Annotated in this window: 65 protein-coding genes (1 of these 65 only partly in view); 27 read left to right on the top strand and 38 right to left on the bottom strand. The window is 65.0% G+C overall.

The window, feature by feature from the left end:
* The coding region (locus A1351_RS16565) for an OmpA family protein (RefSeq protein ID WP_157096352.1) at positions 1-738 on the top strand (738 nt) is incomplete at its 5' end.
* Between the two features lie 191 nt (positions 739-929).
* A complete protein-coding gene (locus A1351_RS16570) occupies positions 930-1,847 on the top strand; it encodes a GNAT family N-acetyltransferase (protein WP_024880695.1) in 918 nt (305 codons plus the stop codon).
* Positions 1,848-1,913: 66 nt separating this feature from the next.
* Here A1351_RS16570 and A1351_RS26245 read toward each other — a convergent pair whose 3' ends face one another.
* Both A1351_RS26245 and A1351_RS26250 read right to left on the bottom strand, forming a co-directional pair.
* Positions 1,914-2,378 (bottom strand): class III extradiol ring-cleavage dioxygenase, encoded by a 465-nt coding sequence (locus A1351_RS26245; RefSeq protein ID WP_371441503.1) that lies wholly within the window; start codon positions 2,376-2,378, stop codon positions 1,914-1,916.
* Positions 2,281-2,703 (bottom strand): class III extradiol ring-cleavage dioxygenase, encoded by a 423-nt coding sequence (locus tag A1351_RS26250; RefSeq protein ID WP_371441502.1) that lies wholly within the window; start codon positions 2,701-2,703, stop codon positions 2,281-2,283. The genes A1351_RS26245 and A1351_RS26250 overlap by 98 nt, the downstream gene beginning before the upstream one ends.
* 125 nt (positions 2,704-2,828) lie before the next feature.
* Between A1351_RS26250 and A1351_RS16580 the strand changes: the two genes are divergently transcribed.
* The 6 genes from A1351_RS16580 (at position 2,829) to lpdA (ending at position 7,662) form a co-directional block, all read left to right on the top strand.
* The gene (locus tag A1351_RS16580; RefSeq protein WP_024880697.1) at positions 2,829-3,026 is read left to right on the top strand and encodes a hypothetical protein; all 198 of its coding nucleotides are present in this window, start codon (positions 2,829-2,831) and stop codon (positions 3,024-3,026) included.
* A 253-nt stretch (positions 3,027-3,279) separates the two neighbouring features.
* Entirely contained in the window at positions 3,280-4,035 is a 756-nt protein-coding gene (locus A1351_RS16585) for an esterase family protein (protein ID WP_064033516.1), read from the top strand.
* A gap of 186 nt (positions 4,036-4,221) precedes the next feature.
* Positions 4,222-4,422, top strand: coding sequence for a 50S ribosomal protein L35 (gene rpmI, locus A1351_RS16590; RefSeq protein ID WP_018264712.1), 201 nt, complete (start codon positions 4,222-4,224; stop codon positions 4,420-4,422).
* Positions 4,423-4,468: 46 nt separating this feature from the next.
* Positions 4,469-4,834: a 50S ribosomal protein L20 gene (gene rplT, locus A1351_RS16595; RefSeq protein WP_018264711.1), complete on the top strand. Its 366-nt coding sequence runs from the start codon at positions 4,469-4,471 to the stop codon at positions 4,832-4,834.
* Between the two features lie 39 nt (positions 4,835-4,873).
* The gene (locus tag A1351_RS16600) at positions 4,874-6,121 is read left to right on the top strand and encodes a hypothetical protein (RefSeq protein WP_064033517.1); all 1,248 of its coding nucleotides are present in this window, start codon (positions 4,874-4,876) and stop codon (positions 6,119-6,121) included.
* Between the two features lie 101 nt (positions 6,122-6,222).
* Positions 6,223-7,662, top strand: coding sequence for a dihydrolipoyl dehydrogenase (lpdA, locus tag A1351_RS16605; protein ID WP_064033544.1), 1,440 nt, complete (start codon positions 6,223-6,225; stop codon positions 7,660-7,662).
* Positions 7,663-7,729: 67 nt separating this feature from the next.
* Here the strand turns inward: lpdA and A1351_RS16610 are convergent, their stop codons facing one another.
* From A1351_RS16610 to A1351_RS16690, 17 genes are all read right to left on the bottom strand, one after another.
* Positions 7,730-8,110, bottom strand: coding sequence for a PRC-barrel domain-containing protein (locus A1351_RS16610; protein WP_024880701.1), 381 nt, complete (start codon positions 8,108-8,110; stop codon positions 7,730-7,732).
* 72 nt (positions 8,111-8,182) lie between these two features.
* Positions 8,183-9,535, bottom strand: coding sequence for an anion transporter (locus A1351_RS16615; protein ID WP_134188150.1), 1,353 nt, complete (start codon positions 9,533-9,535; stop codon positions 8,183-8,185).
* Positions 9,536-9,549: 14 nt separating this feature from the next.
* Positions 9,550-10,761, bottom strand: a complete 1,212-nt coding sequence (locus tag A1351_RS16620; RefSeq protein ID WP_024880703.1) for an MFS transporter — start codon at positions 10,759-10,761, stop codon at positions 9,550-9,552.
* Entirely contained in the window at positions 10,754-11,221 is a 468-nt protein-coding gene (locus A1351_RS16625; protein WP_024880704.1) for a carboxymuconolactone decarboxylase family protein, read from the bottom strand. The genes A1351_RS16620 and A1351_RS16625 overlap by 8 nt, the downstream gene beginning before the upstream one ends.
* A 180-nt stretch (positions 11,222-11,401) precedes the next feature.
* Positions 11,402-11,965 (bottom strand): methyltransferase domain-containing protein, encoded by a 564-nt coding sequence (locus tag A1351_RS16630; protein ID WP_064033518.1) that lies wholly within the window; start codon positions 11,963-11,965, stop codon positions 11,402-11,404.
* On the bottom strand, positions 11,962-12,267 hold the full coding sequence (locus A1351_RS16635; protein WP_064033519.1) for a class I SAM-dependent methyltransferase: 306 nt from the start codon (positions 12,265-12,267) through the stop codon (positions 11,962-11,964). The genes A1351_RS16630 and A1351_RS16635 overlap by 4 nt, the downstream gene beginning before the upstream one ends.
* Positions 12,268-12,352: 85 nt before the next feature.
* Complete coding sequence (coaA, locus tag A1351_RS16640; protein ID WP_024880706.1) at positions 12,353-13,318, bottom strand: type I pantothenate kinase; 966 nt, start codon at positions 13,316-13,318, stop codon at positions 12,353-12,355.
* Positions 13,315-13,641: a phosphoribosyl-ATP diphosphatase gene (locus A1351_RS16645; protein ID WP_024880707.1), complete on the bottom strand. Its 327-nt coding sequence runs from the start codon at positions 13,639-13,641 to the stop codon at positions 13,315-13,317. The genes coaA and A1351_RS16645 overlap by 4 nt, the downstream gene beginning before the upstream one ends.
* Entirely contained in the window at positions 13,638-14,411 is a 774-nt protein-coding gene (gene hisF, locus A1351_RS16650; RefSeq protein ID WP_064033520.1) for an imidazole glycerol phosphate synthase subunit HisF, read from the bottom strand. The genes A1351_RS16645 and hisF overlap by 4 nt, the downstream gene beginning before the upstream one ends.
* On the bottom strand, positions 14,411-14,698 hold the full coding sequence (locus A1351_RS16655) for a hypothetical protein (RefSeq protein ID WP_064033521.1): 288 nt from the start codon (positions 14,696-14,698) through the stop codon (positions 14,411-14,413). The genes hisF and A1351_RS16655 overlap by 1 nt, the downstream gene beginning before the upstream one ends.
* Positions 14,695-15,009, bottom strand: coding sequence for a hypothetical protein (locus A1351_RS16660; protein WP_064033522.1), 315 nt, complete (start codon positions 15,007-15,009; stop codon positions 14,695-14,697). The genes A1351_RS16655 and A1351_RS16660 overlap by 4 nt, the downstream gene beginning before the upstream one ends.
* A gap of 62 nt (positions 15,010-15,071) precedes the next feature.
* Positions 15,072-15,821 (bottom strand): 1-(5-phosphoribosyl)-5-[(5-phosphoribosylamino)methylideneamino]imidazole-4-carboxamide isomerase, encoded by a 750-nt coding sequence (gene hisA / locus A1351_RS16665; RefSeq protein ID WP_157096353.1) that lies wholly within the window; start codon positions 15,819-15,821, stop codon positions 15,072-15,074.
* Entirely contained in the window at positions 15,809-16,456 is a 648-nt protein-coding gene (gene hisH / locus A1351_RS16670) for an imidazole glycerol phosphate synthase subunit HisH (protein ID WP_064033523.1), read from the bottom strand. The genes hisA and hisH overlap by 13 nt, the downstream gene beginning before the upstream one ends.
* A complete protein-coding gene (locus A1351_RS16675) occupies positions 16,453-16,926 on the bottom strand; it encodes a DUF2628 domain-containing protein (protein ID WP_064033524.1) in 474 nt (157 codons plus the stop codon). Before A1351_RS16675 ends, hisH begins: the two co-directional genes overlap by 4 nt.
* Positions 16,927-16,941: 15 nt before the next feature.
* Positions 16,942-17,535, bottom strand: coding sequence for an imidazoleglycerol-phosphate dehydratase HisB (gene hisB / locus A1351_RS16680; RefSeq protein ID WP_064033525.1), 594 nt, complete (start codon positions 17,533-17,535; stop codon positions 16,942-16,944).
* A gap of 123 nt (positions 17,536-17,658) precedes the next feature.
* Positions 17,659-18,102 (bottom strand): very short patch repair endonuclease, encoded by a 444-nt coding sequence (locus A1351_RS16685; RefSeq protein WP_024880715.1) that lies wholly within the window; start codon positions 18,100-18,102, stop codon positions 17,659-17,661.
* Positions 18,099-19,253 carry a DNA cytosine methyltransferase gene (locus A1351_RS16690; protein WP_026599124.1) on the bottom strand — a complete coding sequence of 385 codons (1,155 nt, stop codon included), beginning with the start codon at positions 19,251-19,253 and terminating at the stop codon, positions 18,099-18,101. Before A1351_RS16690 ends, A1351_RS16685 begins: the two co-directional genes overlap by 4 nt.
* On the opposite strand from A1351_RS16690, the gene A1351_RS25465 reads away from it, so the two are divergent.
* From A1351_RS25465 to A1351_RS16700, 3 genes are read left to right on the top strand one after another with little or no spacing between them, the layout of a single operon-like run.
* A complete protein-coding gene (locus A1351_RS25465) occupies positions 19,188-19,460 on the top strand; it encodes a hypothetical protein (protein ID WP_198022804.1) in 273 nt (90 codons plus the stop codon). The two genes, A1351_RS16690 and A1351_RS25465, sit on opposite strands and share 66 nt — an antisense overlap.
* 49 nt (positions 19,461-19,509) lie before the next feature.
* A complete protein-coding gene (gspG, locus tag A1351_RS16695; protein WP_024880717.1) occupies positions 19,510-19,983 on the top strand; it encodes a type II secretion system major pseudopilin GspG in 474 nt (157 codons plus the stop codon).
* A 17-nt stretch (positions 19,984-20,000) separates the two neighbouring features.
* Positions 20,001-20,942, top strand: a complete 942-nt coding sequence (locus tag A1351_RS16700; protein ID WP_064033526.1) for a type II secretion system protein GspK — start codon at positions 20,001-20,003, stop codon at positions 20,940-20,942.
* A gap of 12 nt (positions 20,943-20,954) precedes the next feature.
* Here A1351_RS16700 and gspD read toward each other — a convergent pair whose 3' ends face one another.
* The 6 genes from gspD to A1351_RS16730 form a co-directional block, all read right to left on the bottom strand.
* Positions 20,955-23,297 (bottom strand): type II secretion system secretin GspD, encoded by a 2,343-nt coding sequence (gene gspD / locus A1351_RS16705; RefSeq protein WP_064033527.1) that lies wholly within the window; start codon positions 23,295-23,297, stop codon positions 20,955-20,957.
* A 97-nt stretch (positions 23,298-23,394) separates the two neighbouring features.
* Complete coding sequence (locus A1351_RS16710) at positions 23,395-23,934, bottom strand: hypothetical protein (RefSeq protein ID WP_064033528.1); 540 nt, start codon at positions 23,932-23,934, stop codon at positions 23,395-23,397.
* Entirely contained in the window at positions 23,931-24,524 is a 594-nt protein-coding gene (gene gspM / locus A1351_RS16715; RefSeq protein ID WP_026599128.1) for a type II secretion system protein GspM, read from the bottom strand. Before gspM ends, A1351_RS16710 begins: the two co-directional genes overlap by 4 nt.
* Positions 24,525-24,537: 13 nt before the next feature.
* The gene (locus A1351_RS16720; RefSeq protein WP_064033546.1) at positions 24,538-25,659 is read right to left on the bottom strand and encodes a PilN domain-containing protein; all 1,122 of its coding nucleotides are present in this window, start codon (positions 25,657-25,659) and stop codon (positions 24,538-24,540) included.
* Between the two features lie 81 nt (positions 25,660-25,740).
* Positions 25,741-26,589: a heme-binding protein gene (locus A1351_RS16725; protein WP_245291674.1), complete on the bottom strand. Its 849-nt coding sequence runs from the start codon at positions 26,587-26,589 to the stop codon at positions 25,741-25,743.
* A 113-nt stretch (positions 26,590-26,702) separates the two neighbouring features.
* Positions 26,703-27,119, bottom strand: a complete 417-nt coding sequence (locus A1351_RS16730) for a hypothetical protein (RefSeq protein ID WP_157096354.1) — start codon at positions 27,117-27,119, stop codon at positions 26,703-26,705.
* Between the two features lie 370 nt (positions 27,120-27,489).
* Here A1351_RS16730 and A1351_RS16735 point away from each other — a divergent pair, with 370 nt between their 5' ends.
* From A1351_RS16735 to A1351_RS16755, 5 genes are read left to right on the top strand one after another with little or no spacing between them, the layout of a single operon-like run.
* Positions 27,490-29,241, top strand: a complete 1,752-nt coding sequence (locus tag A1351_RS16735; protein ID WP_083967383.1) for a GspE/PulE family protein — start codon at positions 27,490-27,492, stop codon at positions 29,239-29,241.
* A gap of 1 nt (position 29,242) precedes the next feature.
* Complete coding sequence (locus A1351_RS16740) at positions 29,243-30,463, top strand: type II secretion system F family protein (protein ID WP_064033531.1); 1,221 nt, start codon at positions 29,243-29,245, stop codon at positions 30,461-30,463.
* An 8-nt stretch (positions 30,464-30,471) separates the two neighbouring features.
* Complete coding sequence (locus A1351_RS16745) at positions 30,472-30,924, top strand: prepilin-type N-terminal cleavage/methylation domain-containing protein (RefSeq protein WP_245291675.1); 453 nt, start codon at positions 30,472-30,474, stop codon at positions 30,922-30,924.
* The gene (locus A1351_RS16750) at positions 30,909-31,316 is read left to right on the top strand and encodes a hypothetical protein (protein ID WP_026599134.1); all 408 of its coding nucleotides are present in this window, start codon (positions 30,909-30,911) and stop codon (positions 31,314-31,316) included. Before A1351_RS16745 ends, A1351_RS16750 begins: the two co-directional genes overlap by 16 nt.
* A complete protein-coding gene (locus A1351_RS16755; protein WP_024880729.1) occupies positions 31,313-31,924 on the top strand; it encodes a type II secretion system protein J in 612 nt (203 codons plus the stop codon). The genes A1351_RS16750 and A1351_RS16755 overlap by 4 nt, the downstream gene beginning before the upstream one ends.
* Here A1351_RS16755 and A1351_RS16760 read toward each other — a convergent pair.
* Both A1351_RS16760 and A1351_RS16765 read right to left on the bottom strand, forming a co-directional pair.
* On the bottom strand, positions 31,909-32,529 hold the full coding sequence (locus tag A1351_RS16760; protein ID WP_024880730.1) for a prepilin peptidase: 621 nt from the start codon (positions 32,527-32,529) through the stop codon (positions 31,909-31,911). The genes A1351_RS16755 and A1351_RS16760 overlap by 16 nt on opposite strands.
* Entirely contained in the window at positions 32,526-32,897 is a 372-nt protein-coding gene (locus A1351_RS16765) for a hypothetical protein (protein WP_024880731.1), read from the bottom strand. Before A1351_RS16765 ends, A1351_RS16760 begins: the two co-directional genes overlap by 4 nt.
* Before the next feature lie 294 nt (positions 32,898-33,191).
* On the opposite strand from A1351_RS16765, the gene A1351_RS16770 reads away from it, so the two are divergent.
* Positions 33,192-33,998: an ABC transporter permease gene (locus A1351_RS16770; protein ID WP_024880732.1), complete on the top strand. Its 807-nt coding sequence runs from the start codon at positions 33,192-33,194 to the stop codon at positions 33,996-33,998.
* Between the two features lie 66 nt (positions 33,999-34,064).
* Positions 34,065-36,614 (top strand): spermidine synthase, encoded by a 2,550-nt coding sequence (locus A1351_RS16775; protein WP_024880733.1) that lies wholly within the window; start codon positions 34,065-34,067, stop codon positions 36,612-36,614.
* A 13-nt stretch (positions 36,615-36,627) separates the two neighbouring features.
* Here A1351_RS16775 and A1351_RS16780 read toward each other — a convergent pair whose 3' ends face one another.
* From A1351_RS16780 to A1351_RS16790, 3 genes are all read right to left on the bottom strand, one after another.
* Positions 36,628-37,251, bottom strand: coding sequence for a 2OG-Fe(II) oxygenase family protein (locus A1351_RS16780; RefSeq protein WP_024880734.1), 624 nt, complete (start codon positions 37,249-37,251; stop codon positions 36,628-36,630).
* A 14-nt stretch (positions 37,252-37,265) separates the two neighbouring features.
* On the bottom strand, positions 37,266-37,700 hold the full coding sequence (locus A1351_RS16785; protein WP_348625818.1) for a hypothetical protein: 435 nt from the start codon (positions 37,698-37,700) through the stop codon (positions 37,266-37,268).
* A 99-nt stretch (positions 37,701-37,799) separates the two neighbouring features.
* Positions 37,800-39,788, bottom strand: coding sequence for a hypothetical protein (locus A1351_RS16790; RefSeq protein WP_064033533.1), 1,989 nt, complete (start codon positions 39,786-39,788; stop codon positions 37,800-37,802).
* 223 nt (positions 39,789-40,011) lie between these two features.
* Here A1351_RS16790 and A1351_RS16795 point away from each other — a divergent pair, with 223 nt between their 5' ends.
* The 4 genes from A1351_RS16795 to A1351_RS16810 are packed head-to-tail and all read left to right on the top strand — an operon-like array spanning position 40,012 to position 43,080.
* Positions 40,012-40,869, top strand: a complete 858-nt coding sequence (locus tag A1351_RS16795) for a peptidyl-prolyl cis-trans isomerase (RefSeq protein ID WP_245267362.1) — start codon at positions 40,012-40,014, stop codon at positions 40,867-40,869.
* An 8-nt stretch (positions 40,870-40,877) separates the two neighbouring features.
* The gene (locus A1351_RS16800; RefSeq protein ID WP_024880738.1) at positions 40,878-41,846 is read left to right on the top strand and encodes a HupE/UreJ family protein; all 969 of its coding nucleotides are present in this window, start codon (positions 40,878-40,880) and stop codon (positions 41,844-41,846) included.
* A gap of 14 nt (positions 41,847-41,860) precedes the next feature.
* Complete coding sequence (locus tag A1351_RS16805) at positions 41,861-42,466, top strand: HupE/UreJ family protein (RefSeq protein ID WP_064033534.1); 606 nt, start codon at positions 41,861-41,863, stop codon at positions 42,464-42,466.
* Positions 42,463-43,080, top strand: a complete 618-nt coding sequence (locus A1351_RS16810; protein ID WP_064033535.1) for a HupE/UreJ family protein — start codon at positions 42,463-42,465, stop codon at positions 43,078-43,080. Before A1351_RS16805 ends, A1351_RS16810 begins: the two co-directional genes overlap by 4 nt.
* 4 nt (positions 43,081-43,084) lie before the next feature.
* Here the strand turns inward: A1351_RS16810 and A1351_RS16815 are convergent, their stop codons facing one another.
* From A1351_RS16815 to minC, 4 genes are all read right to left on the bottom strand, one after another.
* Positions 43,085-44,251 carry a hypothetical protein gene (locus A1351_RS16815; protein ID WP_064033536.1) on the bottom strand — a complete coding sequence of 389 codons (1,167 nt, stop codon included), beginning with the start codon at positions 44,249-44,251 and terminating at the stop codon, positions 43,085-43,087.
* 134 nt (positions 44,252-44,385) lie between these two features.
* Complete coding sequence (gene minE / locus A1351_RS16820; protein WP_024880742.1) at positions 44,386-44,667, bottom strand: cell division topological specificity factor MinE; 282 nt, start codon at positions 44,665-44,667, stop codon at positions 44,386-44,388.
* Positions 44,664-45,479, bottom strand: coding sequence for a septum site-determining protein MinD (minD, locus tag A1351_RS16825; RefSeq protein ID WP_024880743.1), 816 nt, complete (start codon positions 45,477-45,479; stop codon positions 44,664-44,666). Before minD ends, minE begins: the two co-directional genes overlap by 4 nt.
* A gap of 15 nt (positions 45,480-45,494) precedes the next feature.
* On the bottom strand, positions 45,495-46,265 hold the full coding sequence (gene minC, locus A1351_RS16830; RefSeq protein WP_245291676.1) for a septum site-determining protein MinC: 771 nt from the start codon (positions 46,263-46,265) through the stop codon (positions 45,495-45,497).
* Positions 46,266-46,893: 628 nt separating this feature from the next.
* Here minC and A1351_RS16835 point away from each other — a divergent pair.
* The 5 genes from A1351_RS16835 (at position 46,894) to A1351_RS16855 (ending at position 51,333) form a co-directional block, all read left to right on the top strand.
* A complete protein-coding gene (locus tag A1351_RS16835) occupies positions 46,894-47,217 on the top strand; it encodes a hypothetical protein (RefSeq protein ID WP_157096355.1) in 324 nt (107 codons plus the stop codon).
* 119 nt (positions 47,218-47,336) lie between these two features.
* Positions 47,337-48,005, top strand: coding sequence for a hypothetical protein (locus A1351_RS16840; protein ID WP_157096356.1), 669 nt, complete (start codon positions 47,337-47,339; stop codon positions 48,003-48,005).
* A 36-nt stretch (positions 48,006-48,041) separates the two neighbouring features.
* Positions 48,042-48,443: a glycosyltransferase gene (locus A1351_RS16845; protein ID WP_064033540.1), complete on the top strand. Its 402-nt coding sequence runs from the start codon at positions 48,042-48,044 to the stop codon at positions 48,441-48,443.
* Complete coding sequence (locus A1351_RS16850) at positions 48,440-50,029, top strand: glycosyltransferase family 1 protein (protein ID WP_064033541.1); 1,590 nt, start codon at positions 48,440-48,442, stop codon at positions 50,027-50,029. Before A1351_RS16845 ends, A1351_RS16850 begins: the two co-directional genes overlap by 4 nt.
* Positions 50,026-51,333 (top strand): glycosyltransferase, encoded by a 1,308-nt coding sequence (locus A1351_RS16855; protein WP_064033542.1) that lies wholly within the window; start codon positions 50,026-50,028, stop codon positions 51,331-51,333. Before A1351_RS16850 ends, A1351_RS16855 begins: the two co-directional genes overlap by 4 nt.
* A gap of 99 nt (positions 51,334-51,432) precedes the next feature.
* Here the strand turns inward: A1351_RS16855 and A1351_RS16860 are convergent, their stop codons facing one another.
* The 4 genes from A1351_RS16860 to A1351_RS16875 all read right to left on the bottom strand — a co-directional run.
* Complete coding sequence (locus A1351_RS16860; protein WP_024880749.1) at positions 51,433-52,155, bottom strand: energy transducer TonB; 723 nt, start codon at positions 52,153-52,155, stop codon at positions 51,433-51,435.
* Positions 52,156-52,166: 11 nt separating this feature from the next.
* Positions 52,167-52,550 (bottom strand): biopolymer transporter ExbD, encoded by a 384-nt coding sequence (locus A1351_RS16865; protein WP_018264657.1) that lies wholly within the window; start codon positions 52,548-52,550, stop codon positions 52,167-52,169.
* Complete coding sequence (gene exbB / locus A1351_RS16870) at positions 52,543-52,971, bottom strand: TonB-system energizer ExbB (protein ID WP_024880750.1); 429 nt, start codon at positions 52,969-52,971, stop codon at positions 52,543-52,545. The genes A1351_RS16865 and exbB overlap by 8 nt, the downstream gene beginning before the upstream one ends.
* A 520-nt stretch (positions 52,972-53,491) precedes the next feature.
* Positions 53,492-53,691, bottom strand: the final stretch of a protein-coding gene (locus tag A1351_RS16875; protein WP_051465439.1) for a TonB-dependent receptor plug domain-containing protein. Its footprint extends 2,803 nt past the window's final position; the window shows 200 of its 3,003 coding nt (coding positions 2,804-3,003); its start codon lies off the right edge, out of view; its stop codon occupies positions 53,492-53,494.

Below are 53,691 nucleotides of genomic sequence, written 5' to 3' on the forward strand. Positions count from 1 at the left end.
CGTCGCGGCGAGGAATATGTGAGCGTCTACGCCCGCCGCGACGGCGGCGAGGTGCTCACCTACACCGACGCCAATGGCGTGCTGCTGCGTCGCTTGCGCCGCTTCCCCGACGGCCGAGAGATCATTCTCATCGACAATGGCTTCCGCGGTCCGCCGCGCGGCTTTGCGGAGGAGGTGGTGGTGCTGCCGCCGCCGCCGATCGAGATCGCTCCGGACGCTTATGTCGTCGATTACGGCGCCGCGGATGAGCGTCTGATCTATGAGACGCTGACGGCGCCGCCGCTCGCGCCCATGCAGCGCCGCTACACTCTGGACGAGATTCGCTACAGCCCGTCCGTGCGCGCCTATACGCGCAGCGTCGATATCGACACGATCAATTTCGACACGGGCTCCTGGGCGATCACGCCGGATCAGGCGCAACGTCTCGTAACGGTCGCAGAGGCGCTCAACGAAGCGATCAAGCGCAATCCCGCCGAAGTGTTCCTCATCGAAGGCCACACGGATGCGGTGGGCTCGGACGTCGACAATCTGTCGCTCTCCGATCGGCGCGCGCAGTCGGTGGCGACGATATTGTCGCGCGACTTCGGCGTGCCGCCGGAAAATCTGACGACGCAAGGCTATGGCGAGCAATATCTCAAAGTGCAGACTCAAGGTCCCTCGCGCGAGAATCGCCGCGTGACCGTGCGTCGAATAACGCCGCTGCTGAGCGGCCCACAGGCCGAGACGCATCGGCGCTGAGGAAAGACAAACGAGACGGCGCGCATCTTCGCGCGCCGTCTCCATGAGCTATTTGCGCACGATGCGAGCCTGAAGGCTCGCGATCCGAACGCCGCAGGTCGTCACAAAAGCTTCGCCCGCCCGTGATCTAACGCTTCGATCGCAAGCGCTCGAAAAGCGCGAGCGCGACACGAGCGGAGACGATACGCGACATGTGGGCGATCCACGCCGACGCCGGCCGCAAGATCATCGCAGGCGCCTTTCCCCTGCTGAAGCCGCAAAATCTCCTGAAGCCGAAAAAGAAAAAGCATGGCGGGCTCGAAGGCCCGCTCGCGCTGCTCGGCTCGCTCGAGGTGCGGCTCGCCTGCAGCAAGAAGGAAATCCGCAAGGCGCAGCGGCTGCGCTTCAAGGTTTTTTTCCGCAAGGGCGGCGCAATTCCCGACGCCAAGGCCGCGATCACGCGGCGCGACGCCGATCGCTTCGACAAATTCTGCGATCATCTCATCGTAATCGATCATGCGGCGCGCAATCGCTTCGGCAAGATCAAGCCCAAGGTCGTCGGCGCCTATCGCCTGCTACGCCGCGATGTCGCGGAGAAGAAGGGCGGATTCTATTCGGCCGGAGAATATGACATTGCCCCGCTGCTCGCCCGTCACGATGGAACGCGCTTTCTCGAGCTCGGCCGCTCCTGCGTGCTCGAGCAATATCGCGGCAAGCGCACGATCGAGCTTTTGTGGCGCGGCATACTCGCTTATGTCCGGCATCATCGCATCGATGCAATGATCGGCTGCGCGAGTCTCGAGGGCGCCAATCCGCTCGCCCATGCGGCGGCGCTGAGCTTCCTCGCGCATCATGCGCGCGCCGACGAAGATTGGCGCGTGAGCGCACGGCGCGAAATGCATGTGCCGATGGAGATGCTGGCGAAAGAGGCCGTCGATCCGCGCAAGGCGATGAGCGCGCTGCCGCCGCTGATAAAGGGCTATCTGCGCTGCGGCGCCAAATTCGGCGACGGCGCCGTGGTCGATCGCAAGTTCAACACGACGGATGTGTTCGTCGTCTTGCGCGTCGCCGAAATCGATGCGCGCTATCTCGATTATTTCGGCCCCGCGGAAGCGCGCGACGCGGCCTGAGCGGTCGAGTTTCTTTGGTCACTCCCGACGCGCGCATCGCGCGCGATCGGGAGGCGGTCCACGCGCTCAGCCGAAGGCGAAGCCGGAGATCGCCTTGCCCACGGCCGCATCGTGAAAGACGCGGCGTCCCACATCCGCTCCAGCCGCGCCGGCGACCACCATCAACGGCAGAAGATGCTCCTCGCGCGGATGGCAAGCGCGCGCGAACGGCGCCTCGCTCCACTGCGCGAGCAGCGCATTGCGTTCCTCGGGGTTCGGCTTCGTCGCGGCCTCTGTCAGCCAGGCGTCGAAACCGGCGGCGGCCTTCGCCTCGCCGTCGAAGAATGTGCGCAGATTATGGAAACTATTGCCGCTGCCGAGAATGAGAACGCCGTCATCGCGCAGAGGCGCGAGCGCCGCGCCGACGCCGATGTGAAAGGCGGGATCGAGATCGTCACGCAAAGACAGAGTGAGAATCGGAATCGTCGCGCCGGGCTCGACGATCAGCATGGGCACGAAGACGCCGTGATCGAAGCCGCGCGCGGCGTTCAGCGCCGTCTCGACGCCGGTCGCAGCCAGCAGCGCGCGCCTGCTCGGCCAGTTCCGGCGCGCCGGGGGCGGGATAGGTCAGGCGATAGGTGTGCTCGGGGAAGCCGTAATAATCGAAGATCATGCCGGGCGCTTTCGGCGCGCCCAGAGTGACCCGCTTCTCCTCCCAATGCGCCGAGACGATGAGAATGGCGCGCGGACGCTCCGGCAGAGAGGCGAGCAGGCCGCTGAGATAGGCCTTCAGCCCGTCGAAGGCGCGGCCCATGAGGTCATCGAGCCAGAAGCAGGGGCCGCCGCCGTGAGAGATGAAAATAGCCGGCTGCCGCATCGAAGCCTCCGCTGCATATGGCCTGCAGATAGGCCGAGCGTGGCGCGGCCGCAATGCGGCGCGCCCTTTTCCCCGCCGCGCGCGCTTTTATATGAGCGCACCGAGGATTTCTGGAGGACGAAGCGATGGACTCCCAAATCACCGGATTGAAAGTGGCGGCGGTTATTTTCGGCCTTATGGCACTCGGACAGGCGGGGCGGCTGGCGACGCAGCCGGATATTCAGGTCGGCGGCGCCTCCATGCCGCTATGGCCGAGCGCGGTGGCGCTGATCGTGCTGCTCGGCTTGTGCCTGTGGCTGTGGCGGCTGGCGAAGCCGCAGTGAAGGCGCGGATTCGGACGAAGGCCGGGTCGCGTCGCAACTTAGCAATACGAGGTCATCGCCCGGCGGCCTCGGCGGCCCACGCCTACGCCTTGGTGGCGAGACATGTCTCCATCGCCCGCGACGCATAGGCGCCGCGGCGGGTGGCCCGGCCATCACGACGGTCGCGCCAGAAGCACATTGCCGCCGGGATTCGGCTATTGACGGCGTCGGATATTCGAATCGACGATGCCGCCGATACGAAGTTGGACAAGAAATGAAAGAAACGCAGCACTTTTTAACGAGCGTCCATCTCGCGAACGAGCGCGCGATATGGGTGCGAGAGCCGGGGAATAAGGCCTCGAACGTGACGGTGTTTTTGGATGCGGAGCTCTACCGGGACCGTGTAGGGGCGACCTCGATCATCGACGCCCTCGAGTCCCAGGGCGACATCGATAGCTCACTTTTCGTCTTTGTCTCTGTGGAGAGCGCCGCATCCCGGTGGGTGGAATGCCCCTGCTATTCTCCTTTCGCTCGCTTCATCGAAGAAGAGCTGTTCCCATGGCTGGAGAGAGCCTATCCGAGCGCGCTCGAAGCCCAGGAGCGCGTGATCGCCGGTCTCAGCTATACTGGTCTGACCGCGGCTTATGTCTCTATGACGTGCCCGTCCCGTTTCACCAAGGTGATCGCCCAGTCAGGCTCGTTCTGGTCGAACGACTGCTGGATTATCGACTGCTTCGAGACGCTGGATCGCAAGCCGAAAACAGAATTCTACCTGGATGTCGGCCTTAGAGAAACGCAGGAAAACGTTCTGCACAAAGAGGATGTTTTTCAGGCGGTCTCCCAGATCGAAGGGGTGAAGAGATTTCGAGACGCATTGCTGCGACACGGCTACCAACCTCATTATGTCGAATTCGATGGAGGTCACGATTTCGCAGCCTGGAGCCTTACGCTGCCGGATGCGCTGCGATGGGCGCTGCCTCCTTCGAGGAACGAGGCCGGCCCCGCGAATGCCGCAGCGCCGCATCGCTGACCGCCGCGCCGAAGGGTTTTGGCGGCTTTGTCGCACGGGCTTGCCAACCTCCTGTCTTTCCGCTTATAAGCCGCGCTTCCGAACCGCCCGGCCAGTGATGGGCTGCCGTGGCGGTTCTTTTCGCTCGCGCGAATAAAGCGCCGGGAAACCGGCGCGCAGAACAGGGCCTCGGCCCAGGAGAGCAAAATGCCCAAGCTGAAGACCAAATCGGGCGCCAAAAAGCGCTTCAAGATCACCGGCACCGGCAAGGTGGTCTATGCCCAGAAGGGCAAGCGCCACGGCATGATCAAGCGCACCAACAAGCAGATCCGAAATCTGCGCGGGACGTCCGTCCTGTTCAAGACGGACGGCGACAACGTCAAGAAGTATTTCCTGCCTAACGGCTGAGCTTCTCCCCTTCCCCCGATTTCGGATTTCCTGAAAGGATCATGTCATGGCTCGCGTCAAACGCGGCGTCACCTCGCACGCCAAGCACAAAAAGACCCTGGATGCCGCCAAAGGCTTCTACGGCCGTCGCAAGAACACCATCCGCGCCGCCAAGGCCGCGGTCGACCGCTCGATGCAATATGCGACGCGCGACCGCAAGGCCAAGAAGCGCGTCTTCCGCGCCCTGTGGATTCAGCGCCTCAACGCCGCCGTGCGTGAGCTGGGCCTGACCTACAGCCGCTTCATCGACGGCCTCGCCAAGGCTGGCGTCACCGTGGACCGCAAGGTTCTGTCCGAGCTCGCCATCACCCAGCCGGAGGCCTTCAAGGCCATCGTCGAGAAGGCCAAGGCCGCGCTGCCGCAGACCGCCTGATCCATCGGCGCCGACGCTTCGACGCGGGAATCCTTTCGGATGAAATGGTATTCCTGCCTGAATGCGTCGGCTCTCGACCGCTACGCCGAGCATTTGCGCGTCGCCGTCCGCACGGCGATCGACATAGCGGGGCTCGAGCCGCATCTCGTCTTCGACGGCGAGGCGGACCGGCTCCGCGCCAGCCTCGGCCATGACGCGCCCGTCCAGATCCACAGCCGGCGCTCCGGCCTCATCGAGGCCATAGAGGCGACGCCGGAGACGCCGGACTGGAGCCGCTCCATCGCCGCCGGCGCCTTTCTGCGGCTCGAAATTCCCCTCATCGAGACGAAGGACGAATTCGTCCTCTACACCGATTGCGACGTGCTGTTCGCCCGGCGGGTCGAGCTTTCGCCGCTGCGGCCGCGCTATTTCGCCGCCGCGCCCCAGCACGAGCCGCATGAGTGGTCGCAATTCTGCTCGGGCGTGCTGCTCCTCAACGTCCCGGCCATGCGCGCCGAATATGAGCCGCTGATGCGGAGCGCGCGCGCCGCGCTCGGCCTGCCGCATCATTACGATCAAGAGGCGCTCAACGCGCATTTCGCCGGGCGCTGGGATCATCTGCCGCTCGCCATGCATTGGAAGCCCTATTGGGGCGTCGCATGGGGCGCTTCCATCGTGCATTTCCATGGCCCCAAGGCCGAGGATGCGCGCCGCCTCGCGGCCGCGCCGGCGGGGACCGATCTGCTCTCGCAGCTCTACGCCCGCGATCCGCGGGGCTATGCGCATTTTCTGCGCTTCTACGACATCGCCGCCGAGGCCGATCGGCGCGGCGCGCGCATCGGCGCGGCGGAGCTGGCGCCGCTGCGGCTGGAGGCGGCGGCGATATCGGGCGACCGCGCCTTGCGCCGCGCCCTCGCCTTTTTGCGCGAGCTGCGCCCGCTGACCCCGCGCGAGGCTGCGCCTTCGCCCATTTTGCCGCCGGAGGCGAGCTTCGCGCAAATCGCGACGCTCGAGAATTTCGACGAGCGCGCCTATCTCTACGCCAATCCCGATGTCGCCGATAAGGTGCGCAGCGGCCGCATTCTCTCCGGCCGAGCGCATTTCGCGCGCTATGGCCGCTACGAGGGGCGCGTGCAGATGATCCCGCGCGACCGGCCCGCCACGCCGGAGGATTTCGACGCCGAGGCCTATGTCGCGCGCAATCCCGACGTCGCCTTTCTGATCGCGCGCGGCCGCTATCCTTCCGCCCGCGCGCATTTCGAGCGGCGCGGGCGCGCGGAACTGCGCCGGCAGCTGACGCGGCCCTGACGCCCCGCGCCTATGGCGCCCGGCGCTCGCATCGGCCACATATGAGAGCGCAGCGGCTCGAAGGGAATCATTCGAGCGGCGCCGGCGGTCGCGAGGGTTCCATGGCCAATTCTTATGATCTCATCGTCATCGGCGGCGGGCCGGGCGGCTATGTCGCCGCCATCCGCGCCGCGCAGCTCGGGCTGAAGACGGCCATTGTCGAGCGCGAGCATTTGGGCGGCATTTGCCTCAATTGGGGCTGCATTCCCACCAAGGCCCTGCTGCGCTCGGCCGATGTCTTTCGTCTCGCAAAACATGCGAAGGATTTCGGCCTGCGCATAGAGGGCGAGGTCTCCTTCGACGCCGAAGCGCTGGTGAAGCGCTCGCGCGCTGTCGCCGGGCGGCTCAACGCCGGCGTCGAGTTCCTGTGCAAGAAGAACAAGATCGATGTGATCTGGGGCGAGGCCGCGCTCACCGCGCCGGGCGAGATTCGCGTCGCCGCGCCCAAGGGTTTCGGCGCGCGGCCGCAACTCCCCAAGCCGAAGAACATCCTCGGCGAAGGCGTCTATTCGGCCAAGCACATCATCGTCGCGACCGGGGCGCGGCCGCGCGCTCTGCCGGGCCTCGAGCCGGACGGCGAGCGCGTCTGGACCTATTTCGAGGCGCTGCTGCCGCCTTCCATGCCGAAATCACTACTCGTCGTCGGCGGCGGCGCGATCGGCGTCGAATTCGCGTCCTTCTACTCGACCTTCGGGGCGCAGGTGACTCTGGTGGAGGCGCTGCCGCAAATCCTGCCGGCGGAAGACGCCGAGATCGCCGCGCTGGCGCGCAAATCCTTCGAGAAGCAAGGGATAAAAATCATCACCAGCGCCAAGCTCGCGAAGCTCGACAAGAGCGACAATGGCGTCGTCGCGACGATCGCGACCGAGAGCGGCGAGCAGAGCATAGAGGCCGAGCGCGTCATCTCCGCCGTCGGCGTCGTTCCCAATAGCGAGGGGCTGGGGCTGGAGGCTCTGGGCGTGAATACCGATCGCGGCGTCATTCTCACCGACGGCCTCGGCCGCACCAATGTCTCAGGTATTTATGCGATCGGCGATGTCGCCGGCCCGCCAATGCTCGCCCATAAGGCGGAGCATGAGGGTGTCGTCTGCGTCGAGGCGATCGCCGGCCTGTCGCCGCATCCGATCGAGCGCACGCGCATTCCCGCCTGCACCTATTGCCATCCGCAGATCGCCTCGGTCGGCCTCACGGAAGCGGCGGCGAAAGCGGCGGGACATGAGCTGAAGATCGGGCGCTTTCCCTATATCGCCAATGGCAAGGCCATCGCCATGGGCGAGACGGAGGGCCTGGTGAAGACCGTTTTCGACGCGAAGAGCGGACGCCTGCTCGGCGCGCATCTCCTCGGCGCCGAGGTGACGGAGCTGATTCAAGGCTTCGTGATCGCGATGAATCTGGAGACGACCGAGGCGGAGCTGATGGAGACCATCTTCCCGCATCCGACGCTCTCCGAGACCATGCATGAGAGCGCGCTCGACGCCTTCGGGCGGGCGATTCATATTTGACGGAGGACGCCGAGCGAGCCTGACGGCTCGCGGCGTTTAGCCCGCTAGCCGTCAGGCTCGCATCAAATCAATGGCGCCCCTCCAGCGCCGCGCCTTCCCAATAGGGCGCTGCGCCGTAATGCTGGTGGATGCGCGTCTCCCAGTCGCGATCGGTCCAGCTCGCCTCGCTATATTCCGGCGCCTTTTCGAGCATCTGCTCCGTCACAGAAGTCGTATAACGACGCCTGTCCTGGTCGTAGCAGAGCGCCTTCCACGGCACGGCGTGATGGCCCTTGCGCAGGCACATGAAGCCACAGAAATCGACGATGGCGTAGCGCGCCTGGCCGGTGATGGGATCGATCATCAGATGATCGATCTCGCCGATTTCCTTGCCGCTCTGATCGAAGATTTTCGCGCCGACGATATGCTCGCTCGAGATCATTTGGAGTTCAGGGATAGCGGTCGCCATTTCGACCTCCCACGTGAGCCCCCGGCCCTCGGATGAATGGAAACGCCCGGCGCGGCGAAAAGTTGCCGAAGGTCACAGGCGCCATGCGCCGAAGGCGATGGTGATCAGCGTGAGCGGCGCGCCCACTTTGAAATAGGCCCAGAAGCCGATGGAGACGCCCGCGGCGCGGGCGCGCTCGGCGACGATGAGATTGGCGACGGAGCCGATGAGCGTCAGATTTCCGGCCAGCGTCGAGGCCATGGCGACGACGAGCCAGGCGCGCTGCGGATCGGCCGCGCCGGCGATGAAGGGCTTCAACGCCAGCACCGCCGGCACATTGCTGACGACATTGGAGAGCACCGCGGAAACCGCCGACAGAACGCCCGCATCGGACAGATCGAAATTGCCGATGGAGGCGACGGCCTGCGGCGTCAGCACCGTCGTCTCGAGCCCTTCGACGACGATGAACAGGCCGACGAACATCAAGAGAAGCGGCCAATCGATCTCGCGATAGACCTTCTCCGCCTTCACATGGCGGGTGACGAGCAGCAGCGCGCCGCCGACGATGGCCACTTTCGCGACCGGCTGGCCGGCGAAGAAAAGCGCCATCATGGCGAGCGTCACCAGCACCGATTTGACGACGAGAAAGCCGCGCGCCCGCGCCGGCGCCGGCGCCGCCTCGGGCAGTCTCTCGCGTGTGAGAAACTCGCCGCGGTAGAACAGCGCCACCAGCACGAAAGTGGCGAGAAGGCCAAAGGCGGCGACCGGCCAAAGCGCCGCGGCGAAGGCGCCATAGGGAATATGCGACAGGCCGCCGATAATCATGTTCTGCGGATTGCCGGTGATCGTCGCCACGCTGCCGACATTGGAGGCCATGGGCACGGCGAGCAGATAGGGCAGAGGATCGCGCTTCAGGCGTCTGGTCAGCTCGAGGGTGAGCGGCGTCATCACGAGGCAGATGGCGTCATTGACGAGAAAGGCGGAAAAAGCGCCCGTCACCAGCACGATTGCGGCGAGCAGAGCGAGCGGCGTCTTCGCACGCGCGACGACGAAATTGCTCGCCAGCCGAAAAAAGCCGGAGAGACGCAAATTGGCGACGACGATCATCATGCCGAGCAGAAGAGTGATCGTATCGAAATCAATGGCGCGATAGGCCGCGTCCAGCGGCAGCACGCCGAGCCCGACCATAAGGCTGGCGCCGAGCAGCGCCGCGCCGGCGCGATCGAGCCGCAAGCCCGGCGCCTCGCCGAGCGCGATGACGACATAGGTCCCGGCGAAGACGATGATGGCGATAGCGTGCGTCCAGGCCGGCGACGCGCCGCCCGCGAGCAGCGCCGGAAGCGAGGCGAGAAGCGTCGCGCCGGCCCCAGCTGCGAGCGCGCCGACGAAGACGAGCGCGACCGCCAGCAGCGCCGCGACAAAGGGCGAGCGTTCTTTTTCAGCCATTCGGACTCACGCGTTCAAGCGGCGGATCGCTCTGGCTTAGCGCTTTCCGGCATGCCGAGCCAGAGCAGCAGAAAAGCGAGCGCCGCGACGGCGGAGAGAAACAGAAAAGCGGCATTGAAACCGGCGGTGTCGACGAGCGCGCCGGCGACGACATTGCTGAGCGCGGCGCCCGCGCCCCAGCAGGCGCCGGAGGCGCCGAGCGCGAGGCTGTAATGGCCCGTCCCCTCGGTGAGATCGTCGATCACGATGAAGAACAGAGCGCCGAAGAGGCCCGCGCCGACGCCATCGAGCAATTGGATGGAGACGAGATAGAGCGGATCGTCGAACAGCGTGTAGAGCAGCCCACGAATCGGCAGCACGGCGAAGCCGGCGAGCAGCAGCGGCTTGCGGCCCCAGCGATCGGCCTTGGCGCCGACGAGGGCCGCCATGGGGATCATGACCGCCTGCGCGGCGATGACGCAGGCGGCCATGAACAGCGAGCCGGTCTGATCGCGCCCCTCGCTCAGCCTTTCGCCAACCAGCGGCAGCATTGCGGCATTGGCGAAGTGAAATAGCGTGATCGCTGCGGTGAAGATCAGCAGAGGACGCGATTCGAAGATCACGCGCAGCCCGCTCGGGCGCTCGCCATCGGCGGGATCGTCGTCGCCATCCGAAAGACCGCGCGCGGCGCGATGGTCGATCTCGCGCGCGTCGATCATCACCAGCGCGAGCGCGCTGGCGCAGGCGAGCAGCACGACGAGCCACAGCACGGCGACCGGCGCGATCAGCCAACCGGCGAGCCCCGCCGCGATCGCCGTCACCACATTGCCGGCATGGTTGAAGGCCTCATTGCGGCCGATGCGCTCGGCGAAAAGCGCGCGGCCGACGACGCCGAGGCTGATCGCCGCTATGGCCGGCGGAAACACCGCGTCGCAGGCGCCGATGATGGTCTGCGCCGCCGCCGCGGGCCAGAAAAACGGAAAAAGACCGAGCGCCGCAGAGCCCGCCGCGACGAGCAGCGCGCCCGCGGCGATGAGCCCGCGCTTGCCGCGCGTCCAATCGACGAGCGCGCCGGCGGGAGCGCGCGCGGCCACTGTCGCCGCGCCGGCAATGGTCATGATGACGCCGATATGGGTGGCGTCCCAATGCTGGCTCGACCACAGATAAATGGCCAGAAACGGCCCGACGCCGCTCTGCACATCGGCGAGCAGAAAGCTCACCCAGTCGAGCCCTCTCTCGCTACGCATGGCTCGCGGCGCGCTTCACCGCTCCGGGCGTCGCGCGAAAGGAGATGGCGATGCGATTATAGGCGTTCATCAGGCCGATCGCGATCGTCAGATCGGCGAGCTCCTTCTCGGAAAACTGCGTCGAGACCGCGGCGAACTCCTCATCGGGAACGCCGGTCTCGGCGACGCGCGTCACCGTCTCCGCCCAGGCGAGAGCGGCGCGCTCGCGCTCGCTGAACAGCGCCTCCGCCTCGCGCCACACGGAGACCAGCGCGAGCTTCTCCACGGTGAAGCCTTCACTGATGAGCGCGCGCGTGTGCAGATCGAGGCAATAGGCGCAGCCGTTGATCTGCGACACGCGCAAATAGGCGAGTTCGATGAGCGCTTTGCCGAGTCCGCTGGCGGCGACATAGGAATGCGCGACGCCGAGCGCTTTCATACCTTCGGGCGCGGCGTGAGCGTAATCGAGACGGCTGGTCATTCTCTCTCTCCTGCTGGGACGTCGGGAAGCGTCAGAAATGTCTCGCTCGAATCATCGACGAATATAGTGAGCAAACGCGCCCGCTCTGTGTCGCCGGCGCTCTCGCTCACCGGATGGAGCGCGCCCGGCGGCTCGAACCAACTCTGCCCGGCGCGGAAAAGTTCCTGCGCCGATGCGCGGTCACGGCGCAGTCGCGACGCAAACGAAACTCGACGACGCACGCGGCACGAAGTCGAGCTCACGCGGTTTTTCGGCGCGAATTCTCGCGACGATCGCCCTCACGAATTCGATTTCGGCGTCGCCGATCGCGGCGCCGGCCAACGCCTCCCTTACCCAGTCGCGGCCCATTTCCTCTTCGAGAAAATCAATGTCGTAGGTCTCGATCGGATCGAGACGCACGCGATCATTCGACCATATGCGAATATTCTCGAGCCCCGCCCGCGCCAGCCGGGTCGGCAGACGCAGACCGATATCCTGGTCGCCTCTGCGGATTTTGACAAATTCAATGACCCTGACCCAGACGCCATAGAAGGCGGCGCGTTCAGAGGGCGTCAGAAAATGCGTCAATTCGAGCGTCTGCGCCCAATTCAAATGATTGACCGGCTCGACGCAGACGATCGTTCCGCCGCGCTTCGCCACGCGACGCATTTCCGCGACGATTTTTTCCGGCGCGAGGCTGTGCATCAGCAAAGTCTGCGCGGTGACGATGTCGAAAGAGCCGCCGGGCAGGCCGGTGTCGCTCACATCCGCCTCGACAGCGCGATAGGCGATAGGCGATAGGCGATATGCGGCGCGCGCTCAGCATATTTTTTTGCGGAGCGCTCGCACCATTCGCGCTCCCGATCGACGCCCGTCACTTCCCGCAGATCGACGAAGGCGTCGAGAAGGCCGAGGCTCCAATGCCCTTCGCCGACGCCGAAATCGGCGAGGCTCGTCACGATCTCGTCGCCTATGGCGCGCGACTTCAGCAGGCGGAGAAAATCGCGGCTCCACCAATCGAAGCGCTCGTCGTGAATGTAATCCGCCGAATGCGGCGCCTCCGACATGATCGCTCCTCCGCAATGACATGAGGCCCGCGCCAATCGAAGCGGCGCGGCTCTGCAATGAATTGGACGCGCCGTCGCGGCTCGCTCACAGCTTGCGCAGCGCGACTTCCTCTATGCGATGGTCCGCGCCTTTGGTCAGCACCAGGCTGGCGCGCGGACGCGTCGGCGAAATGTTGCGGCGCAGATTTTCGAGATTGATGCGCGTCCAAATGTCCTTGGCGACGCGCATCGTCTCCGCATCGTCGAGATCGGCGTATTTCTTGAAATAGGAGAGCGGATCGCGGAAGGCCGTCTCGCGCAGGCGCTGGAAGCGCTCCACATACCATTGCTCGAGCACATTCTCCTCGGCGTGCAGATAGACCGAGAAGTCGAAGAAATCCGAGACGAAGGGAATCTCGCGCCCATCGCCGCGCGGACGGCTGGCGAGCAATACGTTCACGCCTTCTACGATGAGAATATCCGGCCGATCGACATAGAAGAACTCGTCCGGCACCACATCATAGATGAGATGCGAATAGACCGGCGCTGCGACATTGCGTTGGCCGGCCTTCACATCGGAGAGAAAGCGCAGCAGCGCGCGATTGTCGTAGCTCTCGGGAAAGCCCTTCTTGTCCATCAGCCCGTCGCGCTCGAGCACGGCGTTGGGATAGAGAAAGCCGTCGGTGGTGACGAGCTCGACCTTCGGCGTGTTGGGCCAGCGCGACAGCAGCGCCTTGAGAATGCGCGCCGTCGTGGATTTGCCCACGGCGACCGAGCCCGCGACGCCGATTATATAGGGCATCTTGCCGTCCTCGGCGCCCAGAAACCGCTGCGTCGCCTTGAACAGCCCTTGCGTCGCCGCGACATAGAGCGCGAGCAGGCGCGAGAGCGGCAGATAAATCTCGATGACCTCTTCCAGCGAGATCGGATCGTCGAGCGATTTGAGCCGCGTCAAATCGTCGATCGTGAGCGTGAGCGGCGTGTCGGCGCGCAGGCTCGCCCATTCGGCGCGGGTGAAGCGCCGATAGGGCGACAGCGCGACGCCGGCTCCCAGATAAGCCTCGGCGTTCATTTCCGCTCTCCGCGCGACGCTTTTTCCGCATGGCCGGATTGGACGGTGCGCGTCTCCAGCTCAGCGAGAACTTCCGCGAGCGAGACGCCGCCCGCCTCCAGCAGCACGAGCAGATGATAGAGCGTGTCGGCCGCCTCGCTCGTCAGATTCTTGCGGTCGCCCTCCATGGCGGCGATGACGGTCTCCACCGCCTCCTCGCCGAATTTCTTGGCGATGCGGGGCGTTCCGGCCTCGAACAAGCTCTTGGTGTAGGATTGCGCGGCGTCTGCGCCCCGCTTCGATGCGATGATCTTCGCGAGATCGGCGAGGGTGAAATCGCTCATGAGGACTCCAGGCCGTCGAGACGCATCGGAATGCCCGCTTTCGCCATATATCGCTTCGCCTGCGGGATGGTGAACTCGCCGAAGTGGAAAATAGACGCCGCGAGAACGGCGGAAGCATGGCCTTCGCGCACGCCTTCGACGAGATGATCCAGCGTTCCGACTCCGCCCGAGGCGATGACCGGCACATCGACCGCATCCGCAACGGCGCGCGTCAGCTCTATGTCGAAGCCGATTTTCGCGCCGTCGCGGTCCATGGAGGTGAGCAATATTTCCCCCGCGCCGAGGCTCGTGACCTCCTTGGCGTATTCGACCGCGTCTATGCCCGTCGGGCGGCGGCCGCCGTGGGTGAAGATTTCCCAGTGATCACCGACGCGCTTGGCGTCTATGGCGACGACGATGCATTGCGAGCCGAATTTTTCCGCCGCCTCGCGCACGAATTGCCGATCGGCGACGGCGGCGGAATTGATCGAGGCCTTGTCGGCGCCGGCGAGCAGGAGATTGCGAATATCGTCCTCATTGCGCACGCCGCCGCCGACGGTGAGCGGCATGAAGCAGGCCTCCGCCGTGCGACGCACCACATCGAGCATGATGCCGCGATTCTCGTGGCTCGCGGTGATGTCGAGAAAGCAGAGCTCGTCGGCGCCGGCGGCGTCATAGGCGATGGCGCATTCGACCGGATCTCCGGCGTCGCGCAGATCGACGAAATTGACGCCTTTGACGACGCGGCCCTCTTTCACGTCGAGGCAGGGGATAACGCGGGATTTGAGCATTATTCGGCAGCTGCAGGCGATCTGTCGCGTTTCATATATTCCCAAAAGCCGCCGAGCATTCGACCCGCGCAGTCCGACGCTGTCACGTCCGCGACAAAGAATAGACGGGACCCTGCCAATTTCAAAAATCTGTCAGAAATTTCCGACGTCGAAAGATTGCTCGTGAGAAAGCACACGTGTCCATCCATCGTATACATTTTTGCTCCCGGCCCCAACGTTTCGACGAAATCCTGCAAAGCGAGATCGTCGCCGCTTCCATCATCGAAGACGAGCAAGTGTCTCTTCATTGGTCTCCTCCATCGGTGAAGCCGCTAGGATGCAGTTCGACTCTCGGAATATCCCGGTTAGGATCGACAATTTCGGCGTTGGCTCCTTTTTCATAGATTATCAGCTCGTGCTGTCGAAGCACGAACTCCTCGGATTGCAAACGATCCGGGCTTTTCAGCATAAAGAAGAAATGCGTGACGACAAACACGACGCTGGGAACGAGCGCGAAGACGACAAACACATACTTCAAAATCGGATCGGTCTGGAACTGATAGGCCGCCGTCAGGAAGGCGAGCGTGCCGACGATCATGAACCACAAGATATGGTTCATGACGTTTCTCACTCGCACGACTCCGACCCGAGAGGTCAAGCTGGAGAAGACGTCTTCCGGCCTCATGCCGCCTCCGTCGCCGCCCGGATCAGCGCCAGCGCTTCCGCCGGATCGAGCCGTCCGTCATAGAGCGCGCGGCCGGTGATCGCGCCCGCGAGCTTCTTGCAGTCGGGCTGCAGCAGCCGCTCTATGTCGGCAAGCGAGGCGAGGCCGCCCGAGGCGATGACCGGAATGCTCAGCGCGTCAGCGAGCGCCAGCGTCGCCTCTATGTTGAGCCCCTTCAGCACGCCGTCGCGCGAAATATCAGTGTAGACGATGGCGGCGACGCCGGCGTCCTCGAAGCTGCGGCCCAAATCCTGCGCCGAGACATGGGTGCGGCGCGCCCAGCCCTCGACGGCGACAAAGCCGTCCTTGGCGTCTATGCCGACCGCTATGCGGCCCGGATAGAGACGCGCCGCCTCGCGCACCAGCGCCGGATCGCGCACCGCGGCCGTGCCGATGATGACGCGCGAAATCCCCTTGTCGAGCCAGCGCGAGATGGTGCGCATCTCGCGAATGCCGCCGCCGAGCTGAACCGGAATCTTTATGTTGGCGAGTATGCCCTCCACGGCGAGGGCGTTCATCGGCGCGCCGGCGAAGGCGCCGTCGAGATCGACGACATGCAGATATTCGAAGCCTTGGGCGACGAAGGCCTGCGCCTGCGCGGTCGGATCGTCGTTGAACACTGTCGCCGAGGACATCTCGCCTTCGACGAGGCGCACGCATTGACCCTCTTTGAGATCGATCGCAGGAAACAGGATCACGGACGCCACCTCAGAAAATTCGCGATGAGAGCGAGGCCGAGCCTCTGGCTCTTCTCGGGATGGAATTGCGTGCCGACGAGATTGTCGCGCGCCACCGCCGCAGTCAGCGGAGCGCCGTAATCGGTCGTCGCCACGATATGGCCGGGCGAAGCGGGCAGGAATTGGTAGGAGTGCACGAAATAGGCGTGCAGCCCGTCCTTTCCGGTGGGGATGCCGGAAAAGAGCGCATGCGGGCGCGTCAGCTCCAGCGTGTTCCAGCCCATATGGGGGATTTTCAGACTCTTGTCCGCGGGCTCGATGACCGCGACATCGCCGGCGATCCAGCCGAGGCCGGCCGCCTCGCCATGCTCGAGGCCGCGCGTCGCCATCAGCTGCATGCCGACGCATATGCCGAGGAACGGCCGGCCGCGCTCGATCACCGCCTCGCGCAGCGCCTCGTCCAGCCCGGCGAGCGCCGAAAGGCCGCTGCGGCAATCGCGAAAGGCGCCGACGCCCGGCAGGCAGATGCGCTCCGCACGGCGCACCACTTCGGGATCATTGGTGACGGTGATCTGCGCCCCCTCGCCTTCCCGCGCGGCGCGCTCGAAGGCCTTGGCGGCGGAGTGAAGATTGCCCGATCCGTAATCGATGATCGCCGTGGTCACGCGCGCGGCTCCTCGAACAGGCCGCCGATGACGGAGCGCATCGCCGCCCGGCCGCCGCGCGGCGCCTTCGCTGTCGTCGGGAGGACGCCGGAGGGGCGCCAATTGGCGAAAAACACGTCCTCGGCCTCATCGATCCTAGCCGCGACCATTACGGCGCTCTCCGTGTAACCCTTGCGCTCGAGCGACCAGGCGACGAGCCGCGGCCCCTCGAGGCCGAGCAGCAGGCCGAGCGCAAGCTGCAAGACCGAGGCCGCCGCGGGATTGATCCCAAGAGCCGCGCCGCCGCCGAAGATCAGCGCGAGCGCGGCTGTCCATAGGACGGCCGGCAGCCACGCACGCCGCCACAGCAGCCACAAAGGCCCGAAGAGAAAGGCCGGCGTCGAGAAGCCGTCGCGCAGAAAGACGATTCGCTCCGGCGGCGGAGCCTCGCCCGGCGCGGCCTTGGGTATAAGGACGGTGTAGACGGCCATAGGCCCGCCTCCCTTTCAGCCGGTGAGCGTGCCTTTGGTGGAGGGCACCACGCCGCCGCGGCGTGGATCGGGCGCCGTCGCCTTGCCCAAGGCGCGGGCGAAGCCCTTGAAGCAGCACTCCGCGATATGATGCGAATTGACGCCGCGCAGCGCCTCCACATGCAGGCCGATGCGCGCATTGGTGGCGAAAGCCTGGAAGAACTCGCGCACCAGCTCGGTGTCGAAATCGCCGATCTTGGCCGCCGGAAAGGCGACGTCGAAGACGAGGAAGGGCCGGCCGGAGACGTCCACCACGACGCGGGAGAGCGCCTCGTCCAGTGGCACATGGGCGTCGCCATAGCGGGCGATGCCCTTGCGGTCGCCGAGCGCCTGATCCACCGCCTTGCCGAGCGCAATGCCCACATCCTCGACCGTATGATGGCCGTCTATGTGCAGATCGCCCTTGGCCGCGACGGTGAGGTCGAGCGGCGCGTGGCGCGCGATCTGGTCGAGCATATGGTCGAAAAAGCCGATCCCGGTCGAAATGTCGGATGTGCCCTCGCCGTCGAGATCGACGGCGACGGCGATACGGGTCTCTTTCGTGTCGCGCTCGTATTTGGCGCTGCGCATGGCTCGACTGGCTCGCGGTGAATCTCGAGGGGCTGGAACGGAATATAGACCGCTCCCTGCGCGGCTTGTAGCAATTCGACGGGCGCATGGCCAGAAGCGTGGGCGATCGGCGTGAACCACCCTCTACTGCGGCCCGTCCAATTGTCCCAGCCCCCACAGCCCGGCGAGCCGGGAAACGCGCGCCGTCAGGCGGGGCGGGTCCAGCGCCTCGCACTCCCACAGGATCGCGACGCGAAACCCGAGCGCCCTCAGAGCCTTGGCCTTGCGGGCGTCGCGAGCGCGATTGGCGGCGAATTTCTCCAGCCAGAAGGCGTTGTTCTGTTTGGGGATCGTGCCGCGGCGGCAATTCTTATGGTGGTGCCAGTAGCAGCCATTGACGAAGAGCGCCCAGCGCCGGCTGCGATTGACGAAATCCGGCGCGCCGGGCAGGCCCTTGGCGTTGCGCCGGTAATGGAGCCCGGCAAGCCGCAGCGCCGCGGCGACCGCCTCCTCCGCCCCGGTGCGGGACTGCCGCACCCGCTTCATCAGCGCTGCGCGCGCCGGATCGCTGGCCGGCGGCGTCCTCATTGGGCGGCGGCGAGGCCGGGGCCGGCGCGCATCGCCTCGAGATGAGCGGCCACCGCCTCCCGAAATCCGGGCTCGAATCGCAGCTTCGCCCGCATGGTGCGGGCGAGAAACCCAGCGCTCGCGCGCTCGGACAGCGGCTTGCCCTTATGCTGCAGAAAAACATGCAGCGGCTCGCGCTCGCGCCAGACGGGAAAGGCCGAAATCTCGACGCCGAGGCGCCGCTCGCCGTCATAGCGCGCGGCGCGGGGCCAGCGGGCGCCCTCCTCCAGAACCGGGCCGTCGCGGGCCGGATCATAGCGCCCCGGCGCCTCGAGCCGGCCGCCGACCCATTCGGCCACCGGCGCGCTCACCGCATTGCCGACCAGCGACCAGCGCCAGCCGGGACGGCCCAGCGCCTCGGCCGGCGCGGTCCAGTCCGCAGGAAAACCCTGCAGCCGCTCGGCGTCACGAATATCGGGCGTCACCACCTCTCCTGAAGGCAGCAGAATCGCCGGCGGCGAGGCGATGCCGAGCGTCGAGCCGTTCTTCAATGTCGGCACGCAATCTTGCCCCCAGCCGAGGCCGCGCACGCCCTCCGTCCAATAAAAGCCATGGGCGTGCGTCGCCAGCGCCGTGGCGCGCGGGCGCGGCGTCGCCTCGTCCACGAGCAGAATATTGGCCGGATCGGCGAGGCGCGAGGCCAGAAACAGCACGCGCTCGCGCCGCTGCGGCAGAAAGGCCAGAGTGTTGACGACGCGATAGGCCCAGAGATAGCCGCGCTCCTCGAAAGCCGAGACGAGCCGCGCCATGGCGCGTCCGCGATCGAGGCTCAGCATGAAGGAGACATTCTCGAGCAACGCATGCGGCGAGCGCGTCTCGTCGAGCAGGCGGAACACATGCTCGACCAGAGAGGATTTGCGCCCGCCAATGCCCTGCGTGCGGCCGGCCTGGCTCAAATCCTGGCAAGGAAAGCCGGCCGTGACCAGTTCCGTCTCGCCCGGCAGCGCGCGCAGCGCAGCGACATCGCCCACATTGGGCGTCTGCGGAAAATGCGTCGCCAGCACCTTTGCGGCCAGCGGCCAGTTTTCGGAGAACATGAGACAATCATGTCCGGCGCGAGCGAGCCCGAGCTCGAGCCCGCCTATGCCGGCGAAGAGGCCGACGACTTTCATGGATACGGCCTCGCGGCCGAGGGCCGTCGTGCGATTCGTCTGCGCATGAGCGGAGTTGATCGCCACGGACGAAGGAGTGTCAAGCCGCGGCGCGAACGCGCATCGCCCGCCAAGACATGCTCGCATGTCGCGACGATGACGAAAGGCGCGAATTCCTTTGCCGAGAAAGCCGTCGCGCGGCTGGACTCGTCGGCCCGCTCTGCCTAGTCTCGCGACGCTTTTTTCCGCGTGTGAAACGCCCAGCCCTACGAGTCCGATGCGCGCCATTCTTCCGCTCAAAGCCTCGACCCTTTCGAAACGCCGCGCGCTTCGCTCCGCGCGCGCCGGCTACACGCTCGTCGAGATGCTGGTCGTGCTCGCGATCATCGGCTCGATCGTCGGCCTCGTCGGCCCGCGCGTGCTGAACTATCTCTCCGAGTCGAAGGTGAAGACCGCGCAGATTCAGATGGAGAATATTTCGAGCGCGCTCGATCTTTTCTATCTCGACGTCGGCCGCTATCCCGCGACGGAAGAAGGCCTCTCCGCGCTCGCGCGGCGGCCCGCCGGCGCCTCTGTGTGGAACGGCCCCTATCTGAAATCCGCCAATGTGCCGAAGGATCCTTGGGGACATGATTATCTCTATCGCGCTCCCGGACAGAACGGGCCTTATGACATAGGCTCGCTCGGCCCCGACGGCCGCGAGGGCGGCCCCGGATCGCTCACGCGCAGCCGCGACACGGCGGCGCGCTGACCATATTCGTCGCTCGCATGATGCATGGCCGAAAGATCGCCGAGAGAAAAGGCTTCGCGCTTCTCATCGTGATCTTCGGCCTCGGGGTCATAATTCTGCTGATGACCTCCTTCATGGCGACGGCGCGCTTGCGCCTGCGCAGCGCCGTCGATAATTCCGCATCGATCAAGACGCGGCTCATCGCCGAAGGCGCCGTCAATCTCGCGATTTTCGGATTGATCGCCGAGCAGCGGCCATCCAATGCGCAGCAGGCCGAGCCACCCGTTCACGATGGCGCGCCGCGCCTCTGCTCGCTCGCCGGCGCCGCTGTCGCAATCTCGATCGAGGACGAGAGCGGCAAGCTCGATCTCAACGCCGCATCTCCCCAGCTTCTCGAAGCGGCGCTGCGCGGATTCGGCGCGGCCGACCCCGACGCCTTGTCCCGCGCGATCATCGCTTTTCGCGAGGCGCAAACTTCCGAATTCGCGCGGCTCGCAGCGCCGCCGCCCTCCTCCGAGCGGCCATTCGCGCCAAAGCATGCGCCCTTCCAAACCGCGCTCGAGCTGGATCAGGTCGAGGGCATGGAGCCGCAGCTGCTGCGCGCGCTGCTGCCGGTCGTCACCATTCATTCGCATAGCGTCGGAGTCGATGCGCGCACGGCGCCGCCGGCCTTGTTCGCGGCGCTGGCGCGCTATTCGGCGGCGGATGTTCTCGCTTTTTCCGCCAAGCCTTTTCCCAATGGCCTCGATCGCCGCGATCCGCGCTTTCCGCAGGAATATCGCCAGAACGGCGTCTTTAGCGGCGGAACCTATTCGATTCACGCGGAGGCCTCTCTGCTCAATGGCGCGATCGGCGTCGTGGAAATGGTCGTGACGCTGCGGCCGAACGAGCGTCTCCCCTTCACCGTGCTGGAGACGCGCCGCGCGCCGGCGCGCAATCAGAACCTGCTCGGCGCCGGCGGCGCAGCGGCGCCCTGCTGACGAAATTCATTTCTACTCGTCCAGCAGAATGCGCCGCGCCGCGCCTTCGATATTGTGCGGACGCACCTTCGCGCGCGTCGATATATTCAGCAGCTTGCGCTTATATTCGTCGGTAATGTCGCGCGCCTCGCCGAGCGTGCGCACCACATGCGGCGTTATCATGATGAGCAGCTCGGTCTTGCCCGAGGAATCGGTCTTGTCCTTGAAGGCGTTGCCGATCAAAGGCACGTCGCCGAGCAGGGGCACCTGCGACGAGCCGCGTGTGCGCGAATCCTGAATGAGGCCGCCGAGCATCAGCGATTCGGCGTCATTGACGACGACCTGCGTCTTCACGCGGCGCTGCTGAATCGTCGGCGTCGTCGTCGTCGAGCTCGCGCCGGAGGCGACATTGGAAACCTCCTGCTCGAGCTCCAGCATCACGCGGCCGCTCTCGTTGATATGCGGCGTGATGGCGAGAATGACGCCGGTGTCACGATAATTCACCGAATTGAATGTGGTGATGCCGCCTTGCGCTGTCGCGCCGGAGAGCGTCGTCACCGGCACCTGATCGCCGACCTGCAGAACCGCCTGACGATTGTCGAGCACGGTGAGCGAGGGCGTCGAGACGATGTTGACATTGGTGATCTGATTGAGCGCGTTGAGCGTGACTTGCGCATTGGTCGCGCGCAATGCGTAGGCGAAGCCGGGCGACGCCGCGCCGACCGCAGTGCCGAGCAGATTATTGCCGAGCGTGTCATTGGCCGCCGGCGTGCCGGCGTCGCCGTTGGAAAAGCCGGAGAGCGACGACTTCTTCTGCAAGAACCAGCGCACGCCGAAATGCAGATCGTCGTTGAGCGAAACTTCTGCGATCGTCGCCTCGATGAACACCTGATTGGGCAGCACGTCGAGCTTCTCGATGACGCGCAGCAGACGCTTGTAGTCCTCCGGAGTCGCCATCACCACAATGGCGTTCTTGGCCTCGTCCACGGCGATCTTGAAACGGCTGTCCTCGCCGAGCGCGGAAGCCGTCGATGACGACTGATCCTGCGCGCTATTGGAATTGGCGGCGCTATTCGCCGCGCCGCCGCCGAAGGCAGAGCCGCCGCCCGAGCCGCCCGAATTCAATGGCGCGATCGAGCCGAGCTGTCCCGAGGAGGAGCCGTTCGACGAGCCGAGACCGCCAGAAGAGCCGAGACCGCCAGAGGTTCCGAGGCTCGAAGAGCCGAAGCCGCCGCCGCCCGCGCCCGACGACATGCCGCTCGAGGAGGTGGAGAGCGCCGAGGAGCCGAAACGCGGCGAGACCTCATTGCTCTTGGAGACGCCGGCGTCGCGCCCGAACATAGACGCGACGACCTGCACCATCTCCTTGGCCGGGCGATTCTGCACGCGATAGCTGAAGAACTGCTTCTGAACGCCTTCCGCCCGCGCGTCGAGACGCTCGATCCAGGCGCGCGCCCGCGCGAGATAGCCGGGCTGCGGCGTGATCGCCAATATGGCCGACAAATGCTTGTTGCCGATGAACTGGATCATGCCGTTCATCGGCCCTTCGCGCTCGGAGCCGAAAACCTTGCGCAAATTCTCGGCGAGCGCGTCTGGATCGGCGCTCGTCACCGGCACGACGGCGAAGGACATGCCGCGCATCGTGTCGACGTCGAAGAGCGCGATGGCGTCCTCCATCGCCGCGATCTCTTGCGCGCTGCCTGTCAAGGTCAGCGTGCGACGCTGATCGTCGGCGCGCACGACGGCGCCCTGGCGCGTGATCGGCTCCAGCACGCGCTTGAGCTCCGACGCCGAGACATAGCGCAAACGCACGATGCGCGCGCCGCTGCCGAGACGCTCCGACTCGAGCGGCTGCGGCGCGACGGAGAGCGTGGAGCCGGCCGCCGCCTGATCCAGCGGCACGATTTTGTAGATGCCGTCATTCTCGACAATGGCGGCGCCGGAGACGCGCAAGGCCGATTGGAACAAGTCGATCGCGACGGATTTCTTGACGGGCCGCGCCGTATGCACGGTCACTCTGCCGTCGATGCGCGGATCGACGACATAATCGACGCCGACGATATCGCCCAGCACCACTTTCGCCGCTTGCGCAATGGGCAGATTGGCGAGATTGAGGCTGACGCCTTCCTTCTCGTCGCGGGCGTCGTCCTTGCGGCGCGCCACGCTCTCGCCGACGAAACGCCCGCTGCCGACGATCGCCTCCGCGGGAAGGCGTCCGCGCGCGGCGGGGACGCCGCTTTTCGTCCCGCCCTTGGAAGCGGCGGCGACGTCGAGCGATTCTCGGCTCCATTCGGCGATGGGAGGGTCGCTCGCACTCTGACAACCAGAGACTGCGACGAGGGCGATCAGGCTCGAATGGAATAAAGGCAGACGCACATTCGCCTCTGGGACGCTACCGAATAGATAAGCTCACGCCACGTAACATGATTGTCGGTCACACGCCACACGCCTCCTCGCGCAAAGTGACGGAGAATCATTGCGATTGCTCTGGATAAAGTTGCAGGCGCGCCGATTGCACGCCATTGACGAGCTTCAATTCCAGCTCGCCGACCTCGGCGACCGTCCAGCCCTGCACGGTTTCGCCGGGGATGAGCCAGCGGCCTTCGGGATCGTCGCTGGACACGACGAAAGCGCGCACAGACGCGCCGGAGCGCACGATCGCCGAGACCGCGAGGCCGGCGGGCGCGGTGGGAATTCCGGCAAAGCCGTCACGATCGGATTTGGCGACCGCCGGGCGCGGACGCCGCGATTTCCAGAAGATCGGGCGCGACAATGTCTGCGCGTCCTCGCGCGCGAGCGGCGCCGGCCCGGAGGCGGACGAGAGCACGCTGGGCGGGCGCCAATCCGATGTCGCCGGCGGCGCCGATTCGTCCAGGCCGATCCATGCGAAAAGCGCGAAAGCGAGAGCGGCGACGTCCAACGCCGCCAACGACGCGAGCAGCATCGCGGCGAGCGGCGACAAACGCAGCTCACGCATGAGCGTGCGAATGCGCGCGGCGAGCGCGCGCGTCATGAGCGCTCCTTCGGCGAGGCGCCGCCGAAGACGTCGAATTGCGCGGCGAGCATGCCGTCATTGGCGGATTGCGCGCCCCAGATCGGCATTTGACGACGCAGCGACGCCGTCAGCACCAGCAGCAGCGGCGTCTCATTCTCGAGCGAGCGGAGCAGCGCATGCAGCGATTCGATCGAGCCGCTCACATCGAGCCGCGCGCCGACCAGCGACGCGCCATTCACCGTCTTGGCGGGCAGCATGCGAATAGAGTTCACCGTGGCGCCGGACCGATCCGCCGCGGCCTTCAGCAGCGCTTGCAGATTGGCGTCGACGACGCCTTCCGTCGCGCCGGAGAGCAATTCACCCTGCGCATTGCTCTCCGCCACCTGCTGCGCATAGAGCCGCACCGCCTTCTCCTGCGTGGCGACGGCCGCATAGCGCGCGAGCGTGGCGCGCCGATCGACGATTCCCTCGGCGCGCTCGGCGAGCAAGGCGCGCAGCGGCTCGACGACGATGAAATAGATCAGCAGCGCCGCCAGCGCATTGGCGCCGAAGAACAACGCGCGCCGCGACCATTGCGGATGCGAGAGAGATGTCGGGCTCAGCGCCATCGGCGTGACCGGCTCATGGATTGCGTCTCACTTTGGCCTGCAGCGAGAATGTCTCGCGCTTCTCGATCGGATCGGGCGTGATCGGCGCCGTCAGCTTGGCGTCCGCGAACAACGCCGAGCGATCGAACAGCGCGGGAAGGCTGGCGGCGGAATCGGCGAGGCCGACGATCTCGATGGAGCGCTCGCCCTCGCGCGCCTCGACGAGACGCATATCGGAAACGAAGGCGCCGTCCGGCAGAAGGCGCGAGACTTCCTCCCAGAGATCGGCGAAGGCCGGATATTTCGCGCGCTCCCCGCGGAGCGTGGCGAGAAGGCGGCTCTCGGAGGCGGCCTGCTCGGCGAGCTTGCGCGCATCTGCGGCGCGGCGCGACACTTCGGCGATCTCGACATCGAGCGCCGCGGCGTCGACGTCCTGCCGCCAGAGCGTGACGCCGACGCCGACGAGAAGAAAAACGATCGCGACGAGAGCGAGGATCAGCGCCGCGGCGCGCTCCCGATGCGGCGCCTCCACCGCGCGGCCGACGGCGAGCGTCGGAACGAGAGCGGCGCCATCGAGCGCCGGCTGCACAATGTCGAGATCGTCGATGGAAAGGCCGGAGCCGTCGAGAAGAGCCGGCAGCAGATCGCGGCGTAAAATCCATTGCTCGACGACGAGCTTGCCGGGCGTTTGCGGATGCGGTTGGGCGATATGGCCGTGCAGAATATCGGCGAGGGCGAAGGGTGTCTTGCGCTCCACTTCCGCCGCGAGAAGACGCGGCAGATCGGACTGCGCGGCGAGCGGCGCGTCGAAGCGCCGAACGAAAAACGCCTCGCGCGGAATTTCCACAACGATCTTCGTCGCCGCACGCGTCGCGCCGCGACGCTCCAGCGCTTCGTCGATCGAGGAGCCCGACAGCTCATCCGCCGAAACGGGCTCGGCGAGCGCCTGTCCATCCGCGGAGAGCAATTGCAGCGGCTCGCGCCCGCGCCCGGCGCGCAACAGCAGGCGCCGCTCGCCGCGATCGAGCAGCCATGCGAGCGTCCCTGGAGAGAAGAGCGCGAAGAACTCGGCGCGATACCAATTCCACGCGCGGCTGGCGGAACTCGCGAGCGAGCCTTCGAAGAGTTCTCTACGCCAGATGGACGACGACGACATCGAGGCTCCGACGCGCATGAACTCATCTATAAGGAACGGGGAGCGGCGTCGCGCTCCCCGTCGAATTTCGTCAGCCGGCGTTCATTGAACCGCGGGCAGCGTGCTCAGAACCGGCGTTCCATTGCCCACGCCGGCGCAATTGGGATGCCCCCAGCCACTGGCGCTGGCGCCGCCCGAAATGTCGAAGATGATGTTGTCGGGCCGCGTCGCGTCCGTGGCGTTCACGCCGCCGACGCCCGACAAATAATCCAGATTGAGGCTGTGGCGCGCTCGCCAGGCGACCATGTGATCGGTGCAAGACGTGTCGCCGCTCACGCCGATGCCGCCGATCTTGACGCCATTCGGCCCGTAGAGAGCGAGGCCGCCGCCGAAGACGTTGACGCCGCCGATCGCATCGCCGACCATCGGATCGTTCGGCTGGCCGAAGGTCGCAGCATCTGCCGGTCGGCCGTTCCTCTGCTCATAAGCGGCGTCTGGATCGACTGGATTGCTGAACTGCAGGCCGAACAGGCTGCCGCCCGGCTGAACCGCCGAATAGAGGTTGGCGGTCGACAGTGCGAGACCGTTCGTTCCCACGGCGCTGCCGCTCGGCGTGACGCCCTTGCTCAGGCTGAGGCCGTTGGCTGCATTGGCTTTCTGCGCCGAGATGACGCGGCTCGCGAGCCATTGGCTGCGGTAGTCGGAGCCGGTGAAGGCGACGGCGCAGACGGTTCCGTCATTGGCGACGATCGTCGCCCACATGTGCAAGCCGAGGCCGTTGTTGCCGGCCACGCCGCGCGCTCCGATCAGCGCCGAACGCAATTGGGACCAGCTCGGCAGGTTCGAGCAAGAATTCTGTCGGCCATGGGCCGAAGCCGTCGCCGACGACAGCGCAATAAAAGCTCCGGCGAGCATCAGTTTCTCGGCGATTTTCTTCTTGGCGATTTTCATGGCGTCTCCCCAAACAGTTCATTTTCAAGTGCAGAATGATATACGCCGCGGTCTTAGCACAGTCGCGCTCTAGTCGCCAATCCCAGCGACGCTCCGCTCGCCGGACGACAAAGTCAGTCGATGAAAGGCGCCGCGCGCAGGCGTTGGCGACGCGCCGCGGAAGATTCGCGCCGCGCCGGGCCGACATCGTCGCGCGGCGGCGGCGCGTCGATATCGACCACCTCTTCGTCGATGTTCTGCGAGGCCTCCTCCGCCGCGCCCTTCGCTTTCGCATGAAAGCGTCCGGCTGGCAGAATGGGCGTGAAACCTACGGCGAAATGCGGCATGGGCTCGATCGCACGGGAGATCGGCTGCGCCGTGAATGTGCGCGGCGGCGTCTCGACGGCGAGGATCGGCGTGACCTTCGGCTCGCCGCCGGTCACGATCTCGACTCCGAGCAATGTCGGCCGATAGGCCTCCTCGGCGCCGGCGTCTTTCTCGCATAGACGATACTTCGCTTCGCATTTCCACCGCGTCGAGAAACGCGCCATACGCTCGCGCAATTCGATCAGCGAATTGCCGAATGCATGCGCGCACCCCTGTCGCGAGAATCGCCCGGAAGCGATGCAGGCCTCCGCCGTAGCGAATAAATATGACGTTCCCGCCACAGCGCGCGGCGCGACGAGACAAACGGACGCGATCGCCGCGAAAAATAACAAAATATGAGACGCGCGCCGGCCCCTTCCGAGGGGGCGGCGCCTCGACTCCACCGACGCCGACGACATTGACGCTCGCTCGTTCGCTGCTCGGCGCGATTGCGCCTGGAACGCTGCGAGGCTACCATCCGATCCCGCATAGCGCCAGAGCCTCGACAGCAGAGGGCGGCGGGGATACTCCGAGCTTTTCCAACGAGTGGTCGCGATGATGGACGGCGCATATTCGCAAGGAACGTCTTCGCAAGCGACGTCGCCGCGGCCGAACGCGCAGAGCGGCGCGCTGCTGGAGGAATTCGGCGCCTATCTGCTGAGCGAGAAGGTCGTCGACGAGCTGGCGCTGCAACGCTCGCAGCGCGCCGCGCGGCAGAGCGGCGAGCGTTTCGACCATGTGCTGACCAAGCTCGGACTCGTGTCCGAGAATGATCTCTGCATTCATCTCGGCAGATTTCTGCGCATTCCCGTTATGTCGGCGGAGGAAACGCCCGGCGAGCCGGTGCTCGAGACGAAAATCCCCAAGAAATTCATTCGCGCCAATGGCATTCTCCCGCTCGCCGCGACGCATGAGCGGCTGACGCTCGCCGTCACCGATCCGCTGGAGAACGGCCCGATGGAGGCGCTCGCCTATTCCACGGGCCTCGCGCTCGAATTGCGCATCGCGACGCCGGCGCTGTTCGAGAAAGCCTGGGCCAGCCTCTATGGCGAGCGCTCCGAGGGATCGGCGCTCGTCGAGACCGATATACGTGCGGAAGACGCCAGCGATTTCGATCTGCAGCGCCTGCGCGACATCGCCAATGAGGCGCCGGTCATTCGGCGCGTCAATCAGATCGTCGGCGGCGCGATCGAGGCGCGCGCCTCGGATATTCACATCGAGCCCGGGCTCGACGCGGTGCAGGTGCGCTATCGCATCGACGGCGCGCTGCGCACGGTCGACACATTGCCGCCGGGACTCAAAGCGGCCATCACCTCGCGCATAAAAATCATGGCGCGGCTCGATATCGCCGAGCGGCGATTGCCGCAGGACGGGCGCATAAAGCTCGCCGTGCGCGGCGTCGATATCGATTTTCGCGTCTCCACCATTCCGACCGCGCATGGCGAGAGCATCGTGCTGCGCATTCTCGACCGCAGCCAAGTGGCGCTCGATTTCGAGGCTCTCGGCTTCGATCCCGGCGTCATCGCCTCGCTGCGCAAGGTGATGCGCAGCCCCAATGGAATCGCGCTCGTCACCGGCCCGACCGGCAGCGGCAAGACGACGACGCTGTACACGGCGCTCAAGGAGCTGGCCAATCCGGAAGTGAAGGTGTTCACCGTCGAGGACCCGATCGAATATCAGCTCGCCGGCGTCAATCAGGTGCAGGTGCAGCCGGCCATCGGCCTCGATTTTCCGAGCAGCCTGCGCGCCATGCTGCGCCAGGATCCGGATATCATCATGATCGGCGAGATACGCGACGCCGAGACGGCGAAGATCGCCATACAATCGTCATTGACCGGCCATCTCGTCTTCTCGACCCTGCACACCAATAGCGCGGTGGGCTCGATCACGCGCCTCATCGACATGGGCGTCGAGCCCTATCTCATCGCCTCGACAGTGAAGGCGATCATGGCGCAACGTCTGGTGCGGCGTCTCTGCCCATCCTGCAGCACCCCACTGCCGGAGCGCGCGAGCTGGCGCAGCCGCCTCGCCGGCGAAGGCTTCACGCGCGAGCCGGAGCGGCTCAGGCAGCCGGTCGGCTGTCCCGCCTGCCGCCACACGGGCTATGCCGGCCGCTCGACCATCGCGGAAATGCTCATCATGACCGAGCCCATGCGACGGCTCGTCTGCGAGGCGGCGCCCGAGGCCACGATGGCGGCGGCGGCGCGCGAAGCCGGCATGACGACGATGTATCAATGCGGCATGGGCAAGGCCTGGCGCGGCGAGACCAGCGTCGACGAAGTGCTGCGCGTGACGCAGGTCGATTGACATGTCCAATTTTCGCTATCGCGCCTATTCGTCGATCGGCGATCTGATCGAGGGCGACATAGAAGCGCGCTCCAGCGAGGACGCCGAGGACGCATTGTGGCGACGCGGGCTCACGCCGCTCTCGCTGCGCGAGACGCGCGCCGGCGCCAAGGGCTCGCTGCTGTCTCTGCAACTCGGCGCGCGCAAGCCCTCTCCCGCCGACATCGCCTCCTTCACGCGCGAGTTCGCGACGCTGGAGCAGGCCGATGTGCCGCTCGACCACAGCCTGCGCCTGCTGGCGACGCAGAGCGCGACGCCGGCCTTGCGGGCGCTGGCGGATGAGATATTGCGGCGCGTCGTCGATGGCGCATCTCTCTCCGACGCGCTGGCGACGCGCGCCGATCTCTTCGGCCCCGATTACATCAACATCGTGCGCGCCGGCGAGACCATGGGCGCCGCTGCGCAGGCGCTCGGCGATATGGCCGATATATTGGAGCGCCGCCTCGAGATGCGCGCGCGCATTCAGAGCGGGCTCGTCTATCCGGCTCTGCTGATCGTGCTGGCCATCGTCTCCACGGCTGTGGTGCTGAGCGCGCTCGTCCCCAATATCGCGCCGATCTTCGTCGACAGCGGCCAGCCCATGCCGGCGGGCCTGCAATTCGTCATCGATGTCGCGGCGCATTGGCGATGGGCCGTCGGCGCGCTCGCGCTCCTCATCGCGCTCATCGTCTCGCTGCGCCGATATGCGGCGGCGAGCCCGGAATTCGGCGTGCGCTTCGATCGCGCGCTGCTCGCTCTGCCCTATGCCGGGCCGCTGAGCGCCAAATTGCAGACGGCGCGCTTCGCCTACACGCTCGGCTCCTCGCTGAAGGCCGGCGTGCCGCTGCTGCAAGGCCTAGAAAGCGCGCGCGCCGTGCTGTCGGATCGCTATTTCTCGGCGGAGCTGGTCAAGGTGATCGAGGCCGTGCGCGGCGGCGGCGCGCTGAGCTCCGCGCTGGAGCGGGTCGAGCGCCTGCCGCCGACGACGGCGACAATGGCGCGCATCGGCGAGGAGGCGGGGCGGCTCGACGACATGCTGCTGCGCCTCGCGGCCATGTTCGAGCGGCAGACGCAGCGCAGCCTCGAGCGCGCCGTCGGCCTCATCACGCCGACCCTCACCATCTTCATCGCCGCCGTCGTCGGCGGGCTGGTGATGACCGTGATGGACGCCGTTCTCGGCATCAATGATCTCGCTCTGCGATGAGGCCGCCTGTGACGCGCAGCGCGCGGCGCCGGCGCGGCTTCTCCTTGCTGGAGACGCTCGCCATTCTGCTGATCGTCGCGCTGCTCGCCGGAATGGCGGGCCAATTCGCGCGCCGGCCGTCGCCGCGTCTACGCGTCGAAAGCGCGACGCGCGCGCTCTGCGCTGGACTGCGCGCGACGCGCATGCGCGCCATCGCCACCGCGAGCGAGCAGGCGATGACGATCGATCTGCGGCGCAAAGCCTTCTTCTCCCCCGCCGTCGCCGAGACGGCGCTGCCGGAGGACGCCGCCATAGAGCTGGCCGTTTCGGCGCGCGAACGGACGGAGCCCTCGCGAGGGGCCATCGCCTTTTTCCCCGATGGCGGCTCCTCGGGCGGCGGGCTGACGATCGGCGTCGCCGGCGCGCGCGCGGAGATCGACGTCAATTGGCTCACCGGAGCGACGCGATGCGCCTTCCATTAGCGCGGCGCGGCTTCGCGCTGATCGAGGCGCTGGCGGCCTTTCTGATCCTCGCGCTGGTGCTGGGCGGTCTGCTGCAGGGCGTGGGCTTCGGCGCCCGCAATGAGAGCCGCGGCGATTTCCTGCTGCGCGCGGCGCGTCAGGGACGCTCGCAGCTGGAGGCGCTGGGCGTCGCGGCGCCGCTCACCATGGGCGAAAGCGCCGGGCGCTATGCGGACGGACTCGTCTGGAGCCTTTCGGTCGGCCCGTGCCGCTCGTCCGCCGACCCCGGCGGTCTCGGCGAGATCGTCGCCTGCCCCGTGGCGCTCGCCATACGCCGACCGGGCGACGCCGCCCCCGGCGACGCGCTGACGCTGCGCACGGTCAAAATCGACGCAAATCGGCCGGCGCGATGAGAATTCCGCGCCGCGCCCGCGGCTTCACCCTGATCGAGGCGCTGCTCTCCATCGCGCTGATGTCGCTGATCGTCGGGACCATCGCCGGCGGCTTTCGGCTCGGCAAGCGCGTCTGGGAGACCGGCCGTGATTATGAAGGCGTGCAGGAGGTGGAGGAGGCCGCCGGCGCGCTGGAGGCGATCTTGTCCCGCGCCTTTCCCGTTCAGCTGGACAGGCGGGACGGCCGACCGACGGTCGCCTTCGAAGGCCGCGCGAACCGCATTCGCCTGGTGACGACGAGCGATGGCGGCGCGGATTGGGGCGGCCTGGCGCTGACCGAGATTTCCGCCTCCGGCGACGATCTGGACGTGCGCTCCGGGGTGCTGCGGCAGGAGGCCTGGTTCGGCGGCGGCGGCCGGTCGCGCTCCGCCACCGCGCTGCGCGGCCTCGCCACCTTCGAGCTTTCCTATTTCGGCGCGCCGGAGCCCAATGCTCCACCCGTCTGGACCCATGAGTGGGTGGGTCGCGACACGCCGCCGAAGCTCATCGCAGTGCGGCTGGCGGGAACACGCCGCGGCAAGCGCATCGACGCCTCCTTCACCGTGCGCATTCGTCAAAACCCGCTCTGAGCGGCCTCCAGCGGCCCGAGGCTCCAGCAGAGCCAAAAGCCGAGCGCGAGATGCGGACCGAAGGGGATGGGCTGCGCCATATGGCCGAGCGCGCCGTCACGCGCCGCAATCAGCGCCGAGAGGAAGGCCGAGACCACCGCTATGAGCAGGCAGCCGGGCAGAGCCGCCGGCCCCAGCCACAGGCCCGCGAGGCCCAGCAGATGCGCGTCCGCGAGGCCGAGCCCGGCGCGCCCCCGCAGCAGCCGATAGGACATATCGATCGCCCGCAGAGTCGCATAGCCGCCCGCCGCGCCCGCGAGACGCAGCGCCGCCTCTTCGCCATCGGACGGCAGCAGTGCGAGGCCGAGCAGCAGCAGGACGATCAGCGGCCCATCGGGAATGATGAGGAAGCGCGCGTCGAAGACAGAGGCGAAAGCCAGCGCGGCGAATAGAACCAGCGTCGGCGCCGCCCAATATCCGAGCTGCGCGAGATCGAGAAAGGCGAAGGCGAGAGCGGCGAGCGCGATCCAGACGACATGCGCCAGCGCGCGCCCCTCCCCGCGCGCAGTCGCCGCCCGGATGGCCGTCTCGACGAGCGCAGCGCGGCGGCGCGCCGGAACGTTCAAATATCGACGTAGATCTCGCAGCCGAAGGCCGAGACGGGAAGACGCGCTTCGTCGAGAATCTTGGTCCAGCATCGTCCAACGCCGCTGATCATTCGAAACAGATAGACGCCGGTCTCGTCCTCGAGACGCCGCTCCAGGACATGACGATGGCCGAGATAGTTGAAATAGGAGATGGCGACGTCGCCGTGACAGCGATAGAGGATCTGGCGCGACAGGACATAGACGAAGCTGCGGTCCTTCGCCTCGTTGACGCAATAGGAATAATGCGCGAGCGCCTCCGGCTCCACGCTGACGCCGGACGGCGCCGCAAAGCAGGGCGCGCCGAGCGTAAGGGCGCAGATCGATATGACGCTCGCGGCTCCGCGCATCGAAACGCCCCATTCCGCAAAGAGACCGCCAATGCGAAACGCGCTGACGTCCGGCAATTCTATTAGGTGAAAGCCGCCGGCGGATCAAGAAGCTCCGCGTTTCGCGGCGCCGGCCCGGCCAATCTTGCCGCGGCCCGAGGATTGCGATATCGAATCGATCTGCTGGAACGCCGGGCTCGATCGCGCTTCCGCGCCGCACGGGCGCCATATTCGAAACCTATTCGAGGCGATATCCTTCGCCCCTGATCCGCGCGCTCCGGCCGGGAGATCGCCAAACCCGAGTGGAGGCAGCCCATGTACGCCACGCAGAGCGCGACATCGGAGTTTCGGGACGCGTTTCGGCGCCAGCGCCTCGTGCTGTTCGCCTTGATGCTGCGCAATATTCGCACGCGCTTCTTCGGTCATGGCCTCGGCTATCTGGTCGCGATCGCTTGGCCGCTCGTGCATACGCTGGTTATCATCCTGCTCTTTGTTTTCAATTCCCGCATGGCTCCCGTTGGAGAGAGCACCCTGCTTTTCGTGGCGACCGGCGCTGTGCCTTTTCAAGTACAGGCCTATCTCTCCACCTTCATGATGATGTCAGTCCTTCAGAGCCGACCTCTCTTCGCCTTTCCAGAAGTCAAGGTGATGGACGCGCTGATCTCCAGCATTCTGCTCGAAATCCTCTCCTCCTGCACCGTCGTGCTGATCTTGCTCATCCTCGGATCGGCGTTCGGCGAGAATTTGGCGCCGCGCGACATAGAGCAGGCGGCGCTCGCCTATGCCGCCGCGATCATATTGGGCGTCGGCATTGGATTCTTCAACGGCACGCTGGCTCTCGCCATGCCGATGTGGGCGCTGATGTTCTCGCTGCTCCGCATTTTGCTCTGGTTCGCTTCGGGCACCGTTTTTCTGCCGGACAATCTGCCGGAGCCCTATCGCACGATGCAATCCTATAATCCGATCGCGCAATCGATCGAATGGATGCGCTACGCGTACTACGACGGCGTGGGCGCCGGGTTCCTGGACCGCGCCTATGTGCTCGAGTTCGGCGTCGGCATGATTTTCGTGAGCCTGCTGATCGAGCGCATGACCCGCGGCCATCTGCTGTCGCTACGCTGATCGTCATCAAACCGTATCGAAGCCGCGATAGGCGGGAAGTTTCGCGGCTTCACGGATGATGAGACGATGCGGACTTATATCGATCCGGCGCGCCGGGCGCGGATCGAGCTCACGGCGCTGATCGCGATCACCGTCGCATCAGGCTTCGCCGGTCTCGGCTATGAGATCGTCTGGACTCGCATGGCGAGCCTCGTCGTCGGCTCCGAGATGATGGCCGTGCTCGGCGTGATCGCCGGATTTTTCGCCGGCCTCGCCCTCGGCGCCTTCCTCCTCGACGGGTTCATCCGCAACACGCCTTCGCCCTTTCTCGCCTATGCGCTGCTGGAAGCGGCCATAGGACTCTGGGGCGCGGCGAGCGTCCTCGTCCTCGAGCAGGCGGCGCACCTAGCGCCAGCGCTGCTCGGCGTCGACCCCTCCCCCGCCGCGCTATGGGCCTTCGGCTTCGCCCTGCCGGCCTTGCTGCTGCTTCCCGCGACGACAGCGATGGGCGGAACGCTGACCGCGCTCGCGCGCATGACCAAGGCGCTGTCGGGCGATGCGCGCGTCTCCGCCGGCGTCTATGGCGCCAATACGGCGGGCGCGGTGCTCGGCGCGCTTGCTTCGGCCTTCGCGCTGATGCCGCAGCTCGGCCTGTCACGAACATTGCTCGTTCTCGCCTGCGTGAACGCCGCCTGCGCGATCGGCGCCGTCGCGCTGCAGAGAAGGGTGGAGCCGAGCCCCTCCCCCCGCATGCCGCGCGCGACCGCCACGCGCCTGCTCTGCGCTCTTTTCGCGACCGGCTTTCTCGGCATCGCCTTCGAGATGACGATCGTGCGACTCGCCGCGCAAGTCCTCGAGGACACCGTCTACACATTCGCCAGCCTGCTCGCCGCCTATCTTCTCGGCTCCGCCGTCGGCGGCTTGGCGTGGCAGAAATTCGGACGGCGCTTCGGCGACGCCAGCATAGGCTGGCTGCTCGCCGCCACAGCCGCCGCCTGCCTTTCGACGACGGCGCTCGCGCCGAGCGTGCTGCACGCCGCCGAAAGCGCCAGCGGATTCGGCGCCGCCGGCGAGCTCCTCGCCGCCTTCGCGCTTTTCGCCTTGCCCTCCATCGCCATGGGCGCGCTATTCGGCCATTTGGCGCAGAAGGCGCAGGATTTGCGCGGCTCTCTCGGTTTCGCGGTCGGCGTCAACAGTCTCGGCGCCGCGCTCGCGCCCTTTGTGACGGCGCAATTTCTCATACCGACATTCGGCGCATGGCGCGCGACCATACCGATCGCGCTCGGCTATCTGCTACTGCTGCGTCCCCGACTCACATCGCTCGCGCCCATGGCGGCGCCGATGCTCGCCGGCGCTCTGCTGTTCGCCCTCGCCGCGCCCAACTTCATCCGCGCGCCGCAAGGCGGACGCGTTCTGGCGACGCTCGACGGACCGACTGTCACCGCCAGCGTCGTCGTCGACGCCGCCAGCGTGCGCTATCTCGACGTCAACGGCCATTTTCGCATGGGCGGCACCAGTTCGGTGCGCTCCGACTTTCGGCAGGCCATGCTGCCGCTGCTGCTGCATCCGGAGCCGCGCAAAGCGCTCTTCCTCGGCGTCGGGACCGGAGCCACTCTCATCGGCGGCGCCATGACGCCCGGCGTCGAGGCGCAGGGCGTCGAGCTGTCGCCGGAGGTCGTGGCGCTCCTGCCATGGTTCGCCGATGAAACGCGCTCGCTAGAGCCGAAAGTGCATGTCGCCGACGCCCGCCGCTACATTCTCGCCGATCGCGCGAAATATGACGTGATCGTCGCCGATCTGTTTCATCCGGCGCTGGATGGAAGCGGCGCGCTCTACACGGTGGAGCATTTCGCGGCGACGCGCGAGCGGCTCGCGCCCGGCGGTCTCTTCTGCCAATGGCTGCCGCTCTATCAGCTCGATCTGCCGTCCCTGCGCGCGATCATTCGCAGCTTTCGCGCCGTCTATCCCGGCGCCTCCGCCTGGCTCAATCATTACAGCGTGCGCACGCCCATGCTCGCGCTCGTCGGACGCAGCGACGATGCGCCTCTCGACATAGACGCTCTTGCCGCGCGACTGAACGAGCCTGCGATGGCCGCAGTCGTGAGGCCGCTCGGCTTCGCCGCGCCGATCGATCTGCTCGGCCAATACGCCGGCGGCCCGCATGCGCTCGCGGCTTTCGCCGGCTCTGGACCGCTCAATGTCGATGATGCGCCTTTCGTGACCTTCGACGCGCGCCGCAATGTTCGCGCGCTGACGGCGCCGCCCTGGACAACTCTGCTCGCCGTCATGCGCGAGATGACGCCCGACGCCGCAGAGCTCGCGCGCGAGGACGACGCTCTCGCGCAGCGCCTCGCCGCCTATTGGCGCGCACGAAACCACTTCCTCGAGGTCGGCGCCGCTCTGCCCGGCGATCCGCGCGGCCGCGCGCTCGTCGACGCCGCCGCGCCGGGATTGCTGGAGACGCTTCGTATCAGCCCGGAATTCGATCCCGCCTATGCGCCGCTGATCTCCATGGCGCGATCGCTCGTGGCGTCGAGCGGCGAAGAGGCGGCGCGTCTACTGCAGGCGATCGACGAGGCCGCGCCGCAAAGACGCAAGGCGCGCGAAACAATGACGCGCGAGAACGGCGGCGAATGAACGCGCGCCATTCTCACGGAGCGAATTTGATCTGATAGCCCCAGCAGTCGAGACGATCGGGGATCGCGTTGAAGGCGACCGTCACGCGCACGCCGCCCTGATTCCGCGGCACCTCGTGATAGAGATAGCTCGGAAAGAGAATGAGATCGCCCGGCTCCGCCTCGGGAACCACATATTTTCCGGCATTGAACGGCCCCATCGCCGCAGAGCGCGTGTGATGCCGAAAATTGAACTCGAATCCGCCGGGCGGCCGCACGAAAGCGGTGCGGCTGCCGGGATGCGAGGGCGTGAGATAGAAGACGCCCGAGGCGAAGCTGTTGGCGTGCGAATGCAGCGCCTGACTGCCGCCGGGCTCGAGAACATTGGTCCACATTTCCTTGACCATCCATTCCAGCCGCTCTCCGAAGAGGAGCCCGCCGAAATCGACGAGCTTGGGAATGGCGAGATCCGACATGCGACGGAACAGCTCGTCGCTGCGTGGGTCGGCGATCTCCGTATGAAACAGCTGCTCCGAGCGAAGGTTTTTCTCTATGCGCGCATTGCCGATCGCTTCGACGGCGGCCTCGACGAGCGCCGCGTCCAAAAGGCCGGGACAGCGCATGAGCGGAATGGGAAAAAGCGGCTCGATCTGATCCATCTTCCATCCTCGGCCTATTTTCGCGCTTTGTCGCGCATGGGCTTCTTCTCCGCGCTCGGAACGGGCGCCGGCGCGGCGGGCGTCTCGTCCGGTCGCAGCACGCCGAGCGTTTCCCCCGGCTGCAGCTGATGCCGCAGCTCGCGCACCTCATCGAACGCCGCCGCCGCCCAATAGAGGCAGTCGTCGAACTCGCCATTGCCGGCCTCGGCCATCGACTGATGCAGATGGCGCTCCGCAAAGTAGCGCGAGGGATGCTCCTTCGGCAGAGCATTGGCGAGCGCCTGCGCCTTATCCACTGCGGCGACGCAATCCTCTCGGGTCGGCTCGGCGTCCTCCGACGCTGTCGTCTCGATGGCCGCAGCGGCGGGCGCGGCGGGCGCGCTCGGCGTCGCGGGCGGCTCCCGCCGCGCTGCGAGCAGCAAGGCCGCGCAAACGAAAATGTTCGCCATGAAAACAAGCAGAAGCCGCATCGTCGAACAACCCGCAAAACGAGAAAGCCGGCGACGATAAATCGCCGCCGGCGTTTAAGCTACGCTAAAAAAGCGCGATCAATGGCGCTCGGCGTGTTCCCGCTCGGCGTGCTCCTCACGCCAGCGATCGAAACCGTGCTGGAAAGCGAGACGCCGCGCGAGCTCGGCGTTCTGCTCGACGAGCAGCTTCGGCGAGCCGACGGGACGCAGGAAAATCGGGTTCCCATAGAACCAGAGATTCGACCAAGCCTGCACGTCATGGGTCACTTTCTTGACGCCATTGACGGATTCGAGATGCGCCGGGCAGGAGCTGTCCGTGCAGCTGACCGCCGCATTATTGGCGTCGAGCAGCGGATTGCCGGCGCTATCCGTCACATTGGGGGTCGCGACCGGAATATTGGTGCCGCGCGCGCGAATATAGCCCGGCTCCGATCCCATGGTGAATGTGGTCTCGAAGGAGAGGCGCGTCGAGCCGTCGCGCTGCTTCTTGACCTTCATGTTCCGCCAATTGATCTGCTTGGCGATCGCCGCGGTGGGATTATAGACGATCGACGCGCCGGCGACGCCAGCGGCGTTGGCCACGGCGTAATTGGGCGCGCTCGGCGACACGACGCCGGTGATCTTGCCGGTGATGAGATCGATGTGATCGATCGACGGCTTGTTCAGCGGCTGATGCTGGCCGATCTGCGCCAGCAGAGGATTGTCGAAGCTATAAGGGCTGTTGTTCGTCGCCGGAACGGTCAGCTCGACTTCGAGCACGATCTTCTCGCCGGGATGCGCGACGATCGTCTCGCCCATTGTCTTCCACTGGCCATGCGCGCTGGCGCGGAACTCGAAGTCCGGTCCGATGACATCGCCATTCACCGAATAGCTGTTGCCGGAGCGCATGCCGTCGATGATCGACTGATTGCGGAAGCCGCCCGTATGCGGGACATAGAGCTTCGTATATTCGCCCGGAATGAAGTCCGCCGTGGTGTAGCGATCACGCGCGCCGAAAGCGCCGCGGCTATGCCAGTCCGAGCTGATGAACATGAAGAAGTTGCGGCCTTCCGCGAGCAGGCCGTCCCAGAGTCCGCCGACCTTCGCCGTATAGACGCCGACCATGCCGTAAGTGCCGCCGCCGACCGCGCCGGAGCCATAGGAGCCCGAGCCGCCGGTCAAGCCGCCTTCCGCCATATGGCCGGGAGACTCGATGCCGAAAGCGACCGTCGGGGCCGCATTGTTGAAGTCGCGGAAATGCTCGATATTGTAACCTTTGCTGGCCGTCGCTGAGAACGGCCCCTGGCGCTCCGTATGCGTCGGGATGGCGTAGGACTGCAGCGGGTAGTTCGCCTGCAGCCATTTGACGCCTTCCAGCGCCTTTCCATGGCCGGCGGTTCCTGCATTGTTGACATTGTCCTTGCCGGGCCACAGCGGATTATTGCTGACGTCGACCGGGCCGATGCTGTCGGTGTCGGCGCGGTCGAAGCGAAACTCGAACTCCGCCATCTTGTCGGCGTCGCCGCCATGACGCGGATGCTGGCCGGCGATCACCGCCACATCCGTATGCTCATGGCCCGGAACGATCCATTCGAGACCTTCGACGAGCACCTTGTCATATTGCGCGGAACGATTGACGATGATCGGATATTCGACCTCGCCGATCGACTGCCAGCGCCACATGTTCGAGCCATTCGCCGAGCCTTTCAGGCCGGTGATGGTGATGCCCTGAATCGTCTGGCCGAGGGTTTGCGACCAAGTGGTGGTCGTCTCGCCCGGAATATTGGCGCTGGTGTCGGCGAAGCGGCAATCGCGATTGCCCGAGCCGCCATGATTGCCGAGCGTGAACCAATCGAGATCGAAATTGGTTCCGCCGGCGGCGGCCTGACCGGTTCCGACCGCGCGATCGATCGTGTAGCCCGCAGCGACAGACCCGTCGGTGCAGGTGTTGTGGTTGTGCATGTCGCCTGCGACATATGGATTATGCTTGCGCGACTCCTCGCCGTATCCCCCGGCGGACGCCGATTGACCCAAAGCGAGCGAGACAGACGCAGCAGTCAACAAAACGGCAGATTTCGAACGGTGCATGCCAATCCCCCGCAAAAACCTAGACGAGCCCCCCGGCGTCGAGCGACGCATCGGCGCGCGGAATATGGAAGAACGACAACGACAGTCTTGTGACTGTTTCATTACAAGGACGCGCTTTTATTCTTGCTGAAACACGCTTTTTTCATCATGGCGCAGATGACAAAAGGCATGCGCCGATGCATAAGGCTGCCCTTGTGACGCACTCGAAAAGCATATGGGCTCGATGGTGAAGTCCCTCTCCTTCGCTCTCCTTCGGAGTCGGCTCGGCGATGCGGCGTCGGCGGGCCGCGCTTCGGCGCAGCGCCTTCGAAGCGAGCCTCTCCTGCATTTTCTGGCGATCGGCGCGCTCGTCTTCGCCGCCGACGCCGCGCTGCATCCCCCGCCCAAGGACGAGCGCGTCATCACGGTGAGCAAGGCGCTGCGCCAATCCTTCATCGATAATTTCGACGAGGACAAAGCGCGCGCCCCCTCGGACGCGCAGCTGCAGACGATGATCGACAGCTGGGTGGCGAGCGAGATTCTCTATCGCGAAGGCAAGTCGCTCGGCGTCGATCGCGGCGACGACATGATCCGCGACCGCATCGCCTATAAGCTGCAACTGCTCATCTTCGATCAGATCAAGCTGCCGCAGCCGAGCGAGGAGCGATTGCGCGCCTGGTTCGAGCAAAATCACGAACGCTTCGACGAGCCGGAGCGTGTGGGATTCTATCTCACGCCCGCCGCCGATTCCGCCGAGGCCACACATTGGCTCGAGGACATCTCGGCCGGCCATGAATCGGAGGAGCTTCGCGAGCGCACGCGCGCCATTCTCGCGCGCCCCGTCACCAGCCTCGCGCCCGCCTTCGGCGAGAAATTTCGCGACGATCTGCTCGCGCTGCCGCAAGGAACTTGGGCCAAGCTCCAATCGAAAGAAGGCTGGCACATCGTCCGCCTCGACTCGCGCCGTCCCAGCGATCCCGCGCATTTCGAGGATGTACGGGACGAGGTCTTGCGGCAATGGCGCGTCGATGAGACGCGTTCGCGCGCATGGGAAGCGGTCAACCGGCTGAAGGCCTCCTACACCGTGCGGATGGAGCCGTGAGACGAGCGATGCGACTGCTCGCGGCATGGATCGTCGCGGCGACGCTGCTCGCGCCCGCCGCGCTGCTGGCGCATGAATCATCGCTCGGCGTTCTGGAATTGCGCGAGGTGCGGCAGGGCGCCTATGTCGGCCGCTGGACAATGGAGCCGACGATCGGCGCCGCGCGCGTCGATCTGCGCGCGCCGCCGCATTGCTTTCTGAGCATGCCGCAGCTCGAATGCGGCGCAAAGGGCCTCGTCGGCGCGATGACGATCGGCAATCTCGGCTCGCGCATGTCTGCAGCGCTGATCAAGATCATCCCGCTGCAAGGCGAGACGCGCAGCTACACCATCACATCCGCCAATCCGACCGTGTCGATTCTCGGCCCCGAGGCGCCGACGCTCGAGAGCTGGATAACGCTCGGCGCGACCTATCTGAATTACGGCGTCGACCATATATTGCTCGGCGCCGATCATCTTCTCTTCGTTTTCGGACTGATCTGGATCGTCGGCGTCGGCCGGCGGCTCGTTACGACGATCACCGCTTTCACCATCGGGCACAGCATATCGCTCGCGGCGGCGGCCTTCGGCGTGATCGGCGTGCCGGAGCGGCCGCTCAACGCCTGCATCGCGCTCAGCATCGTCTTTGTCGGCGTCGAGATCGTGAAGCAGCGGCGCGGCGAAGCGGGATTGACGGCCCGCTATCCTTGGGCGGTCGCGGGCGGCTTCGGCCTCGTTCACGGAATCGGCTTCGCGAGCGCGCTCGCCGGGCTCGGCATCGAAAAGCGATTGCTGCCGGCGGCGCTCGCTTTCTTCAATATCGGCGTCGAGATCGGACAGCTCGCCTTCGTGCTTCTCACTCTCGCGCTCATCTGGGCGCATCGCCGCCTCGGCGCCGTTCTCCCCGGCTCGCGCGATCTTCTTCCCGGCTATGCGATCGGCTCGGTCGCGGCCTTCTGGTTCATCGGTCGCCTTCTTCGCGTGCTTGCGATCGATTGAGGAGCGCTCTGCCCATGTCGTCTCGCCTCCGCCTCTTCGTTACCGCTGTTCTCGCCAGCGTCGCGCTCGCTTCGCCCGCTCTCGCGCATGACGGCGAAGGCGTGGCGGGCGGCCTCGCCAGCGGATTTCTGCATCCGTTGACGGGCGCAGATCATCTCGTCGCAATGATCGCCGTGGGTCTTTGGGGCGCGCAGCTCGGCGCGCCGGCGATCTTTCTGCTGCCCATCGCCTTTCCTCTCGTCATGGCTTTGGGCGGCGTGCTCGGCGTTCTGCACATTGCCTTGCCGGCGCCTGAAATGATGATCGCGCTCTCGGCGCTTCTTCTCGGCGCCGCCGTCGCGATGCGCCTCCGGCCGCCTGTCGTCGTCGCCGCGCTCATCGTCGCGCTCTTCGCAATATTCCACGGCCATGCGCATGGCGCCGAGCTGCCCGGCGCCGCCGACCCAATGGCCTATGGCGTCGGCTTCGTCACCGCCACCGGGCTTTTGCACGGATTTGGAATCCTCATCGGCGCCCTATCGCGATGGCCGCTCGGCGCGCGCGTCATCCAAGGCCTCGGCGCGACGATCGCGCTGCTCGGCGGCTATTTTCTGTTCATCGGCGCGGGCGTCGCAGGATGATCAGCCGCTCGCGACAGGCCGGCGTCGGCGCGCTTTTCCTACTGCTCCCGGGGACGAGCGCGAAGGCGCATATCATCGGCGCGCGGCTCGGCGATTTCTACGCCGGCGCGGCGCATCCTCTCACCGATCTGAAGGATGTGACGCTCTGGGTCGCATTGGGCATGCTCGCCGGATCGCTCGGCGCATCGAAAGCGCGGCCGCTGCTGCTGCTTTTCCCCTTCGGCCTCGCCGCCGGAGTGACGAGCGCAATGGCGCTGAATGCGACGTCGGAAGGCGCGCTGCTCGCCGCCGGCGCTCTGGTGCTGCTCGGCGCGTTGCTGGCGTCGGAGCTGCGCGTTCCCGCCGTTGCATTGGGCGGGCTCGCATTGGCTCTCGCCGCGATGCGCGGCGCGGCCAACGCCGCCGCTATCGGGCCGGAGACCAATCGCCTGCTATTCGTCGCCGGCCTTTCCATCGCCGGCTATGTGGTCGTCACGCTGGTGTCGGCGGCGACACTCGCATTTCGCGGCGAGACGGCCGATGCGCGCGCATGGCGCTCTATCGCCATTCGCGCGCTCGGCAGCTGGCTCGCCGCGCTCGGACTGATGATGGGCGGACTGGCCTTGGGGTCCTGACGCCTCATCGGCGACGATATTTCTCTATGAGATCCGCGGCGAGCAGGCGGTTGCCCTCGGCGTTGAAATGCACATCGGCCCAGAAATACAGATCGCGCACATAATCCGCATGCCCGCCCTTATATTGGAAGAAGGCGGGAAAATGATCGAAGACGCGCTTGCATTTTCCGGCGCACCAATCGCGCCAGATTTGCGCCTGACGCGAATTCTCGACATCGTAGAGAAGCTGATGCGGCCAGGGATAGACGCCGACCGAGAGCGCTATTCCGCGCGCCGCCAGCAGCTCGTGAACACGATCCATCTGCTGCAGCGCCTTGCGCACGCCGCCGGCCACGCCTGCATCGCCATAGCAGCTCGCCGCATCGTCGAAGGTCCAGGAGGCGCGGCTCCAATCGCGGCTATAGACGCGCCCCGGCCACATCAGCTCCGATAGGCTGGCGCTGGCGTTCGCCGCATTGGCTTTCTTGACGAATAAGAGATTGGAAACGAATTCGGCGACGAAGGATCGTTTCTCCAGCCACCCTGGCGGCGAGCGCGGCAGCAGCTGATAGGCGCTCGGCAGACATTTTTCTGGATTTGGCGTGAAGACGCCGAGCTCCAAGACGCCGTTATCGTCATAGCGATAGGAGATGGCCTCGTCTTGAATGTCGGAAATATCGATGTAGACGATCGCCTCGTCGAATTTCAGTCCCTTGTCGAGATAAAATTTCAGCTTCTCGTAATAGGCGGAGGGCGCATAGCTCGAGACGCCGGCGTTCAGCACGTCGATCTCGGGAAAAGCCTGCGCGAAGCGGCCGACGAAAGTCTGCTCATAAGGCAGACCGACGCCCTCGGTGAAGGAATCGCCGATGAAGACGATCCGCTGACGATCGGAGCTCGCGGGAACGCTGCGCGCCGCCGCATCCTTGAAGCCGAGCGAATTGGTGAATATGCGCGGCGTGTGCGGCCCCCACACGTCATAGCCGTCGAAATTGGGGCGCAGCGTATGGGTGAAGACGGGATCGCGCGACCGCAGCGCATTCTCGCCGTGATCGAGGAAAGGATTGGTCCAATTATAGACGCGATGGAGAATGAATTCCGTCGCCGCGAGCAGGCCGATCGCCAACGCCACATTGACGAGAACGACGCCTGAGAGACGCAATGCGCGCGCCCTTGTGGTCGAGACCGCCATCGCCTCCTCCGCTCGTCGCGGACGTCTTTCGACGTCGATGCGAGGAGGCTTAGGCGACGAGAGAGGCGCGCGTCAATTCGCGATGATTACGTGATGCGAGCGGCCGATCGCCGCCGCTCGCGTCGTCTCGCGCCTCACGCCGCGGCGTCGGCGATCGCCTCGCGCGCCGAGGCGCTCGCGGAAATCTCTATATCGATCTCGAGCAGCGACATGTCGTCGCCCTCACGCAGCTTGACCTCTACCTTGTCCGGGTCGATCTCTATGTGCTTGGAGACGGCGGCGAGCACCTCTCTGTGCAAGAGAGCGACGAGATTGGAATTGGACACGGACGCGCGCTCATGCGCGAGGAGAATCTGCAGACGCTCGCGCGCGACCGGCGCAGATGCGCGGCGATTGAAAAAGTTGAACAGCTTCATGCCGCCCTCCGACCAAACAATCTGACGAGAAGTCCCTTTTTGTCGGACGGTATGTCCATCGGCACCTCGGCGCCGCAGAGGCGCCGCGCCGCATCGGCGTAGGCGCGCGACGGCGCGCTCGTGCCGCTGTGGAGCGTGACCGGAGACCCGACATTGGAGGCGCGCAGGACATCCTCGCTCTCGGGAATGATTCCGAGCAGCGGGATCGACAGAATTTCCAGCACGTCGTCGACATTCAGCATCTCGCCGCGCGCGGCGCGGCCGGCGTCGTAGCGCGTCAGCAGCAGATGCTTCTCCATGCGGCCGCCCTTTTCGGCGATCTCGGTCTTGGCGTCGAGCAGACCGATGATGCGATCCGAATCGCGCACCGAGGAGACTTCCGGATTGGCGACGACGACGGCCACATCGGCGAAGCGCATGGCGAGCGTCGCCCCGCGCTCTATGCCCGCCGGGCTGTCGCAGACGATCCAGTCGAAGCGCTCGCGCAATTCGTCGATGACGCGGCGCACGCCCTCCTCGGTGAGCGCGTCCTTGTCGCGGGTCTGGGAGGCCGGAAGCAGATAGAGATTGTCGAGCCGCTTATCGCGAATGAGCGCCTGATGCAGCTTGGCGTCGCCCTGCGCGACATTGATGAGGTCATAGACGACCCGCCGCTCCGCGCCCATGACGAGATCGAGATTGCGCAGGCCGACGTCGAAATCGACGACCGCGACCTTCTGATTCGACTGAGCCAGCGCCGCGCCGAGCGCGGCGGTCGACGTCGTTTTGCCGACGCCCCCTTTGCCGGAAGTGACGACCAATATCTTGGGCATTTTTTACCGTCCCTCTCAGTCGAGCTTTGTGATCTTGATCGTTTCGTCCTCGAGCCTTGCGTGAACCGCGCGTCCACGCACATCGTCTCGAATTTCGTCGGCCGTCATATAGAAGCCCCCGACAGCGAGAAGCTCCGCCTCGAGGCGGCGGCAGAAAATGCGCGCGCGCGAATCGCCATAGGCGCCGGCCATGATTCGGCCGCGCACCGTTCCATAGACATGGACCGAGCCGCCCGCGACGATATCGGCGCCGGAGGAGACCGAGCCGATGACGATCACATCGCCATCGGGATGGAAGATCGACTGACCCGAGCGCACCGCCGTGTCGACGATGAGCGGCGCGGCGCTGCGCTCGGGCTCGTGCGTCTGCTCCTCGGCGCCGCCGGCGAGCGCCTGGGCGATCTCGTCGAAGGCGGCGCGCTCGCTCGGCGTCAGGCTCGGCGCATCCTCGCCACCCTCGGCGGGCGCCTCCTCGGCGAGGATAGAGCGGCCATTGGTGAGAATCGGCGGCAGGTCGTCGCACGCCCAAGAGGGATCGACGCCGGTCAGCCCCATGATGCGGACGCCGCGGCCGGAAAGCTGCTCCACCAGCTCCCCGACGGTCTCGCGATCGAGTCCGAGCTTGGTGACGTCGATGACGATCGCCTTGCGGGAGAAGAAGGCAGGCGAATGCTCGAGGCAGGCGTCGAGCCGCTCGAACCATCCGGCGATCGGCGCATCCGGCTCCAGGGCCAGGACGGGAAAGGATCGGCCACGAAAACGAATGTGAGTCGAAGGTTGGGTCAACGGCGGACTCGGCTCCAGCTGCGCCGTCATCTCACGCCGTCATGGTTAACAATAGGTTAAATTACCTAAAGGTAAATTCGTGAGCCGTGTGGATCGGCCGAGCCAGCGCGCGTCGTCGACCAGATCGAATGGTCCGAAGCGTGCATGTCGCAAGGCGCGAGATCGACCATCGGCGCCCCCGCTGGTTGGTTATGACCTCGCCTCCGCGTAGTCCATCACGTCGTCGAGTCGAATTTCGGCGATCGGCTGCCTCGCGCATGGGCGCGCCGCAAACAAAGCGAGCGCCGCTCGCCCGTTCGCTAGGCGCCGTCGTCCTCGTCAGCGACACGAAATGTCGTCGTCGCTCGATTCGCGAGCCTCGATCTGCATCGGCGCACGTGGCGTGGAGGACATGTCATGTGCTTCGATAACAATGGAGGCTCATTGACATATCCACTGCTCACTTTATACATCTTGCGCTGTGAGCTGGCAAAAATGGAAGGCTCTTATGAATAAAGTGATATCGGTGACGGAGAAGCGACGCCTTTCGGAATTCGCGCATGCGCTCGTCACTCGCGCGAGATCGCAACCACAGAGCGAAACATCGAGCGAGCTACCGCCTCTCACATTCACGAGCGGCGTTTCGACAATGGATTCTCTGCTGCTTCATTTGACCGAACAACGAAACTACATTCTCAAATTCTCGGCGCAGATTTCCGCGCAGATCCTGACCCTCTCCTCCACCATCGATCGCCTGTCCACGGAAGTCGCTAAGGTCGCCGGCGAGGTGGATGGCTTGAGACGCGAGCGAGAGACGCTGCAGCAGGCTCTCGAGGACGCCAAGCAGGAGATGAACGACGTCGCCGAGGCCGTCGTCGCCGGCGTCACGCAGCAATTGGAGCAGCAGATGGAGGTGTTCGGACCTCTCGCGCGCGCTCCGTCCTCGACGGAGACGGAAGCCTCGGGGCTTTGATGCGTCGCTTCTCCGGAACGATGGAGAGCGGCTCGATCGCACGGACGGTATTTTCGAGCGGGCCGCTTCGCTCCCTGTCACGGGGGCTCGATTTCAAAACATCTGTCTGGTGAGGATGAATGTCACGTGTTGTTCAATATCATCCCTCGGTAATTAGCGCCGACGCGATCGGCGCCTCGATTTCCTCGCTGCATCAGATCCTACGGGAACGAGGCGTGGCGTCCTATGTGGCGTGCTCGGATTCCAATATCGCCATCAGCGATTATGCGACGCTGTCGGTCTCCATGCTGAAGCGCATGGCTTGGAGCGATACGGATCTGCTGCTGCTGCATTATTCGTTCTTCAACGAAGATCTCGAAGCTCTGCTGGACCTGCCCGTCCGCAAGATACTCATCTATCACAATGTCACGCCGGGCCATTTTTTCCGCGGCCAAGGCTCGATGAGCTGGCTCGGAGACATGTGCGATCATTCGCGCGCGCAGATGCGGCGCTTCGCCGGCGCATTCGAGAAAGGCGTCGGCGATTCGGACTTTAACACCGCCGAGCTGAGAGAGTTCGGCTTTCGGGATCCCGTGACGATCCCCGTGTTCTTCAACGACGCCTTTTTCTCGTCGCGCGAGCTCGACAATCAGCTCTACTTCGACATAAAGGCGGCCTCCGAGGTCAATATCGTCTTCGTCGGGCGCTTCGTTCCCAATAAGCGGCACGATCTTCTGATCGACACTCTGGCCGCCTATAAGAGGCTCTTCGGCCGTTCGGCCTCGCTGCATCTCGGCGGCAAGATTTAGGGCGACGAATATTTCCATGCGCTGCTCGGGCGGGCGGTGCAGGGCGGCGTCCTCTCCGACATCAAAATCTATCAGAATGCGACCGGCCTCGCGATCAAGACGCTGTTCGCCGCCGCCGACGCCTATATTTCCATGAGCGAGCACGAGGGCTTCATGGTGCCCGTGCTGGAGGCCTTCACGGTCGGCTGTCCGGTGCTGGCCTATGCCGGAACCGCAGTGGGCGAGACGATGGGGCCGGCCGGCATCAAATTCGACACGCTCGATCCATCGATTCCTGCAGGCTATCTGGAGCTCCTGCGCCGCGATAAGACGCTGCGCAACAATATCGTTCGCGAGCAGGCGGACCGTGCGACCGACTTCTACTCCGAAGCGACCGCGAGACGGTGGCTCTCATTCTTGGAGGGATTCGTCGACATCTCCGCGGGGTTGCACTCATGATCATCGCATATGACGCCGGCGCCTTTCAGCAATCGATCAGCGGTGGAATTTTCAATGTATCCGTCGGATTTCTGAACGCCGCCGCCAGGGTCGCCCCCGACACCGAATTCGTTTTCGTCGCCGACCCGTTTTTCGGCGAGGTGCGGCCCGACGCCATGGCGGCCCTGACCTTCACGCCGCGGGTGATCTATCGCAGCGTGCTGAAATCATCCGGCTCCTTCTCTCTGCGCACAAATCGGGAGCGCGCGCGCTTCGAGGTCGACGGCCGGATCATGCCGACGACGCAGACCGCGACGCCGGACGGCATGTGGTATTATTATGAAGGCGCGACGCCCCGGCATGCGATGTTTCTGCGCAGCCGAGCGGCCCGTCCTTGCGACACGATGAACTCGCCGGACAGACGCAGCCTCGGCGTCGCCGTCAGCAAGATCGTCATCGAATCGGAGAAGGGCTCGCAGGAATTCTCCTTCGACGACGCCCGCCTCACCAATGGCTATCACGATCCGGAGAGCGCTTGGCGCTGGACGAACGGCGCCGCCGAAATCCCGCTCGAATTTTTCCCGCGCGTCGAAAGAGCGCGCATCGGAGTGCACATCAGGCACAAGGTCGTCTATAGCCTCGCGGACGGCCGTTTCGATCGTCGCTACAATGGGGTCGTGCAAGCTGCGATCGAGCAGCGGCGCGCCTTCAATTTGCAGGAGCTGGGCCGTGAGCTGCGTGAAATGGGCGCGACCGTCTATTTCGCGAATCATTTCATTCCGATCGCCATCCCCGGCCTCGCTCTCGCGAGCTGGGCGCATGACGTGATCCCGATCCTGTTTCCGAACTTCTTCGGCAAGGACGCGATCGAAAATTTCGCCAATGTCATCGATGTGTTCAAGCGCGCCGATCATATTTTCGGCAACTCCGAGACGACCCGCAAGGACATTATCGAAAATGTCGGCGTCTCTCCCGAGCGTCTGACGACCTCATGGATCGGACCCGGCGCGATCGGGCCGCGCCCTGCTCCCGTGGTCGACGCCGCGATCGCCAAATTCGGCCTTCGTCGAGACTATATTCTCAACGTCGGGACGCTGGAGCCGCGTAAAAACCATGTTCGTCTGGTTCAGGCCTATGATGAATTTCGCCGCGGCGTCGAGCATCCGCCGCAGCTGGCCATCGTCGGCTCCCATGGGTGGGGATATGACGAATTGGTGCGGCTGATCGCCAATAGCGGACTCTCCGAGCATGTGAAAGTGCTGAGCGGCGTCGACAATGAGGATTTGTCGGCGCTCTACTCGGGCGCAATGTTCGTCGCCTATCCCAGCGTCTATGAAGGATTCGGCATGCCGGTGCTGGAGGCCATGGCCTGCGGCGTCCCGGTCTTGACCTCACAGGAAACCAGCATGCAGGACATAGCGAAGAACGCCGCCGTTCTCGTGGATCCTTTGTCGGTGAGTTCGATCGCTCAAGGGCTGAGCGAGCTCTCGCTCAATTCCGAGCTGCGCTCGCGCCTCGCCTCCAAGGCGAAGGAAGCCGCGTCGCGCTTCGACTGGGACCGCGTCGCCGCAACCATCGTCGATGTCTTGAAGGGAACGCGCCGATGAAGATCGTTGTCCTTTCCACATTCGACATCACCCCGGTCCGCGACGGCGGGCAGACGCGTTACGTCTCGGTCTACAAGAACATCGCGAAAGAGCATGACGTCACGCTCATCGCCTATGATTTCAAGCAGACCGATCACATCAGGCGCTATAAGCTCGCCGATCGTTTCGACGTGATCGTCTTCCCCGCGGCGCCCGGCGACCAGCATCACGTCTGGCACATAATGGAAAAGACGCGGCGCCTCGCGCATGATGTTCTCTGCATCAGAGAATATCATTTCTCGGACGAGTTCGTGCGCGATGCGCGGCAGATCATCGGCGTGGCGGATGTCGTCGTCGCCTCGCATCCCTATCTCGCGCTTCTGGGCTTCGGCTTCGCCAAGCGGAACGCCATCAAGATATATGAGGCGCACAATGTCGAATATGACATAAAGGAACAGCATTTCCGCGGCGGCCTGGGCGCAGCGCAGCTCGATTCCTTTGTGGATACTGTGTACCACGGCGAGAGAATGGCCTGTCGCGAGGCGAATTTCGTGACGACCGTGAGCGCCCATGACGCCGACCGTATGGCGCAATTATACGACGTGCCGAGAAGCAACATCACTGTCGCGCCCAATGGCGTCGATTGCTCGCAATATCCGATCTGGGACAAGGCGAGCCGCGACGAGCTTCGCAGCAAGCTGCAGATCGGCGACAAGACGCTGGCCGTCTTTTTGGGCAGCGGCTATGGGCCGAATGTCGAATCCTATTTCAAGGCGCGGCAGCTGCTGGCGGAGGCCGGATTCGACGGCGCGGTCGCCTTGATCGGCTCGATCGCGCAGGCCGACCGCACCGGCTGGCCCGATGTCCCCTTCGACGAGCTCTGGTTCGATTACGTCGAGGACGATCTCAAGATCGCGCTCTTGAGCTCGGCGGACATCGCTCTGCAGCTGCTGTTTTCCGGCGGCGGGACCAATTTGAAGCTCTTCGACTATATGGCCGCCGGATGTCTGGTCGTCGCCAATGACTTCGGCGCGCGCGGAGTCTCCGCGGACGGATGGCATGTAGCGGCTCAGAATGCGAGCGAGCTGCAGACCTTGCTGCGGGAGCGCGTTTGGGAAACTGAACGCGGCGAGGCGATCCGCGCCAAGGCGCGCGCCATCGCCAAGGAGCAATTCGACTGGTCGATCATCGCCAAGAAGATCACCTCGCTCTTCAGCCCGCGTCTCGACATGGCTGCCGCCGAAATTGCTGCCGCCGACATGGCTGCTCCCGCCATCATCGACGAGTCCGAGCAGACGCCGAATAGAGAGGCCCTATCGGCATAGACGGCGAGCGCCGCAAATGCGGGAAACATCGCCCGACCGCCAGCGGCGAGCGAGCGATGTTTTCCGAGCTCCGCCAAAAATTCGTCCCCGAATTCACGATCAGCGTGAAGGGCCGAACACAACGTCGATCGCCACATTCATCTCCCGCGGCGGAGGTCCGAAGGGCATGCTCGACCGCACCGTCTTCAACGCGCTGACGTCGAGACGCTCCTGACCGCTCGTCGCAACGATCTTGAGCGTTTCTTCGCGGATTTGTCCGCTCGCGAGAATGCCGAAGGAGACTTTTGCGACGCCTCGCAGCCCAGCGCGACGCCCCTCCTCCGGATAGACGAGCCGCGTGTGAATGCGCTTCGACAATTGCCGTATATAGACGCGAATGCGGTCCTCCTCGGTTTCCGCGCGGCGAGAGATGGTGCGCGCGACCTGCTGCTCCTGCGCGCCGGCCACATTGGCGGAACCGGCCGGATCGGGCTTCGACTGCGAAGGGGCCGCCGCGGCGACAGCGGCTGCATTGGCCTCGCCTTCATCCGCCTGCTCGCGCTGCTCGACAGGCTTCGCCACGGTCGCCTGCGTCGCGGTCTGGTGTGTCTCGCCGGCATTATCCTGCTGCAGCTTCTCATCGGTCTGCTCATCATCGACGAGACCATCGAGCTCGAAGACGAGAACCGAAGCCTCCTCTTCCGTCGTGTAGAGACGATGCAGGACGTAAGGCGCGCATAGCAGGGCGTGCAGCGCCAAGGAGAGCGCGAGACCGTGATAGAGCGAGAAGCGGCTCGCCGGTCTCGCAATTTTCGTGGGCGCGGACGCCGCCAGGAAAGCCATTTCGACGCCTCTCACTTCGGACTGTTCTTGGTCTGCACGGCGACTTTGGTGAAGCTCATGCGCTTGAGCAGCTCGGCGACGTCGATGAAGCTCTGCAAGGCCACAGCGCGATCGGCGCGAATGAGGAAGCCCGTTTCCGGCGGCAACCCTGTGAGCCGGCTCCGCAACTCATCCTTGGTTGCGACATGGCCGTCGAAATAGACGCTTCCATCGGCGGCGATCTCGATCGTCTTGTCCTTCTGGCGGTCGACCTGCGTCTGCGCAGCTTGCGGCAAGGCGACCGGTATGCGGCCTGTCGCGATGAAATTCGCCGTCGTCAGCACCATTGTGAGAAGCACCAGCATGACATCGACGAGAGGAATGACGTTGAGCGTCTCGAAAGGCTTCTCATCCATTGGCGATCTCCCACTTCAGCAGCAGCACCTTCGTCTTACGCAAAAGGACGTTGTAGGAGACCACCGACAATAGCGCGACGACGAGCCCGACCGCCGTCGCCTTGAGGGCGAGCGCGAGGCCGGCCATGATCTTGCTGGCGTCCGCCGAAGCGTCGAGACCCAAATTATAGAAGGTCAGCATGATGCCGAGCACGGTGCCGAGCAGGCCGATATAAGGCGCATTGGAGGCGACGGATGCGATGACGATGAGCCGCTTGCTCAGCTCGAGTTCCAGCGCCTTGATGCTGGTAAAAGTCGTAATGTCGATCGCCCGGTAGAAGAAATGCCGTTCCAGCGCCACAGCGACGACGATGACGCTGAGCGCGGCCAGCAGCCCGATGACGCCGAAATCGATCGCCGTCGACAACCATTCCATTTGCATTGCGCAATTCTCCAGCAGCGGCGATCGACGACGAATGTCGAGAGCCCGATGCGCGTCGCTCTCGACATTCGCCAGCCCATGATGAGCCCGCCTCGTCGCCGCGATATCTATATTCAATACATTGCGAATCCGCCGAGATCGCGTCAACGGGAAAATTCGGGCGCAGACAAAGACGCCGGAGACAGGCGCCTGATTTTCAGCCAGCCACTATAACGTGTCTCTGCGCTGGGCGACCGACGTAAGTCTAAAGTAATGAGGAAATAATCGCCGCGACGACAGAATGCAAAGCTCGATCGAAACGGCCGGCCGCGGCGATATTGTCAGTTTCTCGCACAGGTTGCATCTTTTTTGGTAATTTGCGGAAATTTCTTGCAATAGCCGATTGCGCCTTTCGGCGACCCGCTCCGAGCAGCGAAAGCCGAGTGAGACGGCTCAGGCCCGAACGCAAAAGAGAGAGCCGACGCGAAGGCCGGCCTTCTCCCAATGCTCGCGAATCGCCTGCTCGGGCGTCGCAAGGCCTCTATTCGAAATGATAGTTGACGCCGGCGCGCACGATATGGCCCGCGAGGCGCGTCGAGGAAATCACCGCCGACGCATAGAGCCCGGGATTGCCGGCCGCGGTGAGGTTGTAGCCCGCCATATCGCCGTAAGCGCCCTGATTGCCGAGGTCATAGCGGAGATATTCCAGCTTGGCGCTCCAATTCTGACGGAACATCCATT

The sequence above is a fragment of the Methylosinus sp. R-45379 genome (assembly GCF_001644125.1).
Taxonomy (GTDB): Bacteria; Pseudomonadota; Alphaproteobacteria; order Rhizobiales; family Beijerinckiaceae; genus Methylosinus.

Bases quoted from the DNA above. Each gene is read 5' to 3' on its own strand.
- A1351_RS16795 (WP_245267362.1), top strand. From the start codon at position 40,012: ATGGTGAAGTCCCTCTCCTTCGCTCTCCTTCGGAGTCGGCTCGGCGAT.
- A1351_RS16775 (WP_024880733.1), top strand. From the start codon at position 34,065: ATGCGGACTTATATCGATCCGGCGCGCCGGGCGCGGATCGAGCTCACG.
- A1351_RS16835 (WP_157096355.1), top strand. From the start codon at position 46,894: ATGGATTCTCTGCTGCTTCATTTGACCGAACAACGAAACTACATTCTC.
- hisB (WP_064033525.1), bottom strand. From the start codon at position 17,535: ATGCGCAGCGCCAAATACGAGCGCGACACGAAAGAGACCCGTATCGCC.
- A1351_RS16620 (WP_024880703.1), bottom strand. From the start codon at position 10,761: ATGCGTAGCGAGAGAGGGCTCGACTGGGTGAGCTTTCTGCTCGCCGAT.
- A1351_RS16645 (WP_024880707.1), bottom strand. From the start codon at position 13,641: ATGAGCGATTTCACCCTCGCCGATCTCGCGAAGATCATCGCATCGAAG.
- A1351_RS16850 (WP_064033541.1), top strand. From the start codon at position 48,440: ATGATCATCGCATATGACGCCGGCGCCTTTCAGCAATCGATCAGCGGT.
- A1351_RS16800 (WP_024880738.1), top strand. From the start codon at position 40,878: ATGCGACTGCTCGCGGCATGGATCGTCGCGGCGACGCTGCTCGCGCCC.
- A1351_RS16660 (WP_064033522.1), bottom strand. From the start codon at position 15,009: ATGAACCATATCTTGTGGTTCATGATCGTCGGCACGCTCGCCTTCCTG.
- A1351_RS16790 (WP_064033533.1), bottom strand. From the start codon at position 39,788: ATGCACCGTTCGAAATCTGCCGTTTTGTTGACTGCTGCGTCTGTCTCG.
- A1351_RS16580 (WP_024880697.1), top strand. From the start codon at position 2,829: ATGGACTCCCAAATCACCGGATTGAAAGTGGCGGCGGTTATTTTCGGC.
- exbB (WP_024880750.1), bottom strand. From the start codon at position 52,971: ATGCAAATGGAATGGTTGTCGACGGCGATCGATTTCGGCGTCATCGGG.
- A1351_RS16625 (WP_024880704.1), bottom strand. From the start codon at position 11,221: ATGACCAGCCGTCTCGATTACGCTCACGCCGCGCCCGAAGGTATGAAA.
- coaA (WP_024880706.1), bottom strand. From the start codon at position 13,318: ATGAACGCCGAGGCTTATCTGGGAGCCGGCGTCGCGCTGTCGCCCTAT.
- A1351_RS16755 (WP_024880729.1), top strand. From the start codon at position 31,313: ATGAGAATTCCGCGCCGCGCCCGCGGCTTCACCCTGATCGAGGCGCTG.
- A1351_RS16635 (WP_064033519.1), bottom strand. From the start codon at position 12,267: ATGTCGGAGGCGCCGCATTCGGCGGATTACATTCACGACGAGCGCTTC.
- A1351_RS26250 (WP_371441502.1), bottom strand. From the start codon at position 2,703: ATGCGGCAGCCGGCTATTTTCATCTCTCACGGCGGCGGCCCCTGCTTC.
- A1351_RS16860 (WP_024880749.1), bottom strand. From the start codon at position 52,155: ATGGCTTTCCTGGCGGCGTCCGCGCCCACGAAAATTGCGAGACCGGCG.
- A1351_RS16815 (WP_064033536.1), bottom strand. From the start codon at position 44,251: ATGGCGGTCTCGACCACAAGGGCGCGCGCATTGCGTCTCTCAGGCGTC.
- hisF (WP_064033520.1), bottom strand. From the start codon at position 14,411: ATGCTCAAATCCCGCGTTATCCCCTGCCTCGACGTGAAAGAGGGCCGC.
- rpmI (WP_018264712.1), top strand. From the start codon at position 4,222: ATGCCCAAGCTGAAGACCAAATCGGGCGCCAAAAAGCGCTTCAAGATC.
- A1351_RS16600 (WP_064033517.1), top strand. From the start codon at position 4,874: ATGAAATGGTATTCCTGCCTGAATGCGTCGGCTCTCGACCGCTACGCC.
- gspM (WP_026599128.1), bottom strand. From the start codon at position 24,524: ATGGCGCTGAGCCCGACATCTCTCTCGCATCCGCAATGGTCGCGGCGC.
- A1351_RS16735 (WP_083967383.1), top strand. From the start codon at position 27,490: ATGATGGACGGCGCATATTCGCAAGGAACGTCTTCGCAAGCGACGTCG.
- rplT (WP_018264711.1), top strand. From the start codon at position 4,469: ATGGCTCGCGTCAAACGCGGCGTCACCTCGCACGCCAAGCACAAAAAG.
- A1351_RS16730 (WP_157096354.1), bottom strand. From the start codon at position 27,119: ATGGCGCGTTTCTCGACGCGGTGGAAATGCGAAGCGAAGTATCGTCTA.
- A1351_RS16720 (WP_064033546.1), bottom strand. From the start codon at position 25,659: ATGTCGTCGTCGTCCATCTGGCGTAGAGAACTCTTCGAAGGCTCGCTC.
- A1351_RS16585 (WP_064033516.1), top strand. From the start codon at position 3,280: ATGAAAGAAACGCAGCACTTTTTAACGAGCGTCCATCTCGCGAACGAG.
- A1351_RS16690 (WP_026599124.1), bottom strand. From the start codon at position 19,253: ATGAAAGTCGTCGGCCTCTTCGCCGGCATAGGCGGGCTCGAGCTCGGG.
- A1351_RS16810 (WP_064033535.1), top strand. From the start codon at position 42,463: ATGATCAGCCGCTCGCGACAGGCCGGCGTCGGCGCGCTTTTCCTACTG.
- A1351_RS16770 (WP_024880732.1), top strand. From the start codon at position 33,192: ATGTACGCCACGCAGAGCGCGACATCGGAGTTTCGGGACGCGTTTCGG.
- A1351_RS16700 (WP_064033526.1), top strand. From the start codon at position 20,001: ATGATGCATGGCCGAAAGATCGCCGAGAGAAAAGGCTTCGCGCTTCTC.
- A1351_RS16750 (WP_026599134.1), top strand. From the start codon at position 30,909: ATGCGCCTTCCATTAGCGCGGCGCGGCTTCGCGCTGATCGAGGCGCTG.
- A1351_RS16780 (WP_024880734.1), bottom strand. From the start codon at position 37,251: ATGGATCAGATCGAGCCGCTTTTTCCCATTCCGCTCATGCGCTGTCCC.
- A1351_RS16765 (WP_024880731.1), bottom strand. From the start codon at position 32,897: ATGCGCGGAGCCGCGAGCGTCATATCGATCTGCGCCCTTACGCTCGGC.
- A1351_RS16865 (WP_018264657.1), bottom strand. From the start codon at position 52,550: ATGGATGAGAAGCCTTTCGAGACGCTCAACGTCATTCCTCTCGTCGAT.
- A1351_RS16785 (WP_348625818.1), bottom strand. From the start codon at position 37,700: ATGGCGAACATTTTCGTTTGCGCGGCCTTGCTGCTCGCAGCGCGGCGG.
- A1351_RS16615 (WP_134188150.1), bottom strand. From the start codon at position 9,535: ATGGCTGAAAAAGAACGCTCGCCCTTTGTCGCGGCGCTGCTGGCGGTC.
- minD (WP_024880743.1), bottom strand. From the start codon at position 45,479: ATGCCCAAGATATTGGTCGTCACTTCCGGCAAAGGGGGCGTCGGCAAA.
- A1351_RS16685 (WP_024880715.1), bottom strand. From the start codon at position 18,102: ATGAGGACGCCGCCGGCCAGCGATCCGGCGCGCGCAGCGCTGATGAAG.
- A1351_RS16805 (WP_064033534.1), top strand. From the start codon at position 41,861: ATGTCGTCTCGCCTCCGCCTCTTCGTTACCGCTGTTCTCGCCAGCGTC.
- minE (WP_024880742.1), bottom strand. From the start codon at position 44,667: ATGAAGCTGTTCAACTTTTTCAATCGCCGCGCATCTGCGCCGGTCGCG.
- A1351_RS16610 (WP_024880701.1), bottom strand. From the start codon at position 8,110: ATGGCGACCGCTATCCCTGAACTCCAAATGATCTCGAGCGAGCATATC.
- lpdA (WP_064033544.1), top strand. From the start codon at position 6,223: ATGGCCAATTCTTATGATCTCATCGTCATCGGCGGCGGGCCGGGCGGC.
- gspG (WP_024880717.1), top strand. From the start codon at position 19,510: ATGCGCGCCATTCTTCCGCTCAAAGCCTCGACCCTTTCGAAACGCCGC.
- A1351_RS16710 (WP_064033528.1), bottom strand. From the start codon at position 23,934: ATGACGCGCGCGCTCGCCGCGCGCATTCGCACGCTCATGCGTGAGCTG.
- A1351_RS25465 (WP_198022804.1), top strand. From the start codon at position 19,188: ATGTCCGGCGCGAGCGAGCCCGAGCTCGAGCCCGCCTATGCCGGCGAA.
- A1351_RS16840 (WP_157096356.1), top strand. From the start codon at position 47,337: ATGTCACGTGTTGTTCAATATCATCCCTCGGTAATTAGCGCCGACGCG.
- A1351_RS16570 (WP_024880695.1), top strand. From the start codon at position 930: ATGTGGGCGATCCACGCCGACGCCGGCCGCAAGATCATCGCAGGCGCC.
- A1351_RS16675 (WP_064033524.1), bottom strand. From the start codon at position 16,926: ATGGCCGTCTACACCGTCCTTATACCCAAGGCCGCGCCGGGCGAGGCT.
- A1351_RS16855 (WP_064033542.1), top strand. From the start codon at position 50,026: ATGAAGATCGTTGTCCTTTCCACATTCGACATCACCCCGGTCCGCGAC.
- A1351_RS16740 (WP_064033531.1), top strand. From the start codon at position 29,243: ATGTCCAATTTTCGCTATCGCGCCTATTCGTCGATCGGCGATCTGATC.
- A1351_RS16725 (WP_245291674.1), bottom strand. From the start codon at position 26,589: ATGAAAATCGCCAAGAAGAAAATCGCCGAGAAACTGATGCTCGCCGGA.
- A1351_RS16655 (WP_064033521.1), bottom strand. From the start codon at position 14,698: ATGAAGAGACACTTGCTCGTCTTCGATGATGGAAGCGGCGACGATCTC.